This window comes from Arthrobacter sp. Soil764 (genome assembly GCF_001428075.1).
Lineage (GTDB): Bacteria > Actinomycetota > Actinomycetes > Actinomycetales > Micrococcaceae > Arthrobacter.
The window spans coordinates 3,489-59,486 of record NZ_LMSI01000025.1; the positions used below are offsets into that span (position 1 = coordinate 3,489).

The window sequence follows — 55,998 nt, forward strand, 5'->3', positions numbered from 1 at the left end:
ATGTTGGAGGTGCTCCTTAGAAAGGAGGTGATCCAGCCGCACCTTCCGGTACGGCTACCTTGTTACGACTTAGTCCCAATCGCCAGTCCCACCTTCGACAGCTCCCTCCCACAAGGGGTTAGGCCACCGGCTTCGGGTGTTACCAACTTTCGTGACTTGACGGGCGGTGTGTACAAGGCCCGGGAACGTATTCACCGCAGCGTTGCTGATCTGCGATTACTAGCGACTCCGACTTCATGGGGTCGAGTTGCAGACCCCAATCCGAACTGAGACCGGCTTTTTGGGATTAGCTCCACCTCACAGTATCGCAACCCTTTGTACCGGCCATTGTAGCATGCGTGAAGCCCAAGACATAAGGGGCATGATGATTTGACGTCGTCCCCACCTTCCTCCGAGTTGACCCCGGCAGTCTCCTATGAGTCCCCACCATCACGTGCTGGCAACATAGAACGAGGGTTGCGCTCGTTGCGGGACTTAACCCAACATCTCACGACACGAGCTGACGACAACCATGCACCACCTGTAAACCGACCGCAAGCGGGGCACCTGTTTCCAGGCRTTACCGGTTCATGTCAAGCCTTGGTAAGGTTCTTCGCGTTGCATCGAATTAATCCGCATGCTCCGCCGCTTGTGCGGGCCCCCGTCAATTCCTTTGAGTTTTAGCCTTGCGGCCGTACTCCCCAGGCGGGGCACTTAATGCGTTAGCTACGGCGCGGAAAACGTGGAATGTCCCCCACACCTAGTGCCCAACGTTTACGGCATGGACTACCAGGGTATCTAATCCTGTTCGCTCCCCATGCTTTCGCTCCTCAGCGTCAGTTAATGCCCAGAGACCTGCCTTCGCCATCGGTGTTCCTCCTGATATCTGCGCATTTCACCGCTACACCAGGAATTCCAGTCTCCCCTACATCACTCTAGTCTGCCCGTACCCACCGCAGATCCGGAGTTGAGCCCCGGACTTTCACGGCAGACGCGACAAACCGCCTACGAGCTCTTTACGCCCAATAATTCCGGATAACGCTTGCGCCCTACGTATTACCGCGGCTGCTGGCACGTAGTTAGCCGGCGCTTCTTCTGCAGGTACCGTCACCTTGCGGCTTCTTCCCTACTGAAAGAGGTTTACAACCCGAAGGCCGTCATCCCTCACGCGGCGTCGCTGCATCAGGCTTGCGCCCATTGTGCAATATTCCCCACTGCTGCCTCCCGTAGGAGTCTGGGCCGTGTCTCAGTCCCAGTGTGGCCGGTCACCCTCTCAGGCCGGCTACCCGTCGTCGCCTTGGTAGGCCATTACCCCACCAACAAGCTGATAGGCCGCGAGTCCATCCAAAACCACAAAAGCTTTCCACCAACCACCATGCGATAGTCAGTCATATCCGGTATTAGACCCAGTTTCCCAGGCTTATCCCAGAGTCAAGGGCAGGTTACTCACGTGTTACTCACCCGTTCGCCACTAATCCCCCCACAAGTGAGGTTCATCGTTCGACTTGCATGTGTTAAGCACGCCGCCAGCGTTCATCCTGAGCCAGGATCAAACTCTCCGTTGAAGTAAAACAAAAACAGACACAACCACAACNGAGGTTCATCGTTCGACTTGCATGTGTTAAGCACGCCGCCAGCGTTCATCCTGAGCCAGGATCAAACTCTCCGTTGAAGTAAAACAAAAACAGACACAACCACAACCACCGGAAATAACGGCRGAAACAGCTGCACAAAATTTGAAACCAGCTAAAAACACCAGGCCCATCCACGGGGTGGACAAACCCAGCACAATCAACCAATTTAATAAAAAATCGGTATCAACAAACTTGGCACACTATTGAGTTCTCAAACAACAGACACANAGGCCCATCCACGGGGTGGACAAACCCAGCACAATCAACCAATTTAATAAAAAATCGGTATCAACAAACTTGGCACACTATTGAGTTCTCAAACAACAGACACATTCGAATATTCCCGGAAACAATTCAATAAATCGTTTATTCCGTATTTCTTCGCTGCGATGCTTCAATCTTATTTCATTCATATTCACTTTTGCAAATCCGGTTATTTTCCCGGAATTCACTCGGTGGAATGAATCCGCCCAGCAAAATGAGAAGCAATTTCTTCAGTTCCACGGCGTGCGCGGTAAGAATTGCTTCTCAGAAGTTGGGGGTTTGTCGCCACTCAGCGGCGGCGACTCAGAAAACAATACACGCCCTCCAGCAGCCGTGCAAATCGGCTGGGGAAGGGCGTGCATGCAGGACCCGATAGTGCTAGGGAACCAGCACTTCAACGGTGGCCAGGTTCTTCTTGCCCCGGCGCAGGAGCAGGTACTGGCCGTGCAGAAGTTCGGACTCGGAGATCACGGCTTCGGCATCAGAGACCTTCTCGTTGTTCACGTAGGCACCCCCCTCGCCCACTGTCCGGCGGGCGGCTGACTTGCTTTCCGAAAGACCGGACGCCACCAGCAGGTCAATAATCCCCATCCCATCCACTTGGACTGTGGTGGAAGGAAGCTCGGAGGTGGCCGCCTGCAGGGTCGCCTTGTCCAGTGCGGCCAGGTCGCCGTTCCCGAAAAGAGCGGCGGAAGCTGCAATGACCTTTTCCGTGGCGTCCACTCCGTGCACCAAGGAAGTCACTTCGAAAGCAAGCTTCCGCTGGCCTTCCCTGGCAAAGGGACGCTCGGCCACGGAAGCGGCGATCTCTTCAATTTCGGCCCGCGTCAGGAACGTGAACACCTTGAGCCGGTCCACCACGTCGGCATCCGCCGTGTTGAGCCAGAACTGGTAAAAGGCGTAGGGGCTGCACATGCCGGCGTCCAGCCAGATGGCATTGCCCTCGCTCTTGCCGAACTTGGTTCCGTCGGAGTTGGTGATCAAGGGCGTTCCCAGGGCGTGGACGCTCTTGCCCTCCACCTTGCGGATCAGTTCGGTACCGCTGGTGAGGTTGCCCCACTGGTCCGAGCCGCCGGTCTGCAGCACGCAGCCGTAGTCGCGGTAGAGCTGCAGGTAATCCATGCCCTGCAGGATCTGGTAGCTGAACTCCGTGTAGCTGATGCCCTCATCAGAGTTCAGGCGGGAGGCCACGGCGTCCTTGCGCAGCATGGTTCCCACCCTGAAGTGCTTGCCCACCTCGCGCAGGAAGTCGATGGCGCTCAGCGGAGCGGTCCAGTCCAGGTTGTTCACGATCCTCGCCGCGTTGTCACCCTCGAAGCTGAGGAAGCGGCTGACCTGGGCCTGAAGGTAGCCAACCCACTCTGCCACCGTGTCCTTGGTGTTCAAGGTACGCTCCGCCGTCGGACGGGGATCACCAATCATGCCCGTGGAGCCACCCACCAGGCCAAGCGGCTTGTGACCGGCCAGCTGAAGACGCCGCATGACCAGGAGCTGGACAAGGTTTCCCAGGTGCAGGCTGGGCGCGGTGGGGTCGAAGCCGCAATAGTACGTGACCGGCCCATTGGCGAGGAGCTTTTCCAGCTCTGCTTCGTCGGTGGAGACATGGACCAGCCCACGCCACTTCAGTTCCTGCCAAATGTTGGCGAAAGTGGGGTCGTTGCGCTGCGGTTCGAGGTTGTTCAGTTCTGGCACGCTTCCTAAGTTAGCAGTAACGCCCAACAGCGGGTCAGCCCGCGATCCCGGCGGGCACGGGTTGCGAGGCAATCAGCCGCAGGCGCTGCGTGGCACGGGTCATGGCCACGTACAGGTCCCCCACCTTGCCGTGCTCGTGGTTGAGCATGACGGACGGTTCCAGGACCACGACGCCGTCGAACTCCAGGCCCTTAGCCTCGCGCGGGCTGATCACCACGATGTCCTGTTCGTAGCTGCCCGCGCCGGTGCCGATCCGGCGCCCGTACACGGTACGCAGCGCTGCGGTGGCCTCGGGCAGGAGGTCACCGTCGGCAATCACGGCGAGCAGGCCGCCGTCGAGCGCCTTGATTTCTTCCGGGAGGACCTCCACCAGCTTGCTGACCACTGCCCCTTGCCCGACTTCGTCGATGACGGGTCCCCAGCGGCCCTCCCGTACTGCCTTGGGCGCGGACACCACCAGACCGGCGGCGTTGGCCATCCTGACGGCTGCTTCAGCAATCTGGGATGGCGTGCGGTAGTTGACGGTGAGCTCCTCCAGCTGCCAGCGGTCGCCGAACATCGGGGCCAGTGCCCCCTGCCACGAATTGGCTCCGGCCACGGAACTGGTCTGCGCGATGTCGCCCACAATGGTGAAGGACTTCAGCGGGCAGCGCCGGACCAGCAGCCGCCACTGCATGGGTGAGAGTTCCTGCGCTTCATCCACCACGATGTGCCCGAAGGCCCAGGTGCGGTCGCTCGTGGCGCGTTCGGCGGCCGTCTGCCGGGCTTCCTGCTCCCGGTTCTGCTCGGCCAGTTCCTCCGCGGACATCAGCGGGTCCACGCCGGCGGCTTCCATGTTGACCAGCGTCTGCTTGGCGTTGGCCAGGTCGCGGGCTCGGTCGTGCTCCTGCTGGGCCAGGCCGCGTCCGGCAGCCGGGTCCAGCTCGCCGAGAAGTTCGGCGGCCTCGTCCAGCAGCGGTACGTCGGATTCGGTCCAGGGGGCATCGGCTGGACGCTGCAGCAGTGCCCGCTCGGCCGGGGTCAGGTTGGGGGTGCAGAATTCCAGGATTTGCGGTTTGCTGAAGAGGTCTGAGATCAGCTTCTCGGGCGTCATGGGCATCCAGCACAGGTTCAGCGCGATCCGCACGTCCCGGGCAGTGCGGACATCCTCGGCAAGGTACGAGCGGTCCGCATTGTTGCCGAGGTTGCCGGCTTCGACGAGCTCCGTCATCTGTTCGGTCAGTTCGCGCAGCAGGATCTTCACGAACGTGACGCGTGCCTCGTTGTACGGCTTTCCGGTGGCACGGGCGCGTTCCCGGGCACGCCGGACCTGCCGGGGCGTCAATGTAAGCTTGCGGCCGTCCACCTCGAGGATCCGGTTCTGGGCAGGGACGCGCATGCGGTTGGACACGGCGTTGGCCACGATGGCCGCCATGTCCAGGCGGCCCTTGATGGCCGCCACGTCCGCGTCGGGTTCGGGAACGGCATTGATACCGGGCATCAGGCGGCCCAGGCTGGCCATGACAACGCCGGTCTCGCCGAGCGAGGGCAGCACCCGTTCGATGTATTTCATGAACGACGACGACGGCCCCACCAGCAGCACGCCTGCACTCTTGAGACGGTCACGGTGGGTGTACAGCAGGTAGGCGGCACGGTGCAGGGCCACGGCGGTCTTGCCGGTGCCCGGCCCGCCCTGGACCACGACGGCGCCGGAGATGGAGGACCGGATGATCCGGTCCTGTTCCGACTGGATGGTGCTGACGATGTCCGACATGCGGCCGGTCCGCTTGGAGTTCAGCGCAGCGAGCAGGGCGCCTTCGCCCTGCAGCGATTCGTCGTCCGTGAGCATGCCGGCGTCCAGGACGTCGTCCTCGATGGCCTTTACTTCGCGCCCCTGCAGGATCAGGTGCCGGCGGCGGCGTACGCCCTGCCGGTCGAAGGCTGTGGCCTGGTAGAAGTGGCCCGCCTCGGGTGCCCGCCAGTCCACCATCAGCCGCTGCAGGTCCTCCGTGGTGAGCCCAATGCGGCCAATGTACTGCGCCTCACCGGAGTCCAGGTCCAGCCGGCCGAAGACCAGCCGGTCATCCACCGCATCCAGCTGCGCCAGGCGGTCCTCATACAGTGCGGCGAACGCATCACGTTCGGAAACGTTCTGCATGGTGCCCACGGCTCCGGCGCGCCGGACCTGCGCCAGCTGGCGGCGCTTTTCCTCCCGGAGTTCCTCCAGCCGGGCATACAGGCCGGCTACATACTCCCGTTCGTGGGCCAATTCGGCGTCGTGCATTAACGTTCCCCTATCGCGAAAGACAGACCGTCCATTCTACAACCATTTCCGTTAACGCTTGTGAAACGTTGCAGCCGGTGACAGGCCTACCTGCTGCTTGCGGATCCGGGGCTTGGCGGCCTTGTATTTGGAGACGGTGGGATCGCCGGTGAGCCAGAACCGCCAGGCGTATTCCTCCGATCCCCCGGCCCCGGCCACGCCCACCCTCGGACCGGAACTGACGGGACCGCTGGTGCCGGACGGAAGTTCCACGCCAAAAGGCGGAGCCAGCGCGTCCCGGCCGCTGTCCGCCGTCGTCAATCCCAGGGCTTTGGCAAGGCGGGCCGGACCGCTGGCCAGGTCGGCGGGACTTTTCGACGTCGGACGGCGCCGTTGTGCCAGTTCAAGGCCATCCACCACCTCGCCGGCGCGCAGCAGCAGGGCGGACGCGACGCCGGCCGGGCCGCAGACGATGTTGGTGCAGTGGTGCATCCCGTAGGTGAAGTAGACGTAGAGGTGCCCGGCGGGACCGAACATCGGGGCGTTGCGCGGGGTTGGACCGCGGTAGGTATGTGAGCCGGGGTCCGGGTGCAGGGAATCCTCGGGCCCAAGATACGCCTCCACCTCGGTGAGCCGGATGGACACGGAGCCCTCCCGGGACTGGTGCGTCAGGACGGCCCCCAGCAGTTGCGGAGCAAGCTCCCGGGCATCCCCGGACAGGAAACTCCGAAGCTGCCCGGTGTCCGAAGTACTTTCGTTCATTGCTTGACCTTACCCAGATGGGGGCTGCTTCAGCTCCCCGCAAGGGGGCCGGGCAAAGGATTTGCGGCCCTCCACGGCCATGTCCGATTTCCGCTAGTACCGGCCGCGGCAGGCTGGCAGGATGGAGGAATGGACTTCTGGCAGCGCTACCGGGCAATCGATGCCCGCGACCCCCGGTTCGACGGCCAGTTCTTTACGGCCGTCCGCACCACGGGGATCTACTGCCGCCCCTCCTGCCCGGCCCGGACCCCCAAGGCGTCCAACGTGACGTTTTACGAGACGTCCGCCGCGGCACACGAGGCAGGCTACCGCGCCTGCAAACGCTGCCTGCCGGAGGCGGTACCGGGCACGCCGGCCTGGAACGTGCGCCAGGACGTTGCGGGCCGGGCGATGCGGCTGATCAACGACGGCGTGATCAACCGGGACGGGGTTGCCGGGCTGGCGTCCCGCCTGGGCTATTCGCCCCGCCAGCTCAACCGGATCCTGGGACATGAGCTCGGCGCCGGTCCCCTGTCGCTGGCCCGGGCTGCAAGGGCCCAGACCGCGCGGACGCTGCTGGTGTCCACCTCCATGAAGCTGGCCGACATCGCCTTCGCCGCCGGCTTCAGCAGCGTGAGGCAGTTCAACGACACCATCGCCGAGGTGTTCGACATGACCCCCACGGCCCTTCGCAATGCGGCTCCGGGCAGGTCGGCCCGGCACCCGGTGGCCGGCGGCGGCACGACAGCCCTGACCCTGGGACTGCCCTACCGCCCGCCGTTCGATCCGGGCATCTTCTCCTTCCTGGCCGTCCGCGCCCTCCCCGGGATAGAGGTGGGCACGCCCACCTCCTACGCACGGACCCTGCGGCTCCCCCACGGGGACGCGCGCTTCCGGGTGTCGTACGACGGCGGGGCGCGGGAAGGGCAGCTCACCCTCACCGTGGGCGCAGTGGACCTTCGCGACCTGCCGGCGCTGCTGAGCCGCGTGCGGCGGCTGTTCGACCTGGACGCAGACCCGGAAGCGATTGACGCCGCCCTCGCCGCAGATCCGCGGCTTGCTGCCGCCGTTGCCTCCGCTCCCGGAATGCGGCTGCCGGGGGCGCTGGACCCGCAGGAGCTGCTGGTCCGGGCCATGGTGGGCCAGCAGGTCACAGTTGCAGCGGCTCGGACCGCACTGACCCAGCTGTCCGCGGCCGGCAGCCCCAGCAGTACCGCCGGCGACGGCCTGGACAGGCTTTTCCCCACGCCGGCCCAGATAGCCGCATCAGAACATCTGCTGCGCGGGCCCAGGAGGCGGACCGAATCGCTGCTCGGTGCAGCATCAGCCATGGCCGCCGGAGAACTGGAGTTCGGTTATGGGGACGACCCCGCAAGCCTGGCCGCCAAACTGCTGCCCTTGCCGGGGGTGGGACCATGGACCGCAGGGTACGTCGCCATGCGGGTCCTGGGCGCCCCGGACGTCTTCCTGGCCAATGACGCGGCCGTGCGCAACGGGATCCGCGCACTCGACATTGGGGAGAGCACCCTCAGCCTTGACTTCCGGGAGACCAGCCCGTGGCGCTCCTACGCCACCATGCACCTGTGGCGCGCCGCGGCACAGCCTGCACTGACAACAACCGTTCCCGCGAAAGGGATGCCATGAAAGCGCAATTGATGCAGCTGTCCACCCCGGACGGAGCCTTCACCGTCCTTGCCCGCGATGGTGTGGTCCTCGCTTCGGGCTGGACGGCAGGCCTTGCGGAACTGACCGGACAGGTCCATCCCGCACTGCGGCCCGACGCCGTGGAGGAGGTGACGGACCTCGGCGGGATCTCAGCCGCCGTCGAAGCCTTCTACTCAGGCGATCCCATGCCAGCCATGGCAGTCCCGGTCCTGCAGCAGTCCGGCCCGTTCCGTGCCCACGCGTGGGATGTGCTGCGCCAGGTCAAACCCGGTTCACCGGTCACATACACCGAGTATGCGGCCCTGGCGGGAAACCCGCGTGCGGTACGGGCCGCGGCCAGCGCGTGTGCCTTCAATGCGGCGGCGTTGTTCGTGCCGTGCCACCGCGTGATCCGGACCGATGGCTCCCTGGGCGGCTTCCGCTGGGGCCTGCGCATCAAGGAGAGCCTGCTGGCCCGCGAGGCCGCCTAGTTCTACCGTGAGTGCAGTACTACTTCGGTTCCGGCAGCGCCGAGGGCCAGGGCAGCAGGGCGGGAAGGTCGGTGCCGTCCCCCGCGGCAGTGGCCCGGAGGCTGTCCAGTGACGGCTTCCGCCCCGCAAGCCAGGCGGCGATGTCCGTGACCATGCCGCTGACGACGACGGTGCTGCCGCCGGCGCCGAGGGCCAGCGGCGGAAGTGCCACTGGCTGCAGGACCAGCCGGGTTTCGGCCGGAACACGGGCGGCCAGGAAATCGAAGAGGTGCGAGCAGAATTCCCGGTTCCAGGTTTCGGGTCCCGTGCCGCTGTCCAGGTCCGCGGTGTGGATGACCAGCTCGCGCCAGAGCGCCAGGCCGGCATCGAAGATGACGCCGTCGCGGAACGCGATGCGCGTCTGCCACTCGTCCTCACCCAGCGAGTCGAAGGCAGCCAGTGCGCGCTGCAGCGCAGCGTCGACGTCCGCCCGGTGCTGCTCGAGGCTGTGCCCGGCGGCGAGGTCGATGGCGCGGTTGCGGGCTTCCACGCCGCCGTCGTAAAGCTCCACCGTTTCGCCGCGGCGGCCGTACTCCACCTGCCGGGCCAGGGCGTCGCAGATTCCTGCGATGTGCGCCAGAAGGTGGCCGCGGCTCCAGCCGGGAAGGGTGGACGGAGCGGTTTCACCGCCGTCGGGAATGCGGTCCAGCCCGGCGGTCAGGGCGTCGGCTGCCTTGTGCAGTTCAGCCAGGAGCACGGCAGGGGAAGGAGAGGTCATGCGGCCAGCCTAGCGGAGCAGCCGCTGAGCACGGCGCCTATTCCAACGGCGTTCCGTCCGGCCCCACACGGTGCCGGACGTGGTTGCCGTCGTTGCTGGCCTGCCAGAACTCAATCTCGACGGGCTGAAGGGCGTAGAGCTGCCAGTGTGGATTGTCGCTGCCGTCGGCCCGGGGCCGCTCGTGCCAATCCACGGCCGAGGCTTCCGCGGAGAGCACCGCCACGGTGCCGACAACCCGGACCTGTCGTCCCATGCCCGGCCAGTAGAAGTTCATGGCGGCACGTGGCTCGGCGGCCAGTTCCCGGCCCTTGCGGGAGGTGCGGGACGTGGCAAAGTGCCAGCCGTCGTCGTCAATGTTCTTCAGGATCAGCATCCGCGAGGACGGCTGCTTCCCTCCCCCGGATGCCGCGCCCACCGTGGCCAGGCTGAACGCGTGCGGCTGCAACTCCCCCGCGTCCAGCGCCTCGTCCAGCCACTGCTTGAAGAGCAGGGCGGGATCCTGCGGCGCGTTGGCGGGGTCAAAGCCGGGCAGGTCGGACGGAAAGTCGGGAAGGGTGCGAAGGAACTTGCGGAAGGTTTCGCTCATGTGCCCAGCCTAACGGCGCGTCAAGGGCCCACGACCCCCAACGCCCGCTCAGATATGGCAGGGAAATTGGCAACGCCCGCTCACTTTCTTAGGAAAAGTGAGCGGGCGTTGCCCCAAATGGTGCAGGACGTGAGCGGGCGTCCTAGCCGGCGTACTCCCGGACCTCCGCGAGCTCCGCTTCGAGCGCAACCAGCTGGCGTTCGACGGCGGCCGGTGCCGTGCCGCCCTGGGAGTTGCGGCTGTTGAGCGACCCCTCCGTGGACAGGACCGTGCGGACCTCGGGGGTGAGGTGCGCGGAGATGGCCGCGTACTCTTCGTCGGTAAGGTCCCACAGCTCCACGCCGCGGGATTCCGCCTGCTTGACGGCGGCACCGGAGAGTTCGTGCGCCTCGCGGAACGGGACGCCCTGGCGGACCAGCCATTCGGCGATGTCGGTTGCCAGCGCGAAGCCCTGGGGGGCCAGTGACTCCATCCGCTCGGTGTTGAACTTCAGCGTGGCGATCATGCCGGACACGGCCGGGAGCAGCAGCTCCAGGGTGTCGGCGGCGTCGAACACCGGCTCCTTGTCCTCCTGCAGGTCGCGGTTGTACGCCAGCGGGAGGCCCTTGAGCGTGGCCAGCAGCCCCGTCAGGTTGCCGATCAGGCGCCCCGCCTTGCCGCGGGCGAGTTCCGCCACGTCCGGGTTCTTCTTCTGCGGCATGATGGAGGACCCCGTGGAGTAGGAGTCGTGCAGCGTGACGAAGGAGAATTCCTTGGTGGCCCAGATGATGACTTCCTCCGAGATACGGGACAGGTCAACGCCGATCATGGAGCAGACCCACGCGAACTCGGCGAAGACGTCGCGGGACGCGGTGCCGTCGATCGAGTTGTGTACGGCGGAGTAGAACCCGAGGTCCGCAGCCACTGCTTCCGGGTCCAGGCCCAGTGAGGACCCCGCCAGGGCGCCAGACCCGTAGGGCGACACGCCTGCCCGCTTGTCCCAGTCCTGCAGCCGCTGCACGTCGCGCAGCAGCGCCCAGGCGTGGGCCAGCAGGTGGTGGCTGAGCAGGACCGGCTGGGCGTGCTGCAGGTGGGTGCGGCCCGGCATGGCAACAGCATGGTGGGCCTTGGCCTGCTCCACGAGCGCGTCCACCGTGGCCAGGACGCCGCGGGCGATGATCTTTGCATGGTCGCGCAGGAACATCCGGCCCAGGGTGGCCACCTGGTCGTTGCGCGACCGGCCGGCGCGGAGCTTGCCGCCCAGCTGGGCTCCGGCCCGTTCGATCAGCCCGCGTTCCAGCGACCCATGCACGTCCTCATCGGACTCGGCCGGCAGGTAGGCGCCTGAGGCCACGTCCTCGTCCAGCTGCGTCAACGCTGCGAGCATGCCTTCCAGCTCGGCGTCGTCCAGCAGCCCGGCCTTGTGCAGCACGCGGGCGTGCGCCTTGGACCCGGCAATGTCGTAGCGCGCCAGCCGCCAGTCGAAGTGCGTGGACTTGCTCAAGGCCGCGAGGGCGTCAGCGGGGCCGCCGGCGAACCGGCCGCCCCACAGCGCACCCGCATTTGTGGCTTCGGTCTTTTGCTCAGCCACAGGGGCTACTTCCCTGCGACCCGGATGTCGCGGCCCGAGGCAACCTTGGCGGACATGCCCCACAGCTCAATGAAGCCCTTGGCCTGGGACTGGTCGAAGGTGTCGCCGGTGTCGTAGGTGGCCAGCGAGAAGTCGTACAGCGACGTGTCGGAGCGGCGGCCGTTGACGATGGCCTGGCCGCCGTGCAGGGTCATGCGGATGTCGCCGGAGACGTACTTCTGGGTGTCCTCGATGAAGGCGTCCAGGGAGCGCTTGAGCGGGGAGAACCACTGGCCGTCGTAGACCAGCTCGGCCCAGCGCTGGCCAACGGTGGCCTTGAAGCGCGCCTGCTCGCGCTCAACCGTGATGTCTTCGAGGTGCTTGTGCGCGGTGATCAGCGCCATGGCGCCCGGAGCTTCGTAGATCTCACGGGACTTGATGCCCACCAGGCGGTCCTCGACGACGTCGATGCGGCCCACGCCCTGTGCACCGGCGCGGCGGTTGAGTTCCTTGATGGCCTGCAGCGGGGTGACCTTGACGCCGTCGATCGCTACCGGAACGCCGGCTTCGAAGGAGATGGTGACCTCATCCGGTGCCGGCGGGAACTCCGGGGTGGCGGTGTAGTCGTAGATGTCCTTGGTGGGCGCGTTCCAGATGTCCTCGAGGTAGCCCGTCTCCACGGCGCGTCCCCAGACGTTCTGGTCGATGGAGTACGGGTTCTTCTTGGTGGTCTCGATGGGCAGTCCCTTTTCCTCGGCGAAGGCGATGGCCTTGTCGCGGGTCAGGGCGAGGTCGCGGACCGGTGCGATGCACTTCAGGTCCGGGCCCAGGGTCTGGATGCCGACTTCAAAGCGGACCTGGTCGTTGCCCTTGCCCGTGCAGCCGTGGGCCACGGTGGTGGCGCCGAATTCGCGGGCGGCCTTCACCAGGTGCTTGACGATGACGGGGCGGGAGATGGCGGACACCAGCGGGTAGTGGCCCTGGTAGAGGGCGTTGGCCTTCAGCGTGGGCACGCAGTACTCGTTGGCGAACTCGTCCGACGCGTCGGCCACGTAGGCCTCCACGGCGCCGCAGCCCAGGGCGCGCTGGCGGATGGTTTCCAGCGATTCGCCACCCTGTCCGACGTCGACCGCCACGGCGATGACCTCGGCACCGGTGGCTTCACCGATCCAGCCGATGGCGACGGACGTGTCCAGGCCGCCGGAGTAGGCCAGCACAATGCGTTCAGTCACTTTAGATGCTCCTTGTTGGGATTGGTTGATTCGTTGTCTTCAAGCTTATTGCCCGGCTTCCTCAGCCATTTGCAGGAAGCGGGCTGCCAGGTCCGGGCCGCCCAGCGGGTCGCGGGAGACCAGCAGGACGGTGTCGTCACCGGCGATGGTGCCCAGGATGGACGGCATCACCGAATGGTCGATGGCCAGGGCCAGGAAGTTCGCAGCTCCCGGCGGGGTGCGGAGAACGGCGATGTTGGCGGAGGCTTCGGCGGTCACCAGCAGTTCGCTGCAGAGCCGGGCCAGCCGCGCGTCCAGGATTTCCTGGGTCACGCCGCTCTTGGCGGCCCGTTCGCCGCCTTCGCCGGGGACGGCGTAGACCAGGACGCCTTCCTTGCCGCGGACGCGGACAGCGCCCAGCTCCACCAGGTCGCGGGAGAGCGTGGCCTGAGTGACCTGTACGCCGTCGTCCGCGAGCAACGCCGCAAGCTCAGCCTGGGAACGCACTGACTGCCCGGTGAGGATGGCGGTGATGCGCGCCTGCCGGGCGGTCTTGGTGGCCGGGCTGGTGCCCGGAGTGGACGGCTGGGCGGACACTAGAACGTGCTCTCTCCGGTGCCTTCGACGGGGGAAAGGCCATCGACGAAGGCCAGGCCTGAGCGGTGCATCAGCCATGCCATCAGCGCCTTCTGGGCGTGCAGCCGGTTTTCCGCCTCGTCCCAGACGATGGACTGCGGGCCGTCGATGACGTCGGCGGAAATCTCGTAGCCCCGGTAGGCCGGGAGGCAGTGAAGCACGACGGCGTCATCCGCAGCGAGTGCCATGGCGTCCGAGTCGACGGAGTAGTCCCGGAAGAGCTGCATCCGGGCTTCCTTTTCGGCTTCCTGACCCATGGATACCCAGGTGTCGGTGGCGACGACGTCGGCACCCTTCAACGCTTCCTTGGCATCGGTGGTGATGAGGACTGAACCACCGGTTTCGGCCGCGCGTTCCTCTGCCGCCGCCACGATCTCCGCGGCCGGCAGGTAGCCCTCCGGCCCCGCAATGCGGACATGCATGCCGGCGGTGACCCCGGCCAGCAGGTAGGAGTTGGCCATGTTGTTGGCGGCGTCGCCCAGGTAGCTCATGGTGAGCCCCTTGAGGTTGCCCTTGTGTTCCTTCACGGCCAGCAGGTCGGCCAGGAGCTGGCACGGGTGGTAGTCATCGCACAGGGCGTTGATGACCGGAACCTTGGAGTTCTCCGCCATGGCTACCAGGCCGGCGTGCGGGCCGGTGCGCCACACAATGGTGGAGACCATCCGTTCGAGCACCTTGGCGGTGTCCTCCACGGACTCCTTGTGCCCGATCTGCGCCTCGCCGGGGTTGATGATCAGGGCGTTGCCACCCATGTCCGCAATGCCCGTGGCGAACGAGACACGGGTCCGGGTGGAGGTCTTGTCGAAGATCACGGCCACGGTCTTGCGGCCGCTGCCTTGCGCGGCGAATGGCTGGACGCTGTAGGGGGCAGCCTTCATTCGGGCGGCGAGCTCAAGGACTTCGGCCTGTTCGGCGGGGCTGAGGTCGGTGTCCTTGAGGAAGTGCCGGGTTGCGGTGGTCACTGGGCGTCCTTAGCGGTCTGGAGGATTGCCGGGAATGCGGCGAGGAAGGTGTCGGCCTGTGCCGTGGTGAGGATCAGCGGCGGTGCCAGGCGGATGGTGCGGGGGCCCGGGCTGTTAACGATGAACCCCGCATCGAGGGCGGCCTGCACCACGGCGGGGGCTACGTCCGCGTCCAGGTCGAACCCGATCAGCAGCCCTTCGCCCCGGACCTCGGTCACGCCCGGTATCGCGGCCAGCGCGGAGCGCAGGTGCTCCCCCACCGCCGTGGCGTTGGCCAGGACGTTCTGGCTTTCGAGGGCGTGGAGGGTGGCGAGGGCGGCTGCTGTGGCCACAGGGTTTCCGCCGAAAGTGGTGCCGTGCTGGCCGGCGGACAACAACGACGACGTCTGCTCACCCATGGTGATCAGGGCACCGATCGGGAAACCACCGCCCAGTCCCTTGGCCAACGTGATGGCGTCCGGGACAATCCCGGCGTCCTCGCTGGCGAGCCACTTGCCGGTCCGTCCGATTCCGGTCTGGACCTCGTCCAGGATCAGCAGGGCACCGGTCCTTGCGGTCACCTCCCGCGCAGCCTTCAGGTAGCCCGGCGGCAGCGGCCGGACACCGGCTTCACCCTGGATGGGTTCCAGGAACACGGCCGCCACGGTTTCGTCCACTGCTGCCTTGAGTGCTTCCACGTCCCCGAACGGGATGTGGACCACGCCGCCGGGCAGCGGCTCGAAGGGTGCCCGGTATGCTTCCTTGGCCGTGAGCGCCAGAGCTCCCATGGTCCGGCCGTGGAAGGCCCCCTCGAGGGCGATGATTTTGGTCCGCTTCACCGGACCCTCGCCGGTGTTGCGGCGGGCCAGCTTGAAGGCGGCCTCGTTGGCTTCCGTGCCGGAGTTGCTGAAGAACACCTTGGAGCCGGCGGGAGCGTGGGCCAGTTCCAGGAGTTTTTCGGCCAGTGCCACCTGGGTGGGGCTGGTGAAGAAGTTGGAGACGTGGCCCAGGGTGGCCAGTTGGCTGGCAATCACTGATGTCACGAAGGGGTGCGCGTGGCCCAGGGCGTTCACGGCAATGCCGCCCAGCAGGTCGAGGTATTCCTTGCCGTCGGCGTCCCACACCAGGCAGCCTGCACCGCGGACCAGGACGCGCTGGGGCGTGCCGAAGACGTTCATGAGGGAGCTGGAGTAGCGGGAAAGCCACTCGGAGCCCGCGTGGCCGGTAGTCTCCACCAGCTCGGTCACTGATGATTTTTCCATCGTGTTCATCCGTTGATCTCCTCGTCCGGGACTACCTGGGTGCCGATGCCCGCCGTCGTAAATGTTTCAAGAAGCATGGAGTGGGCCAGGCGGCCGTCCACGATGTGTGCCCGTTCAACGCCCTCGTCAACGGCCTTGAGGCAGGCAGCCATCTTGGGGATCATTCCTGATTCGAGCCTGGGCAGCATCTGCCGCAGCTCCGAGGCGGTGAGGGATGAGATCAACGAGGACTTGTCCGGCCAGTTGGCGTAGAGGCCCTCGATGTCAGTCAGGATCACCAGCTTGGAGGCGCCCAGCGCCGAGGCGACGGCGGCCGCTGCAGTGTCCGCATTGACGTTCAGGACCTGGCCGGTGGGCTGGAAACGGGCAGTACCCGCCACGCCCTCTCCGCCGTCGACAATTTCCGGGGCCACCGTGGAGATCACCGGAATGCGCCCCGCGTCGAGGATGTCAACGATGCCGGCGGGGTCCACGCCCACCACCTCACCCACCAGCCCGAGGTCAACCTCTTCGCCGTCCACCACGGTGCCTGTGCGCACGGCGCGAAGCAGTCCGCCGTCTTCGCCGGACATGCCGACGGCGTAGGGCCCGTGGGAGTTGATCAGGCCCACCAGTTCGCGTCCCACCTGGCCGGTGAGGACCATGCGGACCACGTCCATGGCTTCGGGGGTGGTGACGCGGAGGCCGCCCTTGAACTCGGATTCAATGCCCAGCCGGCCCAGCATGGAGTTGATCTGTGGGCCGCCGCCGTGGACCACCACGGGGTGGATGCCTACGTGGTGGAGGAAGACGATGTCTTCGGCGAAGGCGCGGCGCAGTTCGTCGTTGACCATGGCGTTGCCGCCGTACTTGACCACCATGGTGGTTCCGGCGAACCGCTGGATCCAGGGCAGCGCCTCGATCAGGGTTGCCGCCTTGTCCTGGGCGGCGGACATGCTGGTGGTTTCACGCGTCTGGGTGTTCATGTTGTCACTTTCCACAGCGGTTTATCCCTTGTGCGGGCAATGGCTGGCGGAGCCCCTAGCTGGAGTAGGCGCTGTTCTCGTGCACGTAGTCGTGGGTGAGGTCATTGGTCCAGATGGTGGCTTCGGCGTCGCCTGCCTGCAGGTCGATCTCCACCAGCACCTCGCGCGGCTCCAGGTCCACCAGGCTCCGGTCGTCCCCGATGCTGCCGTTGCGGCAGATCTGGACGCCGTTCATGGCCACGTTGAGCTTGTCCGGTTCGAAGGCGGCGTCCGTGGTGCCGACGGCGGAGAGCACGCGGCCCCAGTTGGGGTCCTTGCCGAAGATGGCGGCCTTGAAGAGGTTGGAGCGGGCCACCGAACGGCTGACCGTTTCGGCGTCGGCTTCGCTGGCGGCGTTGAAGGTGCGGATGGCGATGTCGTGGCTGGCACCTTCAGCATCGGCGATCAGCTTCCGGGCCAGCTCGGCGCAGACCTGGGTCAGGCCCTCGCCGAACGCTTCGGCGGAGGGAACGGCACCGGCGGCGCCGGAAGCCAGGAGGACCACCGTGTCGTTGGTGGACATGCAGCCGTCGGAGTCGGCGCGGTCGAAGGTGACGCGCGTGGCATCGCGGAGGACGACGTCGAGCAGTTCCGGCTGCACCATGGCATCCGTGGTGAGCACCACCAGCATGGTGGCCAGGCCGGGTGCCAGCATGCCGGCCCCCTTGGCGATCCCGCCGATAGTGAATTCCTGGCCGTCGGAGTCGGTGCCGATGAAGAGGGCTGACTTCGGCACGCTGTCGGTGGTCATGATGGCGGTGCCGGCGGCCGGGCCGCCGTCGGCACTGAGCTCTGCAGCAGCAGCCTCAACGCCGGGCAGGATCTTGTCCATGGGCAGCTGCTCGCCGATCAGGCCCGTGGAGCAGACAAAGACGTCGGTGGCCGAGATGCCCAGCACCTCGGCCACTTTCTCGGCGGTGCTGTGGGTGTTCTGGAAGCCGGTGGGACCGGTGCAGGCGTTGGCTCCGCCGGAATTGAGGATGACGGCATCCACGCGGCCGTCGGAGACCACCTGACGGGACCAGTGCACGGGGGCTGCCGCCACGCGGTTGCTGGTGAAGACGGCGGCGGCCGCCCTGGATGGGCCGTCATTGACGACCAGGGCGAGGTCCGGGTTCCCGGAGGCCTTGAGTCCGGCAGTGACGCCGGCTGCCCGGAATCCCTGGGGTGCGGTGATGGTCACGGGGCTACTCCCTGGAGGTTGAGGCCGGCGGTTTCGGGCAGGCCGAGTGCAATGTTCATGGACTGCACAGCGCCGCCGGCCGTGCCCTTGGTGAGGTTGTCAATCACGCAGGTGACGATGACCCGTCCCGCGTGCGCGTCGAAGGCCAGCTGCATGGCGGCATGGTTGGAGCCCTGGACGGACTTGGTCGCTGGCCACTGGCCCTCGGACAGCAGGTGGACGAACGGCTCGTCGTCGTATGCTTCGGTCCATGCCTGGCGAAGCTGGGCTGCGGTGGTGCCGGCCTTGACCTTGGCGGTGGCGGTGGTCAGGATGCCGCGGCTCATGGGAGCAAGGGTGGGAGTGAAGGAAACGCTGACTTTTTCCCCGGCTGCGTTGGAGAGGCCCTGCTCGATCTCGGGGGTATGCCGGTGTCCGCCACCCACGCCGTAGGGGCTCATCGAACCCATGACTTCGGAGCCGATCAGGTTGACCTTGGCGGCCTTGCCAGCGCCCGAGGTGCCGGAGGCCGAAACGATCACCACGTCATTTGGCTCGAGCAGGTTCGCCGCGAAGCCGGGGGTCAGCGCCAGGAGGGCCGAGGTTGGGTAGCAGCCGGGAACGGCGATGCGCTTGGCGCCCTTGAGGGCTTCACGCTGCCCGGGCAGCTCCGGAAGTCCGTAGGGCCAGGTGCCGGCATGGGGCGAGCCGTAGAACTTCTCCCACGCGGCGGGGTCCTCGAGGCGGTGGTCCGCGCCGGCGTCAATGACAACTGTCCCTTCGGGAAGCTGGGCGGCGATTTCGGCCGAGGCTCCGTGCGGCAGCGCCAGGAAGACGACGTCATGGCCGGAGAGGTTCTCTACCGTGGTGTCTTCGAGGATGCGGCTGGCCAGCCCATGCAGGTGCGGCTGCAGTTCGCCGAGGCGGGAACCGGCGTTGCTGTGGGCTGTGATGGCACCGATGGTCACACCGGGATGTCCGGCGAGAAGGCGAAGGACCTCTCCCCCGGCGTAGCCGCTGGCTCCCGAAACCGCAACAGAAATAGTCATGCTCCGACTATACAGCAATAGTTATGCACTGGTATCGATATTTATGCATAGCGGGCGACCGCCCGAAAGGTGGGCGGCACTTGTCCTGCCGGCGGGCGGTGTCCCTAGGATGGGTCTCGGCGGCCGGGCAGCAGATGCGCCCGGGAAAGGAGAGCAATGACGCATGCAATCGTCGCACGGCAGGCAGGGGGACCGGAAGTCCTCGAGTACACCGAGATTGAGCGGCCGGTTCCGGGCCCGGGCCAGGTGCTCTTCAAAGTGGGGGCGGCGGGCGTCAATTTCATCGACACCTATAAGCGCAGCGGGACCTACAAAGTCCAGTACCCCTTCACCCCCGGCACGGAAGCCGCGGGCACTGTCGAAGCAGTGGGCGAAGGTGTTACCGGCTTCTCGGTGGGCGACCTGGTTGCGACGGCAGAGGGCTTCAACTGCTACGCCGACTATGCCTTGGTGGATGAGGACGCCGCACTGCCGGTACCCAAGGGCCTGGACGTCTTCACGGCTGCAGCCCTCCCCCTGCAGGGAATCACGGCCCACTACCTGATAAATTCGACCTTCAAGGTGGAGCGCGGCCACAAGGTCCTGCTGCACGCCGGAGCCGGCGGCGTGGGGCTGCTCCTGATCCAGTTGCTTAAAGCCCGGGGCGCGGAGGTTCTCACGACGGTCTCCACGGATGAAAAAGAGCAGTTGGCGTCCGACGCCGGCGCGGACCACGTGCTGCGCTACGACGGCTTTGCGGAGCGGGTCAGGGATATCACCAGCGGGACCGGCGTTGACGTCGTCTACGACGGCGTCGGAAAGGACACCTTCGATGGTTCGCTGGCGGCATTGCGGATCCGGGGCATGCTGGTGCTGTTCGGCGCCGCGTCCGGCCCGGTCTCGCCGGTTGACCCGCAGCGCCTCAACTCCGGGGGATCTCTGTTCCTCACCCGTCCCACCATGGGCCACTATTTGCGGGACGCTGTTGAACGGCGCTGGCGCTCGGACGGGATCTTTGCCGCCGCGACTGACGGCAGCCTCAAGGTACGGATCGGTGCCCGCTACCCCTTGAGCCAGGCAGCGCAGGCACACCGCGACCTCGAGGGCCGGAAGACCACGGGCAAGGTCCTCCTGGTCCCCTGATATCTGGTCCCCCTGGCCCTGGGAGGGTGGAACAGGGCTTTCGGCCCACCCCAAAGGCAGCCCCAGGGTGGGACACTCGGCCAATGATGCATCAGCGAAGCCTGCGCCGACTTCCTGCAGCCGGAACACTTATCTGTGTTCCGGCCTGCTGGTTTGCGTTCCGGCGTCTCCAACTGCGCTGGGGTGCAACCCCGGAGGAGGCGGGCGGGAAACTGCCCGGTGACGATCTGATCGCTGTCGCGGGCCTGCAGGCAACGCGGTCGGTCACCGTCAATGCCCCGGCTGAACGGGTGTGGCCCTGGCTGGTGCAGATGGGCCAGCGCCGAGGGTGACTCTACAGCTACGATTTCCTGGAAAACCTCGCAGGCCTGGACATCCACAGCGCGGACCGCATCCATCCTGAGTGGCAGGACATCAAAGTGGGGGACCCTGTCCATCTGGCACCCACGGACTCCTCGAATCTGGAGGTGGCGCTCCTTGAACCGGAAAGAGCGCTCGTCCTGCGGATCCCCCCGGTTCCAGCGCCCGGCCCCTTCGACTTCACCTGGGCCTTCATCCTCCAACCCAAGTCAAACGACACCACCCGACTCGTTGTCCGTGAGCGGTACGCCTACCGGCAATGGTGGGCACGGTTCCTGGTCGAGACCGTGGAAGTCGCCAGCTTCGTCATGTCCCTGCGCATGCTCCACGGAATCACGAGCCGGGCCGAGGGTCTCATTTAAAGGAAGAGGCCGCAGACCGCAGCCATCCCGGGGTTTCTGCGCCATCAGCATGTTCGAACAGCTGGCGCCGTAACGAAGAAGTCCCCGCACCCATTCAGTGGGTGCGGGGACTTCTTTCGTTCGGGGGGTGTCCTGCTTACCGCTGGACGGCTCCGAAGCGTTCTGCGGCCAACGCAACTGCCTGCTCACGTGCAGCCGAGGCTTCGTCTGCGGTGAGAGTGCGGTCGGCTGCCCGGAACCGGAGGCCGAAGGCCAGCGACTTCTTGCCTTCCTCGATGCCCTTGCCCGCGTAGACGTCGAACAGCGCCACGTCCTCCAGCAGCTCGCCGGCACCTTCACGCAGCGCGTCAAGGACCTCATCCGCGGGCACGTCGGCAGGAACAACGAGGGCAACGTCCTGGGTGGCTACCGGGTACGTGGAGATGTGGCGGGCCACGATCACGTCCGGCGCGGCCTCAAACAGGGCGTCGGCGTCGAGCTCGAGTGCCACCGAACGGGCGGGCATGTCCGAGGCTGCCAGCAGCTTGGGGTGCAGCTCGCCCGCGTATCCCACGGTCTCCCCCGTCCGCAGCGCCAGGCGGGCGGTGCGGCCGGGATGGAACGCCTGGTGGCTGCCCTGGCCGACCACCAGGTCGATGCCGAGGACATCACCCGCGAGCCGGGCTACATCCAATGCATCCGCCCAGTCCCACTGCCGGGGGGTGTGCCCCGCGGCGGCCGGGGAATCGTGGCCAGTAAGGACGGCGGCCACGTGGAACGGCTGGTCCGGGACGCCGTCGTAGAGTGCATCGAGCACCTCGGCGTCAGGCTTGGCGCCCAGCGGCGGGATGGATTCGGTACCCACCTTCCCAGCGGGCAGGAACACCAGGCCGGACTCGAAGAGTGCCAGATCCCGGAAGCCCCGCGAGTGGTTCCGCTTGGCCACCTCGATGAGCCCGGGCAGGATGGAGGTGCGCAGGTAGCCCTGTTCCTCACTGATCGGGTTGGCGAGCTTGACCGCGCTTCGCGCCGCACCCTGTTCAGCAACGCCAAAGGTGTCGTTCGCGGCCTTGGACACGAACGGGTAGGACAGCACCTCGGTGAGCCCGGCATCGGCCAGGGACTGGATCAGTCGCCGGCGCTGCTCCTGGACCCGGGTAAGTCCGCGGCCCGGAGGAGCCACCGGCAGGGTGGCGGGAATTTTGTCGTAGCCCACCAGCCGCGCGATTTCCTCGGTCAGGTCTTCCTTGGTCTCCAGGTCGCTGCGCCATGTGGGCGGCGTGACGTTCCAGCCGCCGTCGTTCTTTTCCACGACGGCACCCAGGTCCTCAAGCGAGGTGACGATCTGCTCTTCGGTGAAGTCGATGCCGATGCGCGCCGCGGCGAAGCGGGCGGGCAGTTCGATGGTGATGGTCTCCGGCGCCGTGCCCACGTCGGTCCCGGCGTCGTCGGCGGTGCCGCCGGCGAGTTCCACCAGGAGGTCGACCACGCGCTGGGCGGCGATGCCCGCCACCTGCCAGTCAACCCCGCGTTCGAAACGCTTGGACGCCTCGGACGGCAGCTTGTGCCGGCGCCGCGACCGCCCAATGGACACCTCGTCGAAGTGTGCAGCTTCCACCAGGACGTTCGACGTCGAGTCGCTCACCTCGGTGGCCGCGCCGCCCATGACACCGGCAATGCCGATGGCGCCGGAGTCATCGGTGATGAGCAGGTCCTCGGCGTCAAGAGTGCGTTCCTTGCCGTCCAGGGTGGTGATCTTCTCGCCCGCCGAGGCACGCCGCACCACGATGTCGCCGGACAGCTTGTCCTGGTCGTAGCAGTGCGTGGGCTGGCCCAGCTCCAGCATGACGTAGTTGGAGATGTCCACGGGCAGCGAGATGGAGCGGATGCCTGCCAGCCGGAGCCGGGACACCATCCATGGCGGGGTGGGCCTGGTGGCATCGACGCCGCGCACGGTGCGTGCGACGAAGCGGTCGCAGCCGGGCTTGCCGTAGATGGGGGCGTCGTCGTTGAGCTTGACGCCGTAGCCGCCGGACAGCCCTGCCGGGGCGTTGACCTTCCCGGCGGGGTCGGTGAAGGCGGTGCCGGTGGCGTGCGCGTACTCGCGGGCCACCCCCCGGATGGAGAAGGCGTAGCCGCGGTCCGGGGTGACGTTGATTTCCGCTGCCTCGTCATAGAGGTCCAGGAGCTCCATGGCGTCGGTGCCCACTTCCGGGTCAAGCCCGATGCGGGACAGCACCAGGATGCCGTCGTGGTCCTCGCCGATGCCCAGTTCACGGACCGAGGCGATCATGCCGGCCGACAGGTGGCCGTAGGTCTTGCGGGCCGCGATGCGGAAGTCGCCGGGCAGCACGGCGCCCGGAAGCGTGACCACCACCTTGTCGCCCTCCACGAAGTTGTGGGCGCCGCAGATGATGCCCTGGACACCGGAGGGGTCAATCCCGTCTCCGGTGAGGGTCTGCTCCTGTCCCTCGGGGACGACGCGGACCTGGCACCAGTTGATGGTCTTGCCATTGGTCTGCGGCTCCTTGACCAGGCTCAGGACCTGCCCCACCACGATGGGGCCCTTCAGGGTGTCCGTGGGACGGTGGACTGCTTCTTCCTCGAAGCCGACCTTGACCAGCTCGGCCATGACATCTTCGGCCGATGCATCGGCCGGTACCGCCGCGAATTCACGCAGCCAGGAAAGTGGGATACGCACTGTTAGATCTCCATCCCGAAGTGCTCGCTGAACCGTACATCGCCTTCGATCATGTCGCGCATGTCCCCCACCTCGTTGCGGAACATGAGGGTGCGCTCGATGCCCATGCCGAAGGCAAAACCTGAATAGACATCCGGGTCGATGCCGGTGGCGCGCAGGACGTTGGGGTTGACCATGCCGCAGCCGCCCCACTCGATCCATGCCGGGCCGCCCTTGGCACCGGGGTGGAAGATGTCCAGCTCGGCTGACGGCTCGGTGAACGGGAAGTAGTTGGGGCGCAGCCGGATCTGGGCTTCGTCGCCGAACATCTGGCGGGCGAAGTGTTCCAGGGTGCCGCGCAGGTCCGCCATGGACAGGTTCCTGTCGATGGCCAGGCCTTCGAACTGGTGGAACACCGGGGTGTGGGTGGCGTCCAGTTCATCGGTGCGGAACACCTTGCCGGGGCACAGCACGTAGATGGGCACCTCGCGCTCCAGCATGGACCGGACCTGCACCGGCGAGGTGTGGGTGCGCATCAGCAAGTGGGCCTCGGGCGGTTCCACGAAGAAGGTGTCCTGCATTTCACGGGCCGGGTGGTCCGGCTTGAAGTTCAGGGCGTCGAAGTTGAACCACTCCGATTCCACCTCGGGGCCTTCGGCAATTTCCCATCCCATGCCCACGAAGATGTCCGCCACGCGGTCCTGCAGGGTGGAGAGGGGGTGACGGGCACCGGCGCGGCGGCGACGCGGCGCTGCGGTGACGTCCACAGTCTCCTCGACCAGGATCCTGGCGTCGTTTTCAGCCTCCAGAACCGCGGTACGGTCGGCGAGCGCCTTGTTGACCCGGCCTCGGGAGGCGCCCATCAGCTTTCCGGCGACCGCTTTCTGGTCTTTCGGCAGTTTGCCGATTTCCCGGTTGGCAAGGCTCAGCGGGGACTTCTCGCCGCTGTGGGCAAGGCGCACCGCCTTCAGTTCGTCAAGGGTGGCCGCACCGGCGATGGCGGTGATGGCCTGGTCTACAGCGGCGTTGATGGCGGCCTCATCCGTGGGGTTCGGGATGGCACCGCCCGGCAAAGTTTCAGTCATCTACTGTTCTTAGCTACGAGTCGTGGCTGCCGGCGGCCGGGCAGCCGTTGGCGGTTTCCCGCCCGGCGCGTCCGTCGCCGGCAGGTCATGGATGAATGCGCTGAACGTCAGGTGCATTCAATGACCAGGTCAGGGCTCGCCGGCAGGACCGGCGGCCACTGCCCTCCAGTCTAGTTGAACCCTCCGGTTACCATGGCCTCATGACTTTGCGGCAGCGCGCGGGTGCCTTTCACGGCCCGACGACGGCCCAGCGGCTGAGGCGGGCAGCGAACCTCCTGAACGGGAGCACCCTGGCCGGACTCGCCGTCGCCCTCGCCGCCCGGACCCGCATCAGCCGGGGGCCGCGCGGACTGATCATCGCCGCGGGCTACCGATGGCGGCTGCCGTTCGCGCACGCCTACACCCTGGGCAACGTGGTGCTGTGCCGCAGCACGGCCGCGGAACTGCTGTCCCGGCCGGTACTCCTGGGGCACGAGGAAAGGCACAGCACCCAGTACGCGTGGTGCCTGGGATTGCCTTTCATCCCGCTGTACCTTGCAGCCGCGGGCTGGTCGGTGCTGCGTACCGGAAATCCGGGAACGGGCAACATCTTTGAACGCCGGGCAGGGCTGGCGGCCGGCGGCTACCCGCTCACGGCGGGAAGGCGACGGTGATGGGACAGGAACCCGGCGTGAACGGGGATGCGCGGACAGTCACCGTCACGGGTACGGGATGGGCGGAAGCGGCCCCTGACCTGATGCTGGTTTCGGTGGGAGTAGAGTGCCGCGCCGAATCGGTGGAGGGTGCATATGCGGCGGCTGCAGAGGGACTGGCCGCGGTGGGCTCGGTCCTCCGCAGCCGCGGCGTTGCCCCGGCCGATATCCGCTCGACGGGTTTATCCCTCCGCGCCGACCTCGCCTGGCGGGACGGCGAAGGCCAGAAACTCGTGGGGTACGTAGCGGCAGGCACCCTTTCGGTTCGCCGGAGCATCCGCCATCATTTCCGAAGCCGTTCGCGCCGGCGGGGATGCTGTGCGGCTGAACAACCTGCAGTTGGTCCTCTCTGACGACGCCGCGGTCCGCGCAGAGGCCAGGGAAGCGGCCTGGCATGAGGCACTCCGCACCGCCACGCAGTACGCCTCGCTGGCCTCCGCCACCCTGGGCCGGGTGCTGTCCGTGACTGAACGGCCGCCCGCAGCAGGACCGGTTCCACTTGCCGGCATGCAGCGGACGTCCGCGTCGGAGGGCGTGGCAGTCGAGCCGGGCACCAACCGGGTGGAGGCTGCTGTCACTGCCACGTGGGCACTGGACCAATAGCCTTTTCAGCGGGCACGGCCTGCTGCGCGGCGCCTTGACTTCCATTCGAACATGTTTTCGAATAGAGCCATGAGATGGGAAGCGCAGGCACTGGTGCCCAATCCACCGGACACCGCAGCCGGGGCAGCTCCGGCGCTGCTTCCGCTGGCGGGACTGGTCCGCTCCGTCACCACCCCTGAGTTCGCCGGCATCACGTTCCATGAGGTCACCGCAAAGTCGGCCCTCAACAGGGTTCCGGCGGGGTCAAAGATGCCGTTCGAATGGACCGTGAATCCCTACCGCGGCTGCAGCCATGCCTGCGTTTACTGCTTCGCCCGGAAGACGCACACGTACCTGGATTTCGACGCCGGCATGGACTTTGACAGCCAGGTGGTGGTCAAGGTGAACGTCGCCGAGGTCCTCCGCAAGGAACTGAACAAGCCTTCCTGGGGACGCCATCAGGTGGCACTGGGCACCAACACCGATCCCTACCAGCGGGCCGAGGGCCGGTACCGGCTCATGCCCGGCATCATTGCCGCATTGGCGGAGTCCGGCACTCCCCTGTCCATCCTCACCAAGGGAACCCTGCTGGCCCGGGACATTCCGCTGCTCAAGAGGGCAGCCACGCAGGTGCCCGTGGGGCTGGGCATCTCCCTGGCCATGACGGACGAAGCCTTGTCGGAGGCCATCGAGCCCGGCACGCCTGGACCCAGGGCCCGGCTCAAACTCGTCTCCCGCCTGCGTGAGGCTGGACTTCCCTGCGGTGTCATGGCCATGCCCATCCTGCCGTGGTTGTCCGACAGTGACGAAGCCCTGGATGCGCTGTTCGGTTCGCTGGCGGCAGCCGGGGCAACCGGAGTGAGTGCGGGCGCCCTGTATCTGAAGCCGGGCACCAGGGAATGGTTCATGAAATGGATCGCCACCCACCACCCCGAACTCGCAGGCCGATACCGGCGGCTGTACGGGACAGGTTCCTACGCCTCCAAGGAGTACCGCACCTGGCTGGCCGGGAAGGTCAGGTATTTCAAGGCCCGGCACGGCTTCTCACATTCGGCCGGTTTCAGCCACCGGAACTTGGAGGACCCCAGGGTGGAGGAAGCGGAATATCCCGCCGGGATCATTCCCACGGCGGTACCCGGCGCCTCAGCTGGCCATCCTTCGGCGCCAGTCTTGGCGGCATCCCGGGATGGTGTGCAGGAATCGTTGTTCTAACCGGCCGTCATCCGGGCCGTCCTGATGTCTCAGGCCCTAGTCCTGCCCGGGGCCTCCGCCAGGAGCGCATCGGAAACCACGGGATCAGAACCCTGGGCAACAGAATCCAGCAGCGCGTGGACAATCGGATAATCGGCAGGGATCCACGGCAGGCCAAGAACTGCCTCCCGGTCCCCCAGGTCAACCCAGCGCAGTTCATCATGGTCCTCCAGCGGCATGGGTTCGCCGCGGGCCACTTCGGCGAACCAGACCCTCATGCTGGCCCGTTCATTGAGGGGCCAGCCGCCGGGTGTTTCCGCGGGCAGCTCTGAACCAAGGTGCACCCCGATGCCGAGTTCCTCAGCCAATTCCCGTACCAGCGCCGTCTCGGGTTCCTCACCGGGTTCCACCTTGCCGCCCGGGAACTCCCATAGCCCCGCCAGGTGCTCCGGCGCACTTCGCCGGGCCACCAGCAGCGCCGCCGGATTGGCCAGCCGGTCCACCACAGCTCCGCCCACAACCTGAATCAGTCCAGTCACCGGCTCATTCTATGGGCCACAATGGAGTGTCCGGGAACAGCAGTCCCGCCGGGGAGTCATCTCCCGCGGGAATAGGTCCTGCCCAGTATGGGTTTGCCACACCGTCCGGACCGTCCTGCCCCACCGCCGTGGCATCCGCCCTTACGATCCACGTTTCGAGAAGCAGGCATATGAGCAGCGTTCTTTCCCCGTCCACGGCTACCCGCACCAAGACACCCAACACCGGCATGGCCATCTTTGCCCTGGCCATGGGCGGGGTGGGCATCGGTGTCACCGAATTCACCATGATGGGCCTGCTGAAGGAAGTTGAGGAGGGCCTGGGGATCAGCACCCCTGAAGCCGGGCACCTCATCTCCGCCTATGCGCTGGGGGTGGTGGTGGGAGCTCCCCTCCTGGCCGCCGTCGGCGCCAAACTCCCCCGCAAGAAACTCGCGCTGGGGCTGCTGCTGTTCTTTACCGTGGCAAACCTTTCCTCATTCATTGCGCCCGACTACGGTTTAATGCTGGTGTCCCGCTTTGCCGCCGGCCTGCCGCACGGCGCGTTTTTCGGAGTGGCAGCCGTCATCGCCGCCTCCCTTGTTCCGCCGACAAGGCGGGGATGGGCCATCTCGATGGTCATGGCCGGACTCAGCGTCTCCAACGTCGTGGGAGTACCGGCCGCCACGTGGCTGGGCCAGACTTACGGCTGGCGCCTGCTGTTCGTCCTGGTCGGTGCCATCGGCCTGCTGGCGCTGGCCATGGTGTGGAAATTCGTCCCCTTCCAGCACGCGCACCCGGACGCGAGCATCAGACGCGAACTCGGCGCCCTCAAACGGCTCCAGGTATGGCTGGCCCTCCTGGTGGGCATCGTGGGTTTCGGCGGCTTTTTCGCCACCTACACCTATATCGCCCACACCATGACGGCCGTGGCCGGCATCCCGTCCACCCTGATCCCCCTGGTGGTGGCGCTCTACGGGCTTGGCATGGTGGCCGGGAACATCGTCGGCGGCAGGCTCGCCGACAAATCCGTCATGGGCACCCTGTACCGGGTCCTCCCGGCCATCGCCGCGGCCCTGGTGGTTTACGCAGTCGCCGCGCACTGGCCCTGGAGCGCCATGGTCATGGTCTTTGTGGTGGGAGCTTCCGGCTCGATGCTCATCCCTGCCCTGCAAACCCGGCTGCTTGACGCCTCACCGGATGCCCCGTCGCTGGCCTCCTCCCTCAACCACGCCGCGCTGAACGTGGCCAACGCACTGGGCGCCTTCCTCGGCGGCCTTGTCATCGCCCTCGGCTGGGGCTTCGTCGCCCCGGCCCTGGTCGGGGCTGTCCTCGCCGTCCTTGGTTTCGGCGTCGCCCTCCTCAGCGGCCTGCTCGAGCGCAAAAGGCCGCTGGCCGCCTGACCCCTTCCCGGTGCGTCCAAACGCGGGGAAGCAGGCGGTCCGCCGGGTCCTAACGATGCCGCAACGCCGCCCCTGGAGCTACTGACTTTGAGGGGGGCTTATGTTAGCTTGAGCCTCATCGGGACTATTAATCCCGGTCACAATAAGGAGGAGACATGGGTTTTCTTGCTTGGATTATTTTGGGCCTCATAGTCGGGGCCATCGTTAAGGCCGTTATGCCCGGACGGGTCGGCGGCGGCTGGGTCACCAGCCTCATCCTCGGTGTCGTTGGCGCCATTGTTGGCGGCTGGATTGGCAGCCTGCTGTTCAACAAGGGCGATCTTGCTTTCTTCGACCTCGGCACCTGGATTCTCGCTATCGTCGGTGGCCTGGTTGTCGCCGGCATCTACGGAGCAGTCGTTGGACGCGGACGGACCAGCCGCGCACCATAACCGCTCTGTCTACAACTACCCGATGGGCCCCGGACTTCCGGGGCCTTTTCTTTGGGCCCGGTCGTCGTGCCCCGGGCCCCTGCCCCGGACGCCATGCCCCGGACGCTGTGCCCGGAAGCCTCCGGGAGGAGCGGGTCCTTGACCAAGGCTCCTGCCGCCGTCGTGCGTCCTTATGTTGCTGCTTCCGGTTCCATCGGAGCCTGGACCCGGCGCTGGGAGCGGGCGCTGGCGTAGAGGCACACCGTGGCCGCGGTCCCCAGGTTGAGGCTTTCGGCGGCACCGTAGACGGGGACAGCCACCCGGTGGTCCGCCAGTTCCAGTTCCTCTGCGGACAGTCCCTGCGCCTCGTTGCCGAAAAACCACGCGGTAGGCGCGGCGAGATCGTAGACGGAGTCCGGCCCGGTACCGGTGAGCCTGCGCCGGGCGTTCTCGTCCTGCAGGACATCAAGGTCCAGCTGTCCGTAGCCGTCAGCGGCGAGGATGCCGATGCCCCGCACCCTGCAGGCCTGGGCCAGTTCCGCGGGATCCGCACCAAGTACGACGGGAAGGTGGAACAGCGACCCTGCGGTGGAGCGGACAGCCTTTGGGTTGTAGATATCCACGCTGGAGGCCGTGAAAACCACGGCGTCGGCACCGGCGGAGTCAGCCGCGCGCAGGACAGTTCCCGCGTTCCCCGGGTCCCGCACCTGGCACAGCACCGCAATCAGGCGGGGCCCGGCGTCGAGCACCTCTTCAAGGGGCACGTCCACAAACCTGCAGACGGCGACGATCCCCTGGGGGTTGACGGTGTCCGCCATGGCTGCCAGGACCTCTTCGGTGGCGAGCCGGGCGTTGGTGCCGCCGGCTAGCTCGTCGAATTCAGGAAAACGGTCAAGGCAGCTTTCGCTGGCGAAGACCTCGGTGACTATTCCGGGCACTCCCGCCGCGATCCGCTGCTGGTGGAGTTTGAGTGCCTCGCGCACGGCCTGCGGCCCCTCAGCCAGGAACTGGCCACGCTTTAAACGGGCCGGGCGCCCTGCAAGCTTTGCCACGTCCTTCACCCGATCGGCTCGGGGGTTGGACAGTGGAAAATCTTGCAGGCGCCCGGTTTCGTTCATATAAGAACTGTAGTAGCTGCTGCCACCTGTTCCTGAACAGGCCCCTCAGTCGAGGGGCGGCAAGCGGCTTGCCTAGGCTGCTGCTGCCTTCTTGGCGGAGGTGTCTGCCGGCAGGGAATCCTTGGCCACCTGGACCAGCGCGGCGAAGGCGTTGGCGTCAGAGACGGCAAGCTCGGCCAGCATACGGCGGTCGACCTCGACCTCGGCGGCCTTCAGGCCCTGGATGAGGCGGTTGTAGGTGAGGCCGTTGGCGCGGGAAGCAGCGTTGATGCGCTGGATCCACAGGCGGCGGAAGTCACCCTTCTTCTTCTTGCGGTCGCCGTAGCTGTACACAAACGAGTGCAGCAGCTGCTCTTTGGCCTTGCGGTACAGGCGTGAACGCTGTCCGCGGTAACCCTTTGCGCGTTCAAGAACAACCCGGCGCTTCTTGTGGGCGTTGACCGCCCTCTTCACACGTGCCACGTGCGTACTCCTTCGAAAATCTGATCCCAAGCATCTACTGCCGGAGTTCCGGCGGCCTGAGAATGCTGTTTGGCAGGTGACGGACCACCAGGTGGCAGCCCCTCATAGAACTTGGAAATTAGATGCCGAGCATCTTCCGGATGACCTTGGCATCGCCCTTGAAGACGATCTTGTCGCCGGCAAGGCGGCGGGTCAGGCGGGAGGACTTGTGCTCCAGGTAGTGGCGGCGGTTGGCCTGCTGGCGGCGCAGCTTGCCGCTGCCGGTCAGCTTGAAGCGCTTCTTAGCACCACTGTGGGTCTTCATCTTCGGCATGGGAACCGATCTCCTTACGTTTCTGCGGGCCCGGGGGCCGCAGTTCTATCGCGCAGCCGCCCCTGCGGGCGGCATGCTGGTTGCTGACTGCCGGGTGCATACCCCGGCAGCTGTGAACTAGTTGGTCTTCTTGCCCGCCGGCTTCGGCGCTGCCTTGGGGGCAGGGCGTGCAGCAGGCTTGGGCGCAGCAGGCCTGGCCACCGGCTTGGGCGGTGCAGGCACAGCGGCCGGCTTGGGCGCCGCAGGCGCGGCGGCTTCCGGCTTGGCGGCAGCTGCGGGCCGGGGCGCCGGAGCGGCCTTCGGTGCAGCAGCCTTGGGGGCTTCCTGCTTCGGAGCTTCCTGCTTCGGTGCAGCAGCCTTGGGGGCTTCCTGCTTCGGAGCTTCCTGCTTCGGCGCAGCAGCCTTGGGGGCCTCCTGCTTCGGAGCTTCCTGCTCCGGAGCCGCAGGCGCCTCGGTGGGGGCACTGTCCTCAACGACGGCATCCGGCTCGGTGGAGACGGTGAAACCCTCCGGCAGCAGGTCCGCCAGTGACTGCGTCATGGGGGCCTGGTCCTGGCCTGAGGTATCAACGCGGCCGGAAGCCTTGGCTTCGTTCTGCGCCTTCGCCTCCGCGCGCTGGGTGGCGCGCCGGGCTTCGGCCTTGGCCTCAGCCTTGTTCTTCAGGGGACCAACCACCATGACCATGTTGCGGCCGTCAATGCGGGGGCTGGACTCCACTACGCCAACTTCGGCGACGTCGTCGGCGAAGCGCTGGAGCAGGCGGATGCCCATCTCCGGACGCTGCTGCTCACGGCCGCGGAACTGGATCATGGCCTTGACCTTGTCCCCGGCACCGAGGAAGCGCAGGGCGTGGCCGCGCTTAGTCTCGTAGTCGTGGGTGTCGATCTTCAACCGGAAGCGGATTTCCTTCAGAACAGTGTTCGTCTGGTTCTTCCGGGCTTCACGTGCCTTGACTGCGGCCTCGTACTTGTACTTGCCGAAGTCCATCAGCTTGCACACCGGAGGCTTTGCCTGAGGTGCAACTTCAACGAGATCAAGGTCGGACTCGGCAGCCAGTCGCAGGGCATCCTCAATACGGACGATTCCTACCTGTTCACCTGCAGGGCCGACCAGCCGCACCTCGGGGACGCGGATACGCTCATTGATTCTTGGCTCGCTAATGTTAAAGCTCCTGTGTTTGTTGTTGAGTCCCGGCAAATAGAGAAGGCCCCCAATTGCCGGAGCAATCGAAGGCCTCAGATAGGTTGGCTCAGCAACCCCGAAAGGGCTGCACGTGCACAGTCCCGGCGAGTGCCGGTCCGTGCCCAACCAGGTACCCGGCAACCTTGCGTCCCCTGCAGGTTCCGAAAGGAACGCCTGGGACAGCGGCTGACGCGGGTGGGAGAGAACTCCGCTTGCAAACTGGAAGCCATTCTACAGAAAAAATTCCCGTCAACGCCGCAAAAGCGCTGTTGGGAACCTGATCGTTGGGACAATCTCTGAAATAACGCCATCCAGTCGGTCTGTGTCAAGCTTACCAGTATGAGCACTCCAGACAGTAATTCGTACGTCTTCGAGCCCGGCGACGCAGGCGCAGACGTTTCACAGCAGATCCGCGACATCTCGGAAGTCCCCGCCATCGAGGTCATCACCACGGCCGCCGTGCACCTCATGAGCGCCGCCGCGGTCAAGCTTGGCCTGGCCGCGGAGGACAACGCGGCCGAACTCAAGGACCTGGACGAGGCCCGGAAACTGATCACCGCACTGGCCGGCCTGGTCACCGCCGCCGCCCCCGAAATCGGTTCACAGCACGCCGGTCCCTTGCGCGACGGTCTGCGGTCCCTGCAGCTGGCCTTCCGCGAGGAGTCGCTGATTCCGGACGCACCGGGCAAGGGCCCAGGCGAAAAGTACACCGGGGCAGTGAACTAAGGAAAAAACCCACCCCAGCAGCGTCCGACGGCGGGACGGCCTTTCAAGGTCGTCCCGCCGTCGCGCTTTAACTCCATCGATTGCTCCGTACCTGCCGTTTTCCCAGCCCAAAACGACGTTTACGCAGCAATCGATGGGCAGGCCGGCAGGGTTCCCTGGCCGAGCTTGCGAGGTTAGGGTGCCGGTGGGGAGCAATCGATGAGGAGACGGGTATCAGGCGACGGCTTTCCGGCGGCGCTGCTGGAGGACGAGGCCCACCAGGCACAGGACGACGCCGGCGGCGCCGACCGAAACGAAGCCCCCGGACGGCCCCATGATGTCGATGAAGATGCCGGCCAGCGGCGAACCGAGGGCAACACCTGCGGTGAGGGCCGAGCCGTACCAGCCCATGGCCTCCCCCCGCCGCTCCTCGGACACCAGGTCCGCGACTTTTTCGGAGGCCGCGGAGAGTACGGGAGCGCAGAGCAGGCCCGGCAGGACGGAGACGAAAGCCAGGGTCCAGGTGTCGTGGGCAAAAGCCATGGGCAGGGTCAGTGCCGCCATTCCCAGCAGCAGGATGACAGGCGGGATGGGCCGGTGCATGGCGCCGTAGATGAGCCCGCCCACCACAGACGCGGCGCACCAGAAGACGAAGACGATGCCGATTTCACTCTGGTGTCCGCCGGTTTGCAGCGCCGCAACAATGCCGACGTCGGTGCCGCTCAACACCATGCCGGCGCCGGCGGCAACGGCGAAGAGTGCCGCGACCGTTGCGGTGAACCACGCAAAGCCGCCTGCCAGCCTTCCGCGCAGTCCCTGTGCAGCACTGCTGGCCGCCCCGGCCGGCGCCAGCTCCGCGGCCGCTTCCTGGACGTGGGCCGGCGCGGTGGAGACGACGGCGACTTCCGCTGCGTGCTGCTCATCCTCGACGCATTCGAGGGTTTGCCCCGAACTGCGGGTGGGCGGGTTGAACCACATAAGGAACAACCCTGCGAGGGACGTGGCCACGCCCACCACGGTCAACCCGGCAATGGTGAATCCACTGGTGGCCACCACAGCGCCGGCGGCAGGGCCGATCATGAAGACCATTTCCGTTGTGATGGCATCCAGGGCGAAGGCGGTGCGCCGCTGGTCGCCCTCCGCCAGGACGCCAAGGGACTGCCGGACCACGCTGAAGATGGGGAGGGTGAGCAGGCCGCCCACGAAGACCAGCGGGAGGAGCCACTGGTAGGAAACGTGCGGCACGACAGACCAAATCACCGTCTCCGAGATCACGGACGGGATAAGTGCGGTCCGCAGTCCCACGGCGTCAACGCGTCTGCCCCGCCATGGAGCGCCCAGGGCAATGCCGATCGTCATGACGGCTGCGGCGGCACCGGCAGCGGCATAGCCCTGACCCAGGGTAAGGACGATATGCAGGGTCAGGAGCACCCCGGCGGCCGAGTGCGGGATGCGGGCAATCATGCCCACCAGCAGCAGCCGGCGAATCGGCCGGATGGCGAGCAACTCCCGGTAGAGAGCGAAATTCACGAAGCGGTCCTTCAGGGTATGCCGCAGCGCTGGCGGGGATCACCCATCCGGCTGCCGCTAGTCGGGAGCGCGCCTCAGTTTGATTTCCAGGGAGTCGACGCGCTCCCCAAACAATACATTCCGTGACCACTCCGACTGCAGGCCGGCCACCAACTCCTGGACCCCGGCGGCATCCAGGCCGTCCTCGAGGTACAGCACCACCTGGAGCTCCGGCCCGGCTCCGCCGCCCGGGAGCACGGAGCCGTCGGCTGTGCTGGCCACTACTCCCCTGCCCGGCAAAAGCCGGATGCTGCGGATGGCGGCGAAACCGGAGGCCGCGCGGGACATCTCATCGGCCAGTTCGGGGTCGTTGTACGAAGGGGTCCAGCCGTGCTGCTGTGCCAGTGCCCAGACGCCGGGGCGGCGCACCACGAACGTCACGTCTGCTCCCGGGTCCAGGACCAGGAGCTCGGCGCCTTCCGCGACAGCCGACAGGGCCGCCCGTGCAGCGTACACGGCGACGGGCCGGGCCTCCGGATGCCAGGCGGCCAGGGCGGCCGCCGAGGTGAATGCGGGGAGGGCGGTCCTGCCATCGGCCGCCTTCAGCGTCACCAGGGCCATATCTGCCTGCTTGTCGGCGTGCAGCCCGTGGGCTGATTCAGCCTCTTCGGCCAGCTGCGCAACAATCGGAATGAAGACCCGTGCCGTTGCAAGGGCGGCGACGACGCCGGCTTCGTCTCCCGTCCCCTGCCGGAGCGCGGCGACAGCGGTGAGGTAGCCGGCGTCGGCCGTGCCGTCGTCGTCCTCGAAGTTGTGGATCTTCCCAGCGTCACCGGCAAGGCTGCGTCCTGCCCATGGCTGGCCCGCGGAATCCGTGGCGCCGCCGGCACCGGCCAAGGCTGCCGCGATGTGACCGGGCAGTTGGCGGGCTGCCGGGGGCCCCGGCTCTTCGAGATTAGGCATGGGTGAATAGGCCGGTTCTAGCGACGGCCGGCGACGTCGAGGGCCTCAGGCAAGGTGAAGGCGCCTGCGTACAGGGCCTTGCCCACGATGGCGCCTTCGACGCCCAGGGGGACCAGCGACCGGAGGACCTTCAGGTCATCCAGGCTGGAGATGCCGCCGGAAGCAACCACAGGCTTGCCGGTCTTTTCCACCATCTGGCGGAGGAGTTCGACGTTGGGTCCCTGCAGCGTGCCGTCCTTGGTCACGTCGGTCACGACGTAACGGGAGCAGCCGGCCTCCTCGAGGCGGCCCAGCACGTCCCAGAGGTCTCCGCCTTCCTTGGTCCAGCCCCGGCCGGCCAGGGTTGTCCCGCGGACGTCAAGGCCGACGGCGATTTTGTCGCCAAAGCGCTCGATGGCCCGCTGAGTCCACTCCGGGTTCTCCAGCGCAGCCGTCCCCAGGTTGACCCGCGCCACACCCAGGTCAAGGGCGGCCTCCAGGGTCTGGTCATCACGGAGTCCGCCGGAGAGCTCCACCTTGATGTCCAGCCGGCCCACAACTTCACGGAGCAGGTCAGCATTGGAGCCGCGGCCGAAAGCGGCGTCCAGGTCCACCAGGTGCACCCACTCGGCGCCCTGCTGCTGCCAGTTCAGTGCAGCTTCAAGGGGCGTTCCGTAGCTGGTTTCGCTGCCGGCCTCGCCCTGGACCAGCCGGACGGCCTGGCCGTTGACGACGTCGACGGCAGGCAGCAGTTCAAGTACCGGCAGGTCATGTGCGGTGGTCATACTCATCCTCGATGTTGGTTCTTCGGTTCGGGCAAAGGCTGGGTGGGGCAGGGCGTGCAGGCCGGCATGGCACTGACGCCACGGCGGCGGTCAGCCCGCCGGCAGCGTCAGCAGGTAGGCGGCGAGCAGTGACATGGCGGCCAGCACGTAGAACCCGATCTGGGTCCAGAGCGGCTTGTGCTGCTGCCGGAAGGAGATGCCGCCGCCGATGAGAATGCCGGCGAGACCCGTCAGGAGTACGGACCACATCTAGACGTCGCTGCCGGCATCCGCCGGGGCTGCAGCAGGTTGGCCGCCAACCGGCTTGCGCAGACCTTCCACCCAGTTGCGCAGGAGCCGCGCGCCGGCGTCGCCGGACTTCTCGGGGTGGAACTGGGTGGCGCAGAGGGGGCCGTTCTCGACCGCCGCGATAAACGGGCCGCCGTGTTCAGACCAGGTCACCAGGGGCGGCGCCATCCGGGGCTGGATGACGTCGAAGTTCCATTCCTGCACGCCATATGAGTGCACGAAATAGAACCGTTCGTTTTCGACGCCGGCGAAGAGTTTGGAGCCTTCCGGGACCTTGACGGTGTTCCAGCCCATGTGCGGAACCACTTCGGCGCGGAGTGCCTCGACCTTGCCCGGCCACTCACCGATGCCCTCGGCTTCGGTGCCGTGCTCCACCCCGGCTTCGAAGAGGACCTGCAGCCCCACGCAGATACCAAGCACGGGACGTCCGCCTGCCACCCGCCTGCCAATGAGCCGGATTCCATCAACGGCCTTAAGTTCGCGCATGACGGTTTCGAAGGCACCCACACCCGGGACCACCAGACCGTCCGCGTTCAGTACATCTTCAGGTTTGGCGCTGAGGATCACTTCCGCTCCGGCACGTTCCAAGGCACGTACAGCGGACCGGACGTTCCCGGAGCCGTAGTCGAGCACGGTGACTGTGGGCTTGCCCTCGGGTGAAGGCAGCCTGTGTGAAGCGGACGGGTCGATGATGGCGCCGTCCTTCAGGACCTGCCCGCTCACAGCGCCCCCTTGGTGGAGGGAATGCCCTCGACCCGGGGATCGGGTTCGACGGCGGCGCGGAGGGCGCGTGCGAAGGCCTTGAACTGTGCCTCGACGATGTGGTGCGGGTCCCGGCCGGCGAGCACGTTCATGTGCAGGCAGATACCGGCGTGCAGCGTGATCGCCTCGAAAACGTGGCGGGTCAGGGAACCGGTGAAGTGGCCGCCAATCAGGTGATACTCCTGGCCGGCGGGCTCGCCGCCGTGCACCAGGTAAGGACGCCCGGAGACGTCCACCACAGCGTTGGCAAGCGCTTCGTCCAGCGGCACGGTGGCTTCGCCAAACCGGCGGATCCCGGCCTTGTTGCCCAGGGCGGTCCGGAGGACCTCGCCGAAGGTGATGGCCACGTCCTCCACTGTGTGGTGGACGTCGATGTGGGTGTCACCCGTGGCCTTGACCGTCATGTCGATCAGGGAGTGCTTGCACAGCGCCGTGAGCATGTGGTCGTAGAACGGCACGGAGGTATCGATGTCCGATACGCCGGTTCCGTCGAGGTTGATCTCCACGAGTACGGAGGACTCGCTGGTGGCACGCTCCATACGGGCGGTCCGGGCCGCGGCCGTATTCAATCCGGTGGGACTCATGCTGAAGGATCCTTAGTGGGAGAGGAAGTGGTTCAAGGCGTCCAGCGCCGCTGTATCAAGTCTAGGCGGGAAGCGCGGCCTGGCCCGCAAGGATGCGCTCCAGGGATGTAAGGAAGGTTGTGGTTTCCGCCTCAGTGCCTGCAGTGACCCGAAGGTGGCCGGGAATTCCCACGTCGCGGATGAGCACCCCCGCATCCAACAGCTCCTGCCAGACCTGGTGCGGGTTTTCCAGGCCGCCAAAGAACACGTAGTTGGAGTCCGACGCGGCCGGGGTAAGGCCCATCCGGGTCAGTTCCGTCACGATCCGGTCGCGCTGCTTCTTGATGTCCTGGACATCAGCCATCAGCGCTTCACGGTGTTGGAGGGCGGCCAGGGCCGTCGCCTGGGTGATCGCGGACAGGTGGTACGGCAGGCGTACCAGCCGCAGCGCGTCGGTGACCTCCGGGGCGGCCGCCATGTAGCCAAGCCGGGCGCCGGCCAGGGCGAAGGCCTTGCTCATGGTCCGGGAAACGATGAGCCGCTCCCGTCCAGGCAACAGGGTCAGGGCACTGGGAGTCCCGTCGTGCGCGAACTCGTGGTAGGCCTCGTCGACGATCACAATGGCCTGGCTTGCCTCGCCGGCCTCATACACAGCCTCAACGACATCCAGTCCCAAGCCGGTCCCGGTGGGATTGTTGGGCGAGCAAAGAAACACGATGTTCGGCTGCAGTTCCTTGACCTGCCGGGCGGCGGACTCTGCGCTCAGGTCATAGCCTTCCGCGCGTTGACCGGTGATGTATGCGGTGTCCGTTCCGCTGGCCAGCAGGGGGTACATGGAATACGTGGGCGGGAAGCCGAGCGCGGTGCGCCCCGGCCCGCCAAAGGCCTGGAGGATCTGCTGCAGGACTTCATTGGAGCCGTTGGCTGCCCAAAGGTTGGTTTCATCGAGCCCGTGGCCCAGGTATTCCGCCAATGCTTTCCGCAGTTCGGTGAACTCCCGGTCCGGATAGCGGTTGAGCCCCGCGGCAGCCTCCGTAACTGCGGCGCTGATGGCGGCACGCACGTCTGCAGGAACACCATGGGTGTTCTCATTGACGTTCAGCAGGATGGGGACGTCCAGCTGGGGTGCTCCGTAAGGGGTCAGCCCGCGAAGATTGCTGCGGAGGGGAAGCCGGTTCAGACGTTCTAGCTGGTCGTTCACCTGAACAGTTTAGTTGCCGGGGCAACCACCGGAAAATGTGACGGGTGCTGTTCGCCAAGGGCGTGGCGGGCAATAGGCCGGGTTTCTTCCGGGACCAACACCTGCATCCCGCTTAGCGCGTGGGGACGAAGAGTTGCTGGCCAGGCAGGACGGCGCCGGCGGAAAGGTTGTTGAGCTGGACGATATCTGCCACCACGTCCCGTGCATCCCGGTCCGGAGCAACGGCCCCGGCGATTGACCACAGCGACTGCCCGGCCTGCACCGTTACCGTGACCGTGGGCGTTACGGCCAGGTCAGCAGCGGAATCGGACGCTTTGGCCGGCGAGTTGAAGAGTCCGGACAGGGACACCAGCAGGACGGCGAGAAGTACTAGAGGCACTCCGATCAGGACGATCTGCCCCCGCCGCGTGAGCCGCAAAGGCGATGCTGATGGGCCGCCGCTCTTTGCAGAAATCGAGCGCTTTGAAGTCTTCCGCCCCCGCAGGGAAACCGGCTGCGGGAGTGAAACCTGATGAAGAGATATAGCTGACATGAACTGAGCCCTCCTGGACCTGCCGTGCTGCCCGGGTGTCCACCCATCCAACTGCCCCTCGAAGTGTCCCGTGGCCGCCAACCGCTTCCGGCCACGTCTTCGAATAGGGCAAGCACTGGTTAGAACACATGTTCGAACTTTGCTTGTTAAGTTTTAGCACCTATCAACGAATAATGTCGAGACTCGCTAGAACAAATGTTTGAAAAACCCATGTGGCTGGCCTAGTTTTGAAACCAAAGAACAACCACCACTGAAGTTGATCAGCAGGGTCTGACAATGACAGTGGAAGTCCTTCCGGTGGCGCTGCGGAACAGCGCCGGGCGGAAGGTCCGGCGGCAAGCGAAAGGCATTGGCGAATATGGCAGCAGCAGCCGCCGGGGGCAGGACCGCCCCGCAATCGAAGAAGACCGCCAAGGGTTTGACGCCGCGGCAGAAGAAGATCCTCGAAACGATCCAGCGCTCAGTCAATGAAAATGGCTACCCGCCCTCCATGCGCGAGATCGGCGACACCGTGGGCCTGGCGAGCCTGTCCAGCGTGACCCACCAGCTCTCGCAACTGGAAAAGCTGGGTTACCTGCGGCGCGATCCCAAGCGGCCGCGCGCCATGGAAGTCCTGATGCCGCTCACGTTGGACGGCGGCGGCAAGGCAGCAGGCACATCTCCTGCTCCCCAGGCCCATGGCAGCGGAGCCACGGTGACCGAACTCCCCACCGCCCTTGATACGGCCATGGTTCCGTTGGTCGGCCGGATTGCTGCCGGCGGCCCCATCCTCGCCGAGCAGCTCGTCGAAGACGTCATGCCGCTCCCCCGCCAGCTCGTTGGCCAGGGCGAACTTTTCATGCTCCGGGTGGCAGGCGATTCCATGGTGGACGCGGCCATCTGTGACGGTGACTGGGTGGTGGTGAGGCGCCAGGCGGACGCCGCCAACGGGGACATTGTTGCGGCTTTGCTTGATGACGAGGCAACCGTCAAGACGTTCCGTCAGCGCGACGGCCACACCTGGCTGCTCCCCCAGAACACCCAGTACGAACCCATCCTGGGAGACCACGCCACCATCATGGGCAAAGTGGTCTCGGTCCTGCGTTCCCTTTAGCCGTTCCTTTTGGCTAAGGATCCACTGGCCACGTTCACTTTAGCCAACGGTCCGTCGGTTTACCGGGTGTTATCCCTGGACACCAGCTATCTGGCCGCGTCCGCCCCAAGCCGGGTCAACGCGGCCAGTGCCTTACTGCGGTCCGTGGTGGCCCAGAACGGCGGGAGCGCTCCCCGCAGGAAGCCTGCATAGCGCTCTGTCGCCAGTCGGGAATCCAGAACGGCCACCACACCTTTGTCTCCAGTGGACCGGATCAGCCGGCCGGCGCCCTGGGCCAGCCGGATGGCAGCGTGCGTGGCCGACACCGACATGAAGCCGTTCCCGCCCGCCTGCGCCACGGCACGGGAACGCGCCGTCATCAGCGGATCGTCCGGCCTGGGGAACGGTATGCGGTCGATCACCACCAGGCGGCAGGAGCCTCCCGGAACGTCAACTCCCTGCCACAGGGACATCGTCCCGAAAAGGCAGGTGTCCGGTTCGTCCGCGAACTGCTTGACCAGGGCTGTCATGGTCGATTCACCCTGGCAGAGTACAGTCACATCGAGCTTGGGCCGGAGGGCGTCGGCGGCCTCTTCAGCCGCCCGGCGCGACGAAAACAGGCACAGTGCACCCCCGCCCGACGCTTTGATGAGCGCCTCCAGTTCCGCCAGCGCCTCCGGGGAAACGCCGCGGCCGGGTTTTGGCAGGTGGCCGGCCACATAAAGGATCCCCTGTTTGGGGTAATCGAAGGGCGAGCCGACATCCACGCCTGTCCAACTGGGTGCGCCCTCACCGATGAGGCCCAGTCCCCCGGCCGCGGGCTCAAAAGCGGAACCAATCGCCAGCGTCGCGGAGGTCAACACGACGGTGTGGTCGGCGAAAAGCCCTTCCCGCAACCTGCCCGCGACGGAAAGGGGTGCGATGTTGATCAGCACCGGCGCGCTGTCATCGGGCTGCGTGTATCCCTGTCCTGGATCGAATGTGCCGGCCCGGGAAAACCAGACAACTTCCCGGTTTTCCCGGGCAGCGATCAGCCGCTCGCACAATTCCAGGATGAGCATGAGGCGGGACCGCGACAGCTGCCGGCCGCCGTCGGCAGTGGTGTTGCTGTCCCCCTTGGAATCTGACAACGCGGCGCGGCAGGCCTCCCGCAGCTGGTCGATGCAGTCCAGCTGTTCGTCGTTCAGGCCGTTGGGGAGCAGGCCGTTCGGGGCGCCTGCAAGGGCCAGCTCAAGGTTCTCGGCTGCAGCGCTCAGTGCGTCAACGGTGATCGCCGTATGCTTGCGCGCGCCGGACGCGGCAGCGTGGACCATCGCCACGGACAGCTGTCCGGACACGGCGCCGGTAACCCGGTCCTGGAGCTCGTGGGCTTCATCCACCACCACGACGTCATACTCGGGCAGGACTGCAAGCCCTTCGAAAGCACTGACGGCGAGCATGGCATGGTTGGTCACCACCACGTCTGCCTCGGCTGCGTCCTGCCGCGCCAGCTCGCTGAAGCACTCGGCGGCCATGGGGCATTTCTGGGCGCCCAGGCACTCCATGGAGGTAACGGACACCTGTCGCCAGGCACGGTCTGTCACGCCGGGGAGGAGCTCGTCCCGGTCGCCGGTGGCCGTTTTCTCCGCCCACTCGCGGAGCCGCACCACTTCCTTGCCAAGCTGCGAGGAGGGTCCGCCCACGGACGCGGCGAAGTGCGGGACGCTGGTGTCTTCGCCCAGGGAAAAGAGCTGCCCTTCGGAGGGCTCCTCGGAAGGGAAGCCGCCTTCGAGTTTGTGGCGGCAGACGTAGTTGGACCGTCCCTTCACCAGGGCAACCTTGACGGGCCGTTCCAGGGCAGGGGTGATGTTCTTCAGCAGCCGTGGCAGGTCCCTGCCAACAATCTGCGTCTGCAGTGCCAGCGTTGCCGTGGACACCAACGCCGGCTTGTTGCTCTCAAGGGCGTGGGCGATCAGCGGCACCAGGTAGGCCAGAGACTTTCCTGTGCCGGTGCCGGCCTGGACCAGCAGGTGGTTGCCCGTTTCGATGGCCCGGGCCACCTGCCGGGCCATTTCGTGCTGTCCGGTGCGGCTTTGTCCTCCCATACCCGCGACGGCACGGTCGAGCAGTTCAATGACGAACTGCTCGCCGTCCGTCTGCGGGGCTTCGCCGGCCGCGGGATCACTCATTGACGACGAATGGTTCCAGTTCGGACGCCAGGCCCTCGCGGACCTTCACCTCAGCCCTGGTCCCTGCCTCAACGTGGTCCACGTTGAGGATTTCGGCGTCGGACTCGTGGAGCTTGCTGATCAGGTCTCCGCGGTCGTAAGGGATGAGCACGTCCATCTTGACCGAGGGCCGGGGAATCGATTCGCTGATGGCCTTCAGCAGTTCGGGAATGCCCTCACCGGTGCGGGCGGAGACCACCACGTGGCGTGGCTCGCGCTGCTTCAGACGCTCCACCACGAAGGGGTCGGCCGCATCGGCCTTGTTCAACACGATGATTTCCGGCACCTTGCGGGCATCAACTTCGCTGAAGACCTTCCGGACGGCAGCGATCTGTCCTTCGGGATCGGGATGCGAAACGTCCACCACGTGCAGGATCAGGTCCGAGTCCGCCACCTCCTCGAGGGTGGAGCGGAAGGCCTCCACCAGCTGGGTGGGCAGCGAGCGGACGAATCCGACAGTGTCCGCCAGGGTGTAGCCGAGGCCGTCCGCGGTTTCCGCCTTGCGGACGGTGGGATCCAGGGTGGCGAACAGCGCGTTCTCCACCAGGACTCCGGCGTCCGTAAGCCGGTTGAGGAGGGAGGATTTTCCGGCGTTGGTGTACCCAGCAATGGCCACGGAGGGCACTTCATTACGACGGCGGTTGGCCCGTTTGGTCTCGCGCGCCGGCTTCATCGCGGCGATTTCACGCCGCAGCTTGGCCATGCGGGTACGGATCCGGCGCCGGTCCAGTTCGATCTTGGTCTCACCGGGGCCACGGGAGCCCATGCCGGCGGCAGCGCCGCCCACCTGGCCACCGGCCTGGCGGGACATCGACTCGCCCCAGCCGCGCAGGCGGGGAAGCAGGTATTCCAGCTGCGCCAGCTCCACCTGGGCCTTGCCTTCGCGGCTCTTGGCGTGCTGGGCGAAGATGTCAAGGATCAGGGCCGTACGGTCGATGACCTTGACCTTGACGATGTCCTCAAGGCCACGGCGCTGGGAAGGCGCCAGTTCAGCGTCCACCACCACGGTGTCCGCACCGGTGGACATGACGATTTCCTTGAGTTCGAGTGCCTTGCCTGAACCCAGGAAGGTTCCCGGGTCCGGCTTGTCGCGGCGCTGCACCAGCCCGTCCAGGACTTCGGAGCCGGCGGTCTCGGCGAGGGCTGCCAGCTCACGCAGTGAGTTTTCGGCGTCCGCTAGGGTGCCCTCGGACCACAGACCGGCCAGGACCACGCGCTCCAGGCGGAGCTGGCGGTACTCGACTTCGGTGACGTCTTCGAGTTCGGTGGACAGGCCTGCCCTTCGGCGCAGCGCGCGCCGTTCCTCGAGGTCCTGCTGGTCGCCGTCGTAGGTTGAGTGTTCTTCGTCGAGGCGGGAAATTGCCTGTGCCTTGCCGAGCACCGCTTTTCCATTGCCGCTGCCCTCACCGGCGGGCGTGCTGACATTCTTGGCCGGGACGTCCTTGGCGAGGATCCGGTCGATGACAGCCTGGATCTCCTGCGGACTCATGTCCTGGGCGGCTGGATCGGAACCGGTGTTGGGCTGGCTGGTCATGGTCTCCTTTGAAGATTCGGCAATTCCAGAATAGTGCTGATTGGTTGGAAGTTGGAACGTATTCGCGCTGGGCTGACGGCCTGCGGTCATGCAATACTCCTGTTTTTGTGGCGGCCGGCGGCTATGCCGGGGCCGGGGATGCCGCGTCAGGACGGCGGCAGGGCAAAATGGGGCCGGAAAACAGCGGGAAGTGCAGCAGGAGGCTGACTTTCGAGTATCGTCCGGCTGCCGGGACAGACAGTTGGGTCTGGCCGGTGCACAAGCGGAAGGCTTAAAACCTGCATCGCTGCGGAACGGGCTGTCACTGGAGGACAGGCTGCGGGACGGGCATGGCCCGTGCCGGCTACTCGAAGATCAGGAACATGCGATGCAGCCTAGCAGAGCGGGTTTTGCACGGTTTCCCATTACGCTGCAAGGGGAACTACTCTGGCCAGTTATGGAGTCCGCACACTATTTCAGCACGTCCCCCGCCGGCCCCTTCACCCGGAAGCCCCTGACCGTGGAGTTGGCCGGTGAAACGCGCAGGCTCCAGACTTCCACGGGCATCTTCAGCCCGGACGGGATCGACAAGGGTACAGCGGTGCTCCTGGCCGAAGTTCCGGCGCCGCACCCCACGGGAAACCTGCTGGATATCGGATGCGGCTGGGGTCCCATCGCGCTCACCATGGCCCTGCTGGCGCCCGGGTCAAAGGTCTATGCTGTGGATGTCAACGAACGCTGCGTCACCCTCACCAACGAAAACGCCGCTTCACTGGGACTGTCCAACGTCGTGGCCAGCACTCCCCAGGAGGTAGACCCCGACCTGCGGTTCGACACCATCTGGTCCAACCCGCCCATCAGGATCGGCAAGGACGAACTGCACGCGCTGCTCAAGCTGTGGCTTCCGCGCCTGGCAGAGGGCGGGACTGCATGGCTGGTTGTGCAGAAGAACCTGGGCTCGGACTCCCTGCAGCGCTGGCTGGCCGCTGAACTGGACAGTTCCTTCAGCGTGACGCGCGAGTCCACGTCAAAGTCCTTCCGGATCCTGAAGGTTACGAAAGCGTCCCGCTCGCAACAATAACGGCGGGGCCGCTGAGTTCCACGTGCTCATGGCCGCCGGGGCCGGCAAAGAACTTCACGCCCACCACACCGCCAGGAACGTGGACCCGCCAGGCATCGGGGGCTTCCGCTCCGGCCCAGTGCCGGATGGCCACGGCTGCGGCGCAGGCCCCGGTTCCGCAGGACTGGGTCTCCCCCACACCGCGTTCGTGCACCCGCATGGTCACAGAGCCCACACCTTCATGGACCAGCGGCTCCGCGGGGACCACGAACTCCACGTTGGTCCCGTTGGGGGGTACCGGATCGACCTTGGGTGCGGTGAAGAGCCGGGTACCTTTGAGTTCGTCCAGTTCCGCGAGGGCCACCACCGTGTGCGGGTTCCCCATGCTCACGGACAAGGCAGGACGGGCAACTTCCAGTCCGTCGGCGGTGACCAGGGAATCCATGGCCTTGGCGCTTGCCTCCCCGGGGAAGATGAACTCCCAGGGGCCCATGTCCACGGCATACCCGTTTCCTGTCCGGACCACGGTCTTTACCCCGCCGCGGGTGCCGATGGTGAGCGATCCGCCGTCGGGCAGATCGATCAGGCCCTCGGACCGCAGGAAATGGACGAACACCCTGACCCCGTTGCCGCACATTTCAGACAGTGAGCCGTCGGCGTTGCGGTAGTCCATGAACCATTCCGCGTCCGGTGCTTCGGCGAGCAGTTCCCGGCCCTCGGGCAGGAAACGGGAAGGGACCGCACGGATCAGGCCGTCGGCGCCGATCCCCCGGTGCCGGTCGCAGAGCGCGGCGGCCTGGTCCGCGCCGATGGCCTGGGCGCTTTCAGGGTCGGCCACCAGGACGAAGTCGTTGCCGGTCCCGTGCCCCTTGGAAAAGCGGAGCCCGCTCAGCGTGTGCAGGACGGGTCCGGTGGTTTCGGCGGGGGTTGCATTCATGGTCCCAAGCGTAACGGCGCATGCTGCCGGCGCTGAAACCGCAGCTACCGGCACAACTTCGCCGCCTTGCCAACGAGTGCCGGATCCTGCCAGTCCAGCCAGGTGATGCGGGGGTCGGCGCGGAACCAGGTCAGCTGACGGCGGGCGAACTGCCGGGTGGCCACGATGGTCTCCTCCGCGGCGTCTGCAACGGTCGACGTGCCGTCGACCACCCGCAGGAACTGCGCATAGCCAAGTGCGCGAGAGGCGGTTTTACCCCGCCGCAGGCCCCGGGCATCGAGCAGCCGGACTTCCTCCAGCAGGCCGGACTCCACCATCCGGTGCACCCGTGTGGCCAGCCGCTCCCGCAGGACCTCCCGGTCCACGCCCAGGCCCACCTGGACCGCCGGCTGGTAGTACTCCCGGCGGGGCATGAAGGAACTGAAGGGCCTTCCGGTCAGTTCATGGACTTCCAGGGCGCGAATAATCCGCCGGGCGTCCGAGACCCTGTCAGCGGATGCGGGATCTACTGCCCTCAACCGGTCCAGGAGCACCTGGGTGCCCAGCTGCGCGTGCTCCGCCTCCAGCCGGGCACGCAGTGTTGGTTCCGTGCCCGGGAATTCCAGGACATCCAGGGCGGCCCGCACGTACAGCCCGGAGCCGCCGGCAAGGACTGCGCGTTTGCCGCGGGAATGGATGTCCTCGATGACGTCCCGGGCCTGCTGCTGGAAGTCCGAGACGCTGGCTTCCTGCGTTACGTCCAGGATGTCCAGGAGGTGGTGCGGCACTCCCCTGCGCTCGGCCATCGTGATCTTGGCGGTGCCGATGTCCATGCCGCGGTAGAACTGCATGGCATCGGCGTTAATGACCTCGCCGTCCAGTTCCAATGCGAGGTTGACGGCAAGGTCCGATTTACCGGAGCCGGTGGGGCCGACGACGGCGATGACGGGCGGGGCAGCCACCTTCAGCGGGTGCGCAGCGGCAGCGAGGGCATGCCCAGGGAGACAGCCTTGGGTCCGGAGTCGGAACCAGGGGCAGGTGCACCGCAGGAGTCCGCCTGCGACCTGTCCCAGGCGTCCCCTGCGCGTGAGCGGCGCAGGCTGTAATCCTGGGGAGCGGGGTCGGCCACCAGGTGGAAGGCTGCGGCCTCGGTGATGGTGACGGTGACGAGGTCCCCGGGCCTGGGGGCAGGAGCGCCGTCCGGGACCGAGAAGTGCACCAGCCGCTGGTCCTGGGAGCGGCCGGACAACCGGTGGGTTTCCCCGGATTTCCGTCCGGACTGTGCGGTGACCATGACCTCGAGCCTGCGGCCGAGCTGTTTCCGGTTCTCCTCGGCAGCGATCCGGTCCTGGAGGGCGGTGAGGCGTTCGAAGCGCTCCTGCACAACAGCCTTTGGCAGCTGGTCAGGCAGGTCGGCCGCGGGCGTGCCGGGGCGCTTTGAGTATTGGAAGGTGAAGGCGGTGGCAAAGCGGGACTTTTCCACCACGTCCAGCGTCGCCTGGAAGTCCTCCTCCGTTTCGCCGGGGAACCCGACGATGATGTCGGTGGAGATGGCGGCCTGCGGAATCCTGTCCCGGACCTTGTCCAGGATGCCCAGGAACTTGGTGGACCGGTAGGAACGCTTCATGGCCTTGAGGATGCGGTCCGAACCGGATTGCAGCGGCATGTGAAGCTGTGGCATCACGTTGGGCGTCTCTGCCATGGCGTCGATGACATCATCGGTAAAGGCGGCAGGATGCGGGCTGGTGAAGCGGACGCGTTCAAGGCCCTGGATATCGCCGCAGGCGCGAAGGAGCTTGGAGAAGGCCTGCCGGTCCCCGAATTCGACACCATAGGAGTTGACGTTCTGGCCAAGGAGGGTCACTTCGATGGCGCCGTCGTCCACAAGGGCCTGGATCTCGGCGAGGATGTCACCCGGCCGGCGGTCCTTCTCCTTGCCGCGGAGCGCCGGCACGATGCAGAAGGTGCACGTGTTGTTGCACCCGACCGAGATGGACACCCAGCCGGAGTAGACGGAGTCGCGTTTTGTGGGCAGCGTGGACGGGAAGACGTCCAGGGACTCCAGGATTTCCAGCTGGGCCTCGTTGTTGTGCCGTGCACGCTCCAGGAGCGCGGGCAGGGCACCGACGTTGTGGGTGCCAAAGACTGCGTCCACCCACGGGGCCTTCTTGAGGATGGTTTCGCGGTCCTTTTGGGCCAGGCACCCACCCACGGCGATCTGCATACCGGGGTTGGCTGCCTTGACGGGGGCCAGGATGCCGAGGTTGCCGTAGAGCTTGTTGTCCGCGTTTTCCCGGACAGCGCACGTATTGAACACCACAACGTCAGCATGTTCGCCCTCTGCGGGAACATAGCCCGCATCCTCAAGCATGCCCGCCATCCGCTCCGAATCGTGCACGTTCATCTGGCAACCGAACGTGCGGACCTGGTAAGTACGCGGCTGCGCTTCGCCGGCTGGAACAGAACCGGACAGCGGGACAGCACCGGGCTCAACGGACGGGGCGCCGGAACGGGGGGAAGGAATGGTCAAACTCACCAGTTAAGGGTACCGGCTTTGGAGCATGCCGCCGTCGGGATCCTGCCGGGAATCCAGGACGTAATTGACGATCCTGAACGCCAGGGAGGGCTGGTAGCCCTTCCTTGCCAGCATGGAGGCCAACCGCCGGACAGTTTTGTCCCTTTCCGCGCGGTCGGTCAAGTCCGTTCCGGACCGGAGTTTACGCTCCACCAGCATGCGTGCAGCGGATTCCTCGTCGGCGTCGGTCAACTGCTCCAAGGCAGAAGCAGCTGTCTCCTGGTCAATGCCTTTTTCGGCGAGTTCACGCCGGAGAGCACCCTTGGCAAGCTTGCGGGACTGTGACCGGCTCCTGACCCACATGTCCGCGAACTCGGCGTCATTGATCAGGCGGACCTCCTGGAACTTGTCCAGCACCGCCTCGGCGACGTCTTCCGGGATGTTCCGCTCGGCCAGTTTCCGGGCAAGCTGAAGCCTGCTTTTAGGGGCTGCGGTGAGTTGCCGGTACACGATGGCCTGCGCCACCGTGAAGGGATCCGGTTCTGCGTCAACGGCCTGCGGATCATCTGGAAGGTTAAAGCCGTCCGGCGGCCCTGAAGAAGGGCCGCCGGTACGCTCCCGCTGTGAACGTGGTCCTGTCAAGGGTTAGAACCCGTCGACGGCTTTCAGCTTTGGCGCGTCCTTGGATTCATCCTCGGCAGGCTTTACGCCGACACCGAGCTTCTCCTTGATCAGTCGCTCCAGTTCCGCCGCGAGCTCGGGGTTGTCGCGCAGGAAACGGCGCGAGTTCTCCATGCCCTGGCCCAACTGGTCGCCGTCGTAGGTGAACCAGGAGCCGGACTTCTTGATGATGCCGTGCTCCACGCCCATGTCGATGATGCCGCCTTCGCGGGAGATGCCCTGGCCATAGATGATGTCGAATTCGGCGACCTTGAAGGGCGGGGCCATCTTGTTCTTGACGATCTTGGCCTTGGTCCGGTTGCCGACAGAGTCCGCACCTTCCTTGAGGGTCTGGATCCGCCGGACGTCGATGCGGACCGACGCGTAGAACTTCAGGGCCTTACCACCGGTGGTGGTTTCGGGGGAACCGAAGAAGACACCGATCTTTTCGCGGAGCTGGTTGATGAAGATGGCGGTGGTCTTGGTCTGGCTCAGGCGGCCGGTGATTTTACGGAGGGCCTGGCTCATGAGCCGCGCCTGGAGGCCCACGTGGCTGTCGCCCATGTCGCCTTCGATTTCAGCGCGCGGCACCAGGGCGGCGACGGAGTCGATGACAATGACGTCCAGCGAGCCGGAGCCGACCAGCATGTCCATGATCTCGAGCGCCTGCTCACCGGTGTCCGGCTGCGAGACCAGGAGGGCGTCGGTGTCCACGCCCAGCTTTGCGGCGTAATCGGGGTCCAGGGCGTGTTCGGCGTCAATGAACGCTGCGATTCCGCCGGCACGCTGGGCATTTGCCACGGCGTGCAGGGCAACGGTGGTCTTACCGGAGGACTCAGGACCATAGATTTCGATGACGCGGCCGCGCGGGAGCCCGCCAATGCCAAGGGCTACGTCCAAAGCGATGGAGCCGGTGGGAATGACTTCGATCGGGGCACGGACTTCGTCGCCCAGGCGCATGACCGAGCCCTTGCCGAACTGCTTGTCAATCTGGGCAAGCGCTGCTTCCAGCGCTTTTGCACGATCCGGGGCTGCCGCCATGGTTGACACCTCTAATGCTTTCTCGATGGTGGCCTTCGCGGCCGTTTTATTGGTCATCTCTGACGCTAATCGGACCCACTGACATTCCGGCCTGAGGACAACGGCTATGTGGATAAGCCCAACAGAAAAAGCATAGCGTTATCCGAACAGGTATTCGAAGAGTGCGGAGCGTGCGGCGTGTCAGACGCCCTAATCGCGGCGCGGGGCGATGTCCCGGCCCAGCCGCCGTTCAGCCGGCACGTCCTGGACATCGCAGACTGCCAGCCACACCTTGCGGGGGTCGACGCCTGAAGCCAGGGCCTGGTCGGCGGTGCGGCCGCCCACACTGGCAAGGACCAGGGTACTGCTCAGCACGCGGGAGTATCCCGCGCCGAACTCGTCATCCATCAGACGCCAGTACTCGCTGATTCGCATCGGTAAATCCTCTCATGATTGCGGACCCTAGAATTGTTGCCATGAGCAACTCCCCTGATCTCCCGCCGCAGCAGGCCGCCGGCGATGATGCCGCCGATACCGCACTGCAGAATGTCGAGCACCAGATCAGCCTCTTTTGGCGGCGGGCAAGGGCCATCTCCAACCAGCTTTCGCGCGAAGTCCACCCCGACATGGAGCCTGCCGCCTACGGACTGTTGACGGTGATCCGGAGGGAAGGCCCCATCCGCCTGACCGAGCTCGCCATGAACATCGGGGTGGGCAAACCGTCAGTCAGCCGGCAGATTGCCTTCCTGGAGGGCCTGGGCCTGGTGTCCAAGGAAGCGGATCCCCAGGACCGCCGCGCGCAGTCCATCCGGTTGACGCCAAAGGGCGAAGAGAAGATGCACCAGGTCCAGGACGCGAGGCGCCAGGTCTTCCAGGAGCGGCTGCGTGAGTGGCCGGTGGAGGACCTGCAGGAACTGGCCCGCTACATGGCCAAGTTGAACTCCACCTATGAGCGTGACGGGTTCCCCCGGGAAGGTGCGGGCGGATCCACGGCAGAGGAGGAATAGCCCGCAGGGCACAACGGGTAGATCAACCGCGGGTGACATGCAGGAAGCCCCCGGCATGGCCGGGGGCTTCTGCGTTCCAAGGCCCGCCTCGCGGCGGGGGCCGCCTTTAACGGGCGCCGGAGAGAAGGCCTGTGGAGAGTTCGTCGTTCAGTTCAGTGTTGAGGTCGCGTTCCAGGTCGCGGCCGTAACGCTGGGAGAATTCCTGCGGAACGGTGTCCGGAACCGCGACGCCTTCAGCTACTGCCACACGGTCGCTGACCTCACGGAGCATGCTTGACAACGGAACATCCAGTGCCGAGCAGATCGAGGACAGGAGCTCTGACGAGGCTTCCTTCTGGCCGCGCTCCACTTCGCTGAGGTACCCCAGGGAGACGCGGGCGCTGTGCGAAACTTCACGGAGCGTGCGTCCCTGACGCTGGCGGACATCGCGCAGCACATCACCGATTTCGTGACGAAGTACTACCATCTTGCGCTCCTTCTGTTCGCTCTTAGCCTGTTCGGCGAGGCCCACATCCTTCCAGCGGACAACGCCGTTTACGGATACGGGCTGCTTTACCATCTGTATCGCCTTGCTCCCTCATTGGTCAGGTCCGCCGTGGGCGAACCGTCGTGGTCATTTCATCCTAGGCGCCTCCGCTATCCGGAAGCGACACAATGTAATAACTAATCGGTACCGGCTTTTGTTCCCGTCAACTTTACGCCCGGTAACTTGGTGGCCGCCACGTGTCAGGCGGACAGTGCTTCAAGGAGCCGTTCCAGGGCCGCGGCGCAGGCCGCGCCCCTGATGTCGGGCCTGCTGCCGGTAAAGGAGTATTCGAAAGCTGCGGTTCCGGCCGCCGTGGCAATCCCAATGTAGACGCGCCCCACGGGCTTGCCGTTGTGGGCGTCCGGACCTGCCACCCCGGTTGTGGAAATTCCGACGTCGGCGCCCAGGACCGTGCGCGCGCCGGCTGCCATGGCACAGGCAACGTCCGGGTCCACGGATCCGGCACTGGCAAGGAGGTCGGCAGGGACGTGCAACACCGACTCCTTCACGGAGTTCTGATAGGCGATGACCCCGCCCTGCAGCATGCCGGAGGCACCGGGGGTATCGGCGAGGACAGCGGACACCATGCCGGCCGTCAGCGACTCCGCTGTGGCAACGGTCTGCCCGGAGTCGATTGCCTGCCGTACAGCCTGCCCGGCCAAAAGGTGCAGGTTGCTCATGCCTGGTCCGGCCCCGTCGCTGTTTCCTGCCCGGGGGCAGTCCCTGCCTGCCGTCTGCCTTTCGCCCGAAGGCGCAGTGCTTCGACCACATATTCGACGCCGGTCCACAGGGTGATGGCCACGGCGGCCATCATGACGGCGAACGCAACCCAGGACATCCACGGCGCGAAGGCCCCGAACGGCAGGAGGTAGAGGAAGATCGCCGCCGTCTGCACAACGGTCTTGAGCTTGCCGCCGCGGGAGGCGGGAATGACCCCATAGCGGATCACGAAGAAGCGCAGTGCGGTGATGCCCCATTCCCGGACGAGGATCACCAGGGTTGCCCACCAGGGCAGCTCGCCCAGCAGGGAGAGCATCACCAAGGCGGAACCGGTCAGCAGCTTGTCAGCAATGGGGTCGGCGATCTTTCCGAAGTCCGTGACGAGGTTCCGGCTCCTGGCGATGTCGCCGTCGAGCTTGTCCGTGTAGATGGCCACGGCGAATGCCGCCACGGCTGCCCAGCGCCAAGGCCCGGAGGTACTGTGCAGCCCGGGCGCGTCCGCCACGAGGAACCAGACGAAAAACGGGACCAGCGCGATGCGGATCATGGTCAGGACGTTGGGAAGGTTCCAGACCCCGGCACGGCCCTGGCCGGCGGCGGTTGCATCGGTGCTAGTCACGTTCCTAGGCTACCGGCCTAGCGCCCGGTGAGGGACCAGGCGTCTTCGGAGCCGTCGTCATCATCGCCATACCCGCCCGGAGCGGCATCGGAGCCGTCGTAATATTCGACGTTCTGCTTCCGCTTGTCGAGGTCTGCCGCCACGAGGTCTTCGGCGTAGCCGCCCTGGGCGATGTTGGCGTTGGCATTGTCGCTGAGGGCGGCGGTTTGGGAGTCCGGCGCCGCGGGGGCCTCCTGGCCCTTCATGGCGGCCAGCACGGCGGCGAGGTCGTCCGGCTTGACCAGCACATCGCGCGCTTTGGAGCCCTCGGAGGGACCCACCACGCCGCGGGACTCGAGCAGGTCCATGAGCCGGCCTGCCTTGGCGAACCCGACGCGGAGCTTGCGCTGCAGCATGGAGGTGGAACCGAACTGCGTGGTGACCACCAGTTCGGTGGCCTGCAGCAGCACCTCGAGGTCGTCCCCGATGTCGTCGTCGATCTGCTTCTTCTCCGCTTCAGGGGCAACGTCGTCACGGTAAACAGCCTGCAGCTGACCCTTGACGTGCTCCACCACCTTGTGGATTTCCGATTCGGTAACCCAGGCGCCCTGGACGCGCATGGCCTTGGAGGCGCCCATGGGCAGGAAGAGCGCGTCACCCTGGCCAATGAGCTTTTCCGCACCAGGCTGGTCCAGGACCACGCGGGAGTCGGTGACGGATGACGTGGCGAACGCCATGCGCGAGGGCACGTTGGCCTTGATGAGGCCGGTGACGACGTCCACGGACGGACGCTGTGTGGCCAGCACAAGGTGGATGCCGGCGGCACGCGCGAGCTGGGTAATGCGGACGATCGAGTCTTCGACGTCGCGGGGCGCCACCATCATCAGGTCGGCAAGCTCGTCGACGATCACCAGCAGGTAGGGGTAAGGGCGGATGACCCGCTTGGAGTCCACGGGCGGCTGGACCTTGCCGGCCCGCACCGCCTTGTTGAAGTCGTCAATGTGCTTGAAGCCGTAGTTGGCGAGGTCGTCGTAGCGCGCATCCATTTCACGCACCACCCACTGCAGGGCTTCCGCGGCCTTCTTGGGGTTGGTGATGATGGGTGTGATCAGGTGCGGGACGCCTTCGTAGGCGGTCAGTTCCACCCGCTTGGGGTCCACCATCACCATGCGCACCTCATCGGGGGTGGCGCGCATCAGGATGGAGGTGATCATCGAGTTCACGAAGGACGACTTACCGGCACCGGTGGCACCGGCCACCAGCAGGTGGGGCATCTTGGCGAGATTGGCCACCACGTAGCCACCCTCAACGTCCTTGCCCACGCCCATGACCATCGGGTGGTCCGTGCGCCGGGCGTTCTGGCTCCGCAGGACATCGCCCAGGGACACCGTCTCGCGGTCCGTGTTGGGGATTTCGATGCCGATGGCGGACTTGCCCGGGATGGGACTGAGGATACGCACATCGCTTGACGCGACGGCGTAGGAGATGTTCTTGGAAAGCGCGGTAACCCGCTCCACCTTGGTGCCCGGGGCAAGTTCGATCTCGTAGCGGGTCACAGTGGGACCGCGGCTGAAGCCCGTGACGGTGGCATCGACGTTGAACTGCTGCAGGGTGTCCGTCAGGGCAGCGACGACGGCGTCATTGGCTTCCGTGCGTTCCTTCGGGATGGAGCCCGGGGTGAGGTAGTCCGAGGCAGGGAGTGTGTAGGTGACGTCTCCGGCCAGGGACAGTTGTTCGGTGCGCTGCGGAATGGGAACGGGCGGCGGCGCGGGGGCTACAGGATTCGACGGCACGGTGGGAGCAGCGGGTGCGGCGCCTGCCTTGGCGGGAGCGGCGGCACCGGGGATGACAAGCGGGATGGCCTCGGTGGCGTTTTCTGCCGGGGGCGCCTGGGCGCCGGCACCCAGCCCCTGTGCGGCCTTGATCTTTTCGACGGCGATCTCCGCCTGGGTGGGCCGCCGCACTCCGGGCGCGGGCCGCGCAGGTTCGCGCTCGTCGTCGTCAATGACGGCGTGCTCGAAGGCCTCGTCACCCACATAGCCCTCAAGGCCGGCGTCGGACTCCTGGTCCTTGCCGAACAGCTTGCGCTTCTTCTTTTTCGGTGCCGCGGGTGCAGACCGCTCCAGGTAGCTGCGGTCGTGGGCGTCCCCGGGATGTTCCTGGTCCATCAGGTCGATGCCCATGAGGTGTTCGTAGGCTCCGCGGATCCGGCGCGGGATGGCCGTGAACGGCGTGGCGGTGATGATCAGCAATGAGACAAAGGCCAGCAGGCCGTAGAGGACCACGGGCACGGCGGCATGGATGGCGGCCAGGGGCGTGGCCGCCAGGAAGCCGAGCATGCCGCCTGCTTTGCGGAGGCCGTCGAAGCCGTCGGCAACCGTGGGCTGGCCGCCGAGGATGTGCGCCAGCCCGCAGCCGGCGAACGTCATGATCAGGAAGCCGATGCCCACCCTGTTGTTGCCCCGGCCGTCTGAGGGCTGGCGGAACAGCCGGAAGGCGCACACGAAAAGCATGAGCGGGAGCAGCAGGGAGATCCAGCCGAAGGTGCCGTTCACCACGGCGTAGACGGCGTCCGGGAACCAGCCCGTCAGGCCCCA

Annotated in this window: 55 protein-coding genes and 1 rRNA gene (1 of these 56 cut by a window edge); 15 read left to right on the top strand and 41 right to left on the bottom strand. The window is 66.0% G+C overall.

All coding sequences use genetic code 11. The annotated features are described in order from the left end of the window. Nucleotides 1–20: 20 nt before the first annotated feature. The 4 genes from ASG86_RS19015 to ASG86_RS19030 form a co-directional block, all read right to left on the bottom strand. Nucleotides 21–1,544 (bottom strand): 16S ribosomal RNA (locus ASG86_RS19015). Nucleotides 1,545–2,255: 711 nt separating this feature from the next. Beyond that, entirely contained in the window at nt 2,256–3,569 is a 1,314-nt protein-coding gene (gene tyrS / locus ASG86_RS19020) for a tyrosine--tRNA ligase (protein ID WP_056338217.1), read from the bottom strand. A 34-nt stretch (nt 3,570–3,603) separates the two neighbouring features. Beyond that, nucleotides 3,604–5,832, bottom strand: a complete 2,229-nt coding sequence (locus tag ASG86_RS19025) for a HelD family protein (RefSeq protein WP_056338219.1) — start codon at nt 5,830–5,832, stop codon at nt 3,604–3,606. A 51-nt stretch (nt 5,833–5,883) separates the two neighbouring features. Next, nucleotides 5,884–6,573: a DNA-3-methyladenine glycosylase gene (locus ASG86_RS19030; protein ID WP_056338222.1), complete on the bottom strand. Its 690-nt coding sequence runs from the start codon at nt 6,571–6,573 to the stop codon at nt 5,884–5,886. 129 nt (nt 6,574–6,702) lie between these two features. On the opposite strand from ASG86_RS19030, the gene ASG86_RS19035 reads away from it, so the two are divergent. Continuing rightward, the gene (locus ASG86_RS19035; RefSeq protein WP_056338225.1) at nt 6,703–8,196 is read left to right on the top strand and encodes a DNA-3-methyladenine glycosylase 2 family protein; all 1,494 of its coding nucleotides are present in this window, start codon (nt 6,703–6,705) and stop codon (nt 8,194–8,196) included. After that, complete coding sequence (locus tag ASG86_RS19040; RefSeq protein WP_056338228.1) at nt 8,193–8,687, top strand: methylated-DNA--[protein]-cysteine S-methyltransferase; 495 nt, start codon at nt 8,193–8,195, stop codon at nt 8,685–8,687. Before ASG86_RS19035 ends, ASG86_RS19040 begins: the two co-directional genes overlap by 4 nt. Before the next feature lie 19 nt (nt 8,688–8,706). Here the strand turns inward: ASG86_RS19040 and ASG86_RS19045 are convergent, their stop codons facing one another. From ASG86_RS19045 to argC, 10 genes are all read right to left on the bottom strand, one after another. After that, complete coding sequence (locus ASG86_RS19045; protein ID WP_056338231.1) at nt 8,707–9,444, bottom strand: maleylpyruvate isomerase family mycothiol-dependent enzyme; 738 nt, start codon at nt 9,442–9,444, stop codon at nt 8,707–8,709. A 37-nt stretch (nt 9,445–9,481) separates the two neighbouring features. Next, a complete protein-coding gene (locus tag ASG86_RS19050; RefSeq protein ID WP_056338234.1) occupies nt 9,482–10,030 on the bottom strand; it encodes a pyridoxine/pyridoxamine 5'-phosphate oxidase in 549 nt (182 codons plus the stop codon). Nucleotides 10,031–10,172: 142 nt separating this feature from the next. Beyond that, nucleotides 10,173–11,600, bottom strand: coding sequence for an argininosuccinate lyase (argH, locus tag ASG86_RS19055; RefSeq protein ID WP_056338236.1), 1,428 nt, complete (start codon nt 11,598–11,600; stop codon nt 10,173–10,175). A 5-nt stretch (nt 11,601–11,605) separates the two neighbouring features. Further along, complete coding sequence (locus tag ASG86_RS19060; protein ID WP_056338239.1) at nt 11,606–12,811, bottom strand: argininosuccinate synthase; 1,206 nt, start codon at nt 12,809–12,811, stop codon at nt 11,606–11,608. A gap of 45 nt (nt 12,812–12,856) precedes the next feature. Then, nucleotides 12,857–13,387 (bottom strand): arginine repressor, encoded by a 531-nt coding sequence (locus tag ASG86_RS19065; protein ID WP_056338242.1) that lies wholly within the window; start codon nt 13,385–13,387, stop codon nt 12,857–12,859. After that, entirely contained in the window at nt 13,387–14,388 is a 1,002-nt protein-coding gene (gene argF, locus ASG86_RS19070) for an ornithine carbamoyltransferase (protein WP_056338245.1), read from the bottom strand. Before argF ends, ASG86_RS19065 begins: the two co-directional genes overlap by 1 nt. After that, nucleotides 14,385–15,638, bottom strand: coding sequence for an acetylornithine transaminase (locus ASG86_RS19075; RefSeq protein WP_056338246.1), 1,254 nt, complete (start codon nt 15,636–15,638; stop codon nt 14,385–14,387). The genes argF and ASG86_RS19075 overlap by 4 nt, the downstream gene beginning before the upstream one ends. After that, complete coding sequence (argB, locus tag ASG86_RS19080) at nt 15,635–16,594, bottom strand: acetylglutamate kinase (RefSeq protein WP_056338249.1); 960 nt, start codon at nt 16,592–16,594, stop codon at nt 15,635–15,637. Before argB ends, ASG86_RS19075 begins: the two co-directional genes overlap by 4 nt. A 55-nt stretch (nt 16,595–16,649) precedes the next feature. Further along, nucleotides 16,650–17,816 carry a bifunctional glutamate N-acetyltransferase/amino-acid acetyltransferase ArgJ gene (gene argJ, locus ASG86_RS19085; RefSeq protein WP_056338252.1) on the bottom strand — a complete coding sequence of 389 codons (1,167 nt, stop codon included), beginning with the start codon at nt 17,814–17,816 and terminating at the stop codon, nt 16,650–16,652. Continuing rightward, on the bottom strand, nt 17,813–18,844 hold the full coding sequence (gene argC / locus ASG86_RS19090; RefSeq protein ID WP_056338256.1) for an N-acetyl-gamma-glutamyl-phosphate reductase: 1,032 nt from the start codon (nt 18,842–18,844) through the stop codon (nt 17,813–17,815). The genes argJ and argC overlap by 4 nt, the downstream gene beginning before the upstream one ends. A gap of 156 nt (nt 18,845–19,000) precedes the next feature. Between argC and ASG86_RS19095 the strand changes: the two genes are divergently transcribed. The 3 genes from ASG86_RS19095 (at nt 19,001) to ASG86_RS19100 (ending at nt 20,688) form a co-directional block, all read left to right on the top strand. Beyond that, entirely contained in the window at nt 19,001–19,966 is a 966-nt protein-coding gene (locus ASG86_RS19095) for a quinone oxidoreductase family protein (protein ID WP_056338259.1), read from the top strand. Nucleotides 19,967–20,049: 83 nt separating this feature from the next. Further along, the gene (locus tag ASG86_RS20630; RefSeq protein WP_156386241.1) at nt 20,050–20,298 is read left to right on the top strand and encodes a hypothetical protein; all 249 of its coding nucleotides are present in this window, start codon (nt 20,050–20,052) and stop codon (nt 20,296–20,298) included. Nucleotides 20,299–20,385: 87 nt separating this feature from the next. Beyond that, the gene (locus ASG86_RS19100) at nt 20,386–20,688 is read left to right on the top strand and encodes a hypothetical protein (RefSeq protein ID WP_056338263.1); all 303 of its coding nucleotides are present in this window, start codon (nt 20,386–20,388) and stop codon (nt 20,686–20,688) included. Nucleotides 20,689–20,824: 136 nt separating this feature from the next. On the opposite strand, the gene pheT is transcribed toward ASG86_RS19100, so the two are convergent. After that, nucleotides 20,825–23,368 (bottom strand): phenylalanine--tRNA ligase subunit beta, encoded by a 2,544-nt coding sequence (pheT, locus tag ASG86_RS19105; protein ID WP_056338265.1) that lies wholly within the window; start codon nt 23,366–23,368, stop codon nt 20,825–20,827. A gap of 2 nt (nt 23,369–23,370) precedes the next feature. After that, nucleotides 23,371–24,432 (bottom strand): phenylalanine--tRNA ligase subunit alpha, encoded by a 1,062-nt coding sequence (gene pheS / locus ASG86_RS19110; protein ID WP_056338268.1) that lies wholly within the window; start codon nt 24,430–24,432, stop codon nt 23,371–23,373. A gap of 200 nt (nt 24,433–24,632) precedes the next feature. Between pheS and ASG86_RS19115 the strand changes: the two genes are divergently transcribed. The 4 genes from ASG86_RS19115 to ASG86_RS19125 all read left to right on the top strand — a co-directional run bounded on the left by ASG86_RS19115 (nt 24,633) and on the right by ASG86_RS19125 (nt 26,918). Continuing rightward, nucleotides 24,633–25,085, top strand: coding sequence for a hypothetical protein (locus ASG86_RS19115; RefSeq protein ID WP_056338271.1), 453 nt, complete (start codon nt 24,633–24,635; stop codon nt 25,083–25,085). Further along, the gene (locus tag ASG86_RS21155; protein WP_327019840.1) at nt 25,085–25,477 is read left to right on the top strand and encodes an SIMPL domain-containing protein; all 393 of its coding nucleotides are present in this window, start codon (nt 25,085–25,087) and stop codon (nt 25,475–25,477) included. Before ASG86_RS19115 ends, ASG86_RS21155 begins: the two co-directional genes overlap by 1 nt. Next, nucleotides 25,443–25,727 carry an SIMPL domain-containing protein gene (locus ASG86_RS21160; protein ID WP_327019841.1) on the top strand — a complete coding sequence of 95 codons (285 nt, stop codon included), beginning with the start codon at nt 25,443–25,445 and terminating at the stop codon, nt 25,725–25,727. The genes ASG86_RS21155 and ASG86_RS21160 overlap by 35 nt, the downstream gene beginning before the upstream one ends. Nucleotides 25,728–25,796: 69 nt before the next feature. Continuing rightward, nucleotides 25,797–26,918, top strand: coding sequence for an Rv2578c family radical SAM protein (locus ASG86_RS19125; protein ID WP_056338273.1), 1,122 nt, complete (start codon nt 25,797–25,799; stop codon nt 26,916–26,918). 29 nt (nt 26,919–26,947) lie between these two features. On the opposite strand, the gene ASG86_RS19130 is transcribed toward ASG86_RS19125, so the two are convergent. Beyond that, nucleotides 26,948–27,436, bottom strand: a complete 489-nt coding sequence (locus ASG86_RS19130) for a (deoxy)nucleoside triphosphate pyrophosphohydrolase (RefSeq protein WP_056338276.1) — start codon at nt 27,434–27,436, stop codon at nt 26,948–26,950. A 170-nt stretch (nt 27,437–27,606) separates the two neighbouring features. Here ASG86_RS19130 and ASG86_RS19135 point away from each other — a divergent pair, with 170 nt between their 5' ends. Together ASG86_RS19135 and ASG86_RS19140 are read left to right on the top strand one after the other, a co-directional pair. Continuing rightward, a complete protein-coding gene (locus ASG86_RS19135; protein ID WP_056338279.1) occupies nt 27,607–28,815 on the top strand; it encodes an MFS transporter in 1,209 nt (402 codons plus the stop codon). A gap of 155 nt (nt 28,816–28,970) precedes the next feature. Continuing rightward, nucleotides 28,971–29,246 carry a GlsB/YeaQ/YmgE family stress response membrane protein gene (locus ASG86_RS19140; protein WP_056338282.1) on the top strand — a complete coding sequence of 92 codons (276 nt, stop codon included), beginning with the start codon at nt 28,971–28,973 and terminating at the stop codon, nt 29,244–29,246. A 170-nt stretch (nt 29,247–29,416) separates the two neighbouring features. Here ASG86_RS19140 and ASG86_RS19145 read toward each other — a convergent pair whose 3' ends face one another. The 4 genes from ASG86_RS19145 to infC all read right to left on the bottom strand — a co-directional run bounded on the left by ASG86_RS19145 (nt 29,417) and on the right by infC (nt 32,237). Further along, on the bottom strand, nt 29,417–30,343 hold the full coding sequence (locus ASG86_RS19145) for a TrmH family RNA methyltransferase (RefSeq protein WP_056338285.1): 927 nt from the start codon (nt 30,341–30,343) through the stop codon (nt 29,417–29,419). Nucleotides 30,344–30,415: 72 nt separating this feature from the next. Continuing rightward, complete coding sequence (gene rplT, locus ASG86_RS19150; RefSeq protein WP_018771574.1) at nt 30,416–30,805, bottom strand: 50S ribosomal protein L20; 390 nt, start codon at nt 30,803–30,805, stop codon at nt 30,416–30,418. Between the two features lie 118 nt (nt 30,806–30,923). Next, nucleotides 30,924–31,118: a 50S ribosomal protein L35 gene (gene rpmI, locus ASG86_RS19155; RefSeq protein WP_009358635.1), complete on the bottom strand. Its 195-nt coding sequence runs from the start codon at nt 31,116–31,118 to the stop codon at nt 30,924–30,926. A gap of 117 nt (nt 31,119–31,235) precedes the next feature. Next, on the bottom strand, nt 31,236–32,237 hold the full coding sequence (infC, locus tag ASG86_RS19160) for a translation initiation factor IF-3 (protein ID WP_056338288.1): 1,002 nt from the start codon (nt 32,235–32,237) through the stop codon (nt 31,236–31,238). A gap of 402 nt (nt 32,238–32,639) precedes the next feature. Here infC and ASG86_RS19165 point away from each other — a divergent pair, with 402 nt between their 5' ends. Then, a complete protein-coding gene (locus tag ASG86_RS19165; protein ID WP_056338291.1) occupies nt 32,640–33,026 on the top strand; it encodes a DUF1844 domain-containing protein in 387 nt (128 codons plus the stop codon). Nucleotides 33,027–33,239: 213 nt separating this feature from the next. Here the strand turns inward: ASG86_RS19165 and ASG86_RS19170 are convergent, their stop codons facing one another. The 8 genes from ASG86_RS19170 to ASG86_RS19200 form a co-directional block, all read right to left on the bottom strand. Beyond that, nucleotides 33,240–34,535, bottom strand: a complete 1,296-nt coding sequence (locus ASG86_RS19170; RefSeq protein ID WP_056338294.1) for an MFS transporter — start codon at nt 34,533–34,535, stop codon at nt 33,240–33,242. Between the two features lie 57 nt (nt 34,536–34,592). Next, nucleotides 34,593–35,477 carry an SseB family protein gene (locus ASG86_RS19175; protein WP_056338296.1) on the bottom strand — a complete coding sequence of 295 codons (885 nt, stop codon included), beginning with the start codon at nt 35,475–35,477 and terminating at the stop codon, nt 34,593–34,595. Between the two features lie 17 nt (nt 35,478–35,494). Continuing rightward, complete coding sequence (gene priA / locus ASG86_RS19180; RefSeq protein ID WP_056338299.1) at nt 35,495–36,241, bottom strand: bifunctional 1-(5-phosphoribosyl)-5-((5-phosphoribosylamino)methylideneamino)imidazole-4-carboxamide isomerase/phosphoribosylanthranilate isomerase PriA; 747 nt, start codon at nt 36,239–36,241, stop codon at nt 35,495–35,497. 90 nt (nt 36,242–36,331) lie between these two features. Further along, nucleotides 36,332–36,490: a hypothetical protein gene (locus tag ASG86_RS20835; protein WP_200946297.1), complete on the bottom strand. Its 159-nt coding sequence runs from the start codon at nt 36,488–36,490 to the stop codon at nt 36,332–36,334. Further along, nucleotides 36,491–37,252 carry an imidazole glycerol phosphate synthase subunit HisH gene (gene hisH / locus ASG86_RS19185; RefSeq protein ID WP_056338302.1) on the bottom strand — a complete coding sequence of 254 codons (762 nt, stop codon included), beginning with the start codon at nt 37,250–37,252 and terminating at the stop codon, nt 36,491–36,493. Beyond that, nucleotides 37,249–37,875, bottom strand: a complete 627-nt coding sequence (gene hisB / locus ASG86_RS19190) for an imidazoleglycerol-phosphate dehydratase HisB (protein ID WP_056338305.1) — start codon at nt 37,873–37,875, stop codon at nt 37,249–37,251. The genes hisH and hisB overlap by 4 nt, the downstream gene beginning before the upstream one ends. Before the next feature lie 61 nt (nt 37,876–37,936). Continuing rightward, entirely contained in the window at nt 37,937–39,055 is a 1,119-nt protein-coding gene (locus tag ASG86_RS19195; RefSeq protein ID WP_056338308.1) for a histidinol-phosphate transaminase, read from the bottom strand. Between the two features lie 112 nt (nt 39,056–39,167). Further along, nucleotides 39,168–39,509, bottom strand: a complete 342-nt coding sequence (locus ASG86_RS19200) for a LysM peptidoglycan-binding domain-containing protein (RefSeq protein ID WP_056338716.1) — start codon at nt 39,507–39,509, stop codon at nt 39,168–39,170. Between the two features lie 436 nt (nt 39,510–39,945). On the opposite strand from ASG86_RS19200, the gene lexA reads away from it, so the two are divergent. Then, nucleotides 39,946–40,680 carry a transcriptional repressor LexA gene (lexA, locus tag ASG86_RS19205; RefSeq protein WP_056338313.1) on the top strand — a complete coding sequence of 245 codons (735 nt, stop codon included), beginning with the start codon at nt 39,946–39,948 and terminating at the stop codon, nt 40,678–40,680. Between the two features lie 86 nt (nt 40,681–40,766). On the opposite strand, the gene ASG86_RS19210 is transcribed toward lexA, so the two are convergent. Both ASG86_RS19210 and hflX read right to left on the bottom strand, forming a co-directional pair. Beyond that, the gene (locus ASG86_RS19210) at nt 40,767–42,827 is read right to left on the bottom strand and encodes an ATP-dependent DNA helicase (RefSeq protein WP_056338316.1); all 2,061 of its coding nucleotides are present in this window, start codon (nt 42,825–42,827) and stop codon (nt 40,767–40,769) included. Then, nucleotides 42,820–44,400: a GTPase HflX gene (hflX, locus tag ASG86_RS19215; protein ID WP_056338319.1), complete on the bottom strand. Its 1,581-nt coding sequence runs from the start codon at nt 44,398–44,400 to the stop codon at nt 42,820–42,822. Before hflX ends, ASG86_RS19210 begins: the two co-directional genes overlap by 8 nt. A 436-nt stretch (nt 44,401–44,836) precedes the next feature. Here hflX and ASG86_RS19220 point away from each other — a divergent pair, with 436 nt between their 5' ends. Further along, the gene (locus tag ASG86_RS19220; RefSeq protein ID WP_056338322.1) at nt 44,837–45,460 is read left to right on the top strand and encodes a class I SAM-dependent methyltransferase; all 624 of its coding nucleotides are present in this window, start codon (nt 44,837–44,839) and stop codon (nt 45,458–45,460) included. Here ASG86_RS19220 and dapF read toward each other — a convergent pair. The 6 genes from dapF to ASG86_RS19250 form a co-directional block, all read right to left on the bottom strand. Continuing rightward, nucleotides 45,432–46,376: a diaminopimelate epimerase gene (gene dapF, locus ASG86_RS19225; protein WP_056338721.1), complete on the bottom strand. Its 945-nt coding sequence runs from the start codon at nt 46,374–46,376 to the stop codon at nt 45,432–45,434. The genes ASG86_RS19220 and dapF overlap by 29 nt on opposite strands. A 44-nt stretch (nt 46,377–46,420) precedes the next feature. Then, the gene (gene miaA / locus ASG86_RS19230; RefSeq protein WP_056338325.1) at nt 46,421–47,317 is read right to left on the bottom strand and encodes a tRNA (adenosine(37)-N6)-dimethylallyltransferase MiaA; all 897 of its coding nucleotides are present in this window, start codon (nt 47,315–47,317) and stop codon (nt 46,421–46,423) included. A 2-nt stretch (nt 47,318–47,319) separates the two neighbouring features. Beyond that, nucleotides 47,320–48,891: a tRNA (N6-isopentenyl adenosine(37)-C2)-methylthiotransferase MiaB gene (miaB, locus tag ASG86_RS19235; protein WP_082566863.1), complete on the bottom strand. Its 1,572-nt coding sequence runs from the start codon at nt 48,889–48,891 to the stop codon at nt 47,320–47,322. A gap of 3 nt (nt 48,892–48,894) precedes the next feature. Beyond that, nucleotides 48,895–49,395 (bottom strand): regulatory protein RecX, encoded by a 501-nt coding sequence (locus tag ASG86_RS19240; RefSeq protein WP_156386243.1) that lies wholly within the window; start codon nt 49,393–49,395, stop codon nt 48,895–48,897. 120 nt (nt 49,396–49,515) lie between these two features. Then, nucleotides 49,516–50,571 (bottom strand): recombinase RecA, encoded by a 1,056-nt coding sequence (gene recA / locus ASG86_RS19245; protein WP_056338727.1) that lies wholly within the window; start codon nt 50,569–50,571, stop codon nt 49,516–49,518. Between the two features lie 189 nt (nt 50,572–50,760). Beyond that, nucleotides 50,761–50,985, bottom strand: a complete 225-nt coding sequence (locus tag ASG86_RS19250) for a DUF3046 domain-containing protein (protein ID WP_056338330.1) — start codon at nt 50,983–50,985, stop codon at nt 50,761–50,763. 41 nt (nt 50,986–51,026) lie between these two features. Here ASG86_RS19250 and ASG86_RS19255 point away from each other — a divergent pair, with 41 nt between their 5' ends. Further along, nucleotides 51,027–51,557: a MarR family winged helix-turn-helix transcriptional regulator gene (locus tag ASG86_RS19255; RefSeq protein ID WP_056338333.1), complete on the top strand. Its 531-nt coding sequence runs from the start codon at nt 51,027–51,029 to the stop codon at nt 51,555–51,557. A gap of 106 nt (nt 51,558–51,663) precedes the next feature. Here the strand turns inward: ASG86_RS19255 and ASG86_RS19260 are convergent, their stop codons facing one another. The 4 genes from ASG86_RS19260 to ASG86_RS19275 form a co-directional block, all read right to left on the bottom strand. Further along, nucleotides 51,664–52,116 carry a helix-turn-helix domain-containing protein gene (locus tag ASG86_RS19260; protein WP_018771597.1) on the bottom strand — a complete coding sequence of 151 codons (453 nt, stop codon included), beginning with the start codon at nt 52,114–52,116 and terminating at the stop codon, nt 51,664–51,666. A 167-nt stretch (nt 52,117–52,283) separates the two neighbouring features. Further along, the gene (locus tag ASG86_RS19265) at nt 52,284–52,763 is read right to left on the bottom strand and encodes a CinA family protein (RefSeq protein WP_056338336.1); all 480 of its coding nucleotides are present in this window, start codon (nt 52,761–52,763) and stop codon (nt 52,284–52,286) included. Continuing rightward, nucleotides 52,760–53,422 carry a CDP-diacylglycerol--glycerol-3-phosphate 3-phosphatidyltransferase gene (gene pgsA, locus ASG86_RS19270; protein ID WP_056338339.1) on the bottom strand — a complete coding sequence of 221 codons (663 nt, stop codon included), beginning with the start codon at nt 53,420–53,422 and terminating at the stop codon, nt 52,760–52,762. The genes ASG86_RS19265 and pgsA overlap by 4 nt, the downstream gene beginning before the upstream one ends. Nucleotides 53,423–53,439: 17 nt before the next feature. Continuing rightward, on the bottom strand, nt 53,440–55,998 hold the 3' portion of the coding sequence (locus ASG86_RS19275) for an FtsK/SpoIIIE family DNA translocase (RefSeq protein WP_056338343.1). 342 nt of this gene lie beyond the right edge of the window; the window shows 2,559 of its 2,901 coding nt (coding positions 343–2,901); its start codon lies off the right edge, out of view; the stop codon is at nt 53,440–53,442.

What these genes read in the sequence shown, in the direction of transcription:
- ASG86_RS19025 (WP_056338219.1), bottom strand. Translation starts at nt 5,832, where the DNA reads ATGCACGACGCCGAATTGGCCCACGAACGGGAGTATGTAGCCGGCCTG.
- ASG86_RS19030 (WP_056338222.1), bottom strand. Translation starts at nt 6,573, where the DNA reads ATGAACGAAAGTACTTCGGACACCGGGCAGCTTCGGAGTTTCCTGTCC.
- ASG86_RS19035 (WP_056338225.1), top strand. Translation starts at nt 6,703, where the DNA reads ATGGACTTCTGGCAGCGCTACCGGGCAATCGATGCCCGCGACCCCCGG.
- ASG86_RS19040 (WP_056338228.1), top strand. Translation starts at nt 8,193, where the DNA reads ATGAAAGCGCAATTGATGCAGCTGTCCACCCCGGACGGAGCCTTCACC.
- ASG86_RS19045 (WP_056338231.1), bottom strand. Translation starts at nt 9,444, where the DNA reads ATGACCTCTCCTTCCCCTGCCGTGCTCCTGGCTGAACTGCACAAGGCA.
- ASG86_RS19050 (WP_056338234.1), bottom strand. Translation starts at nt 10,030, where the DNA reads ATGAGCGAAACCTTCCGCAAGTTCCTTCGCACCCTTCCCGACTTTCCG.
- ASG86_RS19075 (WP_056338246.1), bottom strand. Translation starts at nt 15,638, where the DNA reads ATGAACACGATGGAAAAATCATCAGTGACCGAGCTGGTGGAGACTACC.
- argB (WP_056338249.1), bottom strand. Translation starts at nt 16,594, where the DNA reads ATGAACACCCAGACGCGTGAAACCACCAGCATGTCCGCCGCCCAGGAC.
- argC (WP_056338256.1), bottom strand. Translation starts at nt 18,844, where the DNA reads ATGACTATTTCTGTTGCGGTTTCGGGAGCCAGCGGCTACGCCGGGGGA.
- ASG86_RS19095 (WP_056338259.1), top strand. Translation starts at nt 19,001, where the DNA reads ATGACGCATGCAATCGTCGCACGGCAGGCAGGGGGACCGGAAGTCCTC.
- ASG86_RS20630 (WP_156386241.1), top strand. Translation starts at nt 20,050, where the DNA reads ATGATGCATCAGCGAAGCCTGCGCCGACTTCCTGCAGCCGGAACACTT.
- pheS (WP_056338268.1), bottom strand. Translation starts at nt 24,432, where the DNA reads ATGACTGAAACTTTGCCGGGCGGTGCCATCCCGAACCCCACGGATGAG.
- ASG86_RS19115 (WP_056338271.1), top strand. Translation starts at nt 24,633, where the DNA reads ATGACTTTGCGGCAGCGCGCGGGTGCCTTTCACGGCCCGACGACGGCC.
- ASG86_RS21155 (WP_327019840.1), top strand. Translation starts at nt 25,085, where the DNA reads ATGGGACAGGAACCCGGCGTGAACGGGGATGCGCGGACAGTCACCGTC.
- ASG86_RS19125 (WP_056338273.1), top strand. Translation starts at nt 25,797, where the DNA reads ATGAGATGGGAAGCGCAGGCACTGGTGCCCAATCCACCGGACACCGCA.
- ASG86_RS19135 (WP_056338279.1), top strand. Translation starts at nt 27,607, where the DNA reads ATGAGCAGCGTTCTTTCCCCGTCCACGGCTACCCGCACCAAGACACCC.
- ASG86_RS19140 (WP_056338282.1), top strand. Translation starts at nt 28,971, where the DNA reads ATGGGTTTTCTTGCTTGGATTATTTTGGGCCTCATAGTCGGGGCCATC.
- ASG86_RS19145 (WP_056338285.1), bottom strand. Translation starts at nt 30,343, where the DNA reads ATGAACGAAACCGGGCGCCTGCAAGATTTTCCACTGTCCAACCCCCGA.
- rpmI (WP_009358635.1), bottom strand. Translation starts at nt 31,118, where the DNA reads ATGCCGAAGATGAAGACCCACAGTGGTGCTAAGAAGCGCTTCAAGCTG.
- ASG86_RS19165 (WP_056338291.1), top strand. Translation starts at nt 32,640, where the DNA reads ATGAGCACTCCAGACAGTAATTCGTACGTCTTCGAGCCCGGCGACGCA.
- ASG86_RS19175 (WP_056338296.1), bottom strand. Translation starts at nt 35,477, where the DNA reads ATGCCTAATCTCGAAGAGCCGGGGCCCCCGGCAGCCCGCCAACTGCCC.
- priA (WP_056338299.1), bottom strand. Translation starts at nt 36,241, where the DNA reads ATGACCACCGCACATGACCTGCCGGTACTTGAACTGCTGCCTGCCGTC.
- ASG86_RS20835 (WP_200946297.1), bottom strand. Translation starts at nt 36,490, where the DNA reads ATGTGGTCCGTACTCCTGACGGGTCTCGCCGGCATTCTCATCGGCGGC.
- hisB (WP_056338305.1), bottom strand. Translation starts at nt 37,875, where the DNA reads ATGAGTCCCACCGGATTGAATACGGCCGCGGCCCGGACCGCCCGTATG.
- lexA (WP_056338313.1), top strand. Translation starts at nt 39,946, where the DNA reads ATGGCAGCAGCAGCCGCCGGGGGCAGGACCGCCCCGCAATCGAAGAAG.
- ASG86_RS19210 (WP_056338316.1), bottom strand. Translation starts at nt 42,827, where the DNA reads ATGAGTGATCCCGCGGCCGGCGAAGCCCCGCAGACGGACGGCGAGCAG.
- hflX (WP_056338319.1), bottom strand. Translation starts at nt 44,400, where the DNA reads ATGACCAGCCAGCCCAACACCGGTTCCGATCCAGCCGCCCAGGACATG.
- ASG86_RS19220 (WP_056338322.1), top strand. Translation starts at nt 44,837, where the DNA reads ATGGAGTCCGCACACTATTTCAGCACGTCCCCCGCCGGCCCCTTCACC.
- dapF (WP_056338721.1), bottom strand. Translation starts at nt 46,376, where the DNA reads ATGAATGCAACCCCCGCCGAAACCACCGGACCCGTCCTGCACACGCTG.
- recA (WP_056338727.1), bottom strand. Translation starts at nt 50,571, where the DNA reads ATGGCGGCAGCCCCGGATCGTGCAAAAGCGCTGGAAGCAGCGCTTGCC.
- ASG86_RS19250 (WP_056338330.1), bottom strand. Translation starts at nt 50,985, where the DNA reads ATGCGAATCAGCGAGTACTGGCGTCTGATGGATGACGAGTTCGGCGCG.
- ASG86_RS19255 (WP_056338333.1), top strand. Translation starts at nt 51,027, where the DNA reads ATGAGCAACTCCCCTGATCTCCCGCCGCAGCAGGCCGCCGGCGATGAT.
- ASG86_RS19260 (WP_018771597.1), bottom strand. Translation starts at nt 52,116, where the DNA reads ATGGTAAAGCAGCCCGTATCCGTAAACGGCGTTGTCCGCTGGAAGGAT.
- ASG86_RS19265 (WP_056338336.1), bottom strand. Translation starts at nt 52,763, where the DNA reads ATGAGCAACCTGCACCTTTTGGCCGGGCAGGCTGTACGGCAGGCAATC.